Annotated in this window: 54 protein-coding genes (1 of these 54 running past the window's edge); 28 read left to right on the top strand and 26 right to left on the bottom strand. The window is 45.7% G+C overall.

The features are described from left to right. The 3 genes in view from tldD to KIH43_RS03375 are tightly spaced (at most 18 nt apart) and all read right to left on the bottom strand, a layout consistent with a single transcriptional unit that may run on beyond the window. A protein-coding gene (tldD, locus tag KIH43_RS03385; protein ID WP_297717706.1) for a metalloprotease TldD crosses the window boundary here: on the bottom strand, nt 1–786 show its 5' portion. Its footprint begins 705 nt before the window's first position; the window shows 786 of its 1,491 coding nt (coding positions 1–786); its start codon is at nt 784–786; the stop codon falls past the left edge of the window. Between the two features lie 18 nt (nt 787–804). After that, the gene (locus tag KIH43_RS03380; protein WP_297717704.1) at nt 805–1,629 is read right to left on the bottom strand and encodes a carbon-nitrogen hydrolase family protein; all 825 of its coding nucleotides are present in this window, start codon (nt 1,627–1,629) and stop codon (nt 805–807) included. Between the two features lie 6 nt (nt 1,630–1,635). Next, nucleotides 1,636–5,757 (bottom strand): YhdP family protein, encoded by a 4,122-nt coding sequence (locus tag KIH43_RS03375; protein WP_297717701.1) that lies wholly within the window; start codon nt 5,755–5,757, stop codon nt 1,636–1,638. A 78-nt stretch (nt 5,758–5,835) separates the two neighbouring features. Between KIH43_RS03375 and glnE the strand changes: the two genes are divergently transcribed. Then, nucleotides 5,836–8,646: a bifunctional [glutamate--ammonia ligase]-adenylyl-L-tyrosine phosphorylase/[glutamate--ammonia-ligase] adenylyltransferase gene (glnE, locus tag KIH43_RS03370; protein WP_297717698.1), complete on the top strand. Its 2,811-nt coding sequence runs from the start codon at nt 5,836–5,838 to the stop codon at nt 8,644–8,646. 20 nt (nt 8,647–8,666) lie between these two features. Here the strand turns inward: glnE and recN are convergent, their stop codons facing one another. Continuing rightward, on the bottom strand, nt 8,667–10,334 hold the full coding sequence (gene recN, locus KIH43_RS03365) for a DNA repair protein RecN (protein ID WP_297717695.1): 1,668 nt from the start codon (nt 10,332–10,334) through the stop codon (nt 8,667–8,669). A gap of 26 nt (nt 10,335–10,360) precedes the next feature. Beyond that, nucleotides 10,361–11,266, bottom strand: a complete 906-nt coding sequence (locus KIH43_RS03360; protein WP_297717692.1) for an NAD kinase — start codon at nt 11,264–11,266, stop codon at nt 10,361–10,363. A gap of 37 nt (nt 11,267–11,303) precedes the next feature. Here KIH43_RS03360 and hrcA point away from each other — a divergent pair, with 37 nt between their 5' ends. From hrcA to dnaJ, 5 genes are all read left to right on the top strand, one after another. Next, nucleotides 11,304–12,314, top strand: a complete 1,011-nt coding sequence (gene hrcA, locus KIH43_RS03355) for a heat-inducible transcriptional repressor HrcA (protein WP_296968436.1) — start codon at nt 11,304–11,306, stop codon at nt 12,312–12,314. 20 nt (nt 12,315–12,334) lie between these two features. Further along, the gene (gene hemH, locus KIH43_RS03350; protein WP_297717688.1) at nt 12,335–13,426 is read left to right on the top strand and encodes a ferrochelatase; all 1,092 of its coding nucleotides are present in this window, start codon (nt 12,335–12,337) and stop codon (nt 13,424–13,426) included. Between the two features lie 83 nt (nt 13,427–13,509). Next, on the top strand, nt 13,510–14,067 hold the full coding sequence (grpE, locus tag KIH43_RS03345; protein ID WP_297717685.1) for a nucleotide exchange factor GrpE: 558 nt from the start codon (nt 13,510–13,512) through the stop codon (nt 14,065–14,067). Between the two features lie 198 nt (nt 14,068–14,265). Next, a complete protein-coding gene (dnaK, locus tag KIH43_RS03340) occupies nt 14,266–16,197 on the top strand; it encodes a molecular chaperone DnaK (RefSeq protein WP_297717681.1) in 1,932 nt (643 codons plus the stop codon). 100 nt (nt 16,198–16,297) lie between these two features. Further along, nucleotides 16,298–17,431: a molecular chaperone DnaJ gene (gene dnaJ, locus KIH43_RS03335; protein ID WP_297717678.1), complete on the top strand. Its 1,134-nt coding sequence runs from the start codon at nt 16,298–16,300 to the stop codon at nt 17,429–17,431. Between the two features lie 11 nt (nt 17,432–17,442). Here dnaJ and panB read toward each other — a convergent pair whose 3' ends face one another. Genes panB through KIH43_RS03305 form a run of 6 tightly spaced genes read right to left on the bottom strand, consistent with a single transcriptional unit; the run spans nt 17,443 to nt 22,732 of the window. Then, nucleotides 17,443–18,258 (bottom strand): 3-methyl-2-oxobutanoate hydroxymethyltransferase, encoded by an 816-nt coding sequence (gene panB / locus KIH43_RS03330; RefSeq protein WP_297717675.1) that lies wholly within the window; start codon nt 18,256–18,258, stop codon nt 17,443–17,445. A gap of 17 nt (nt 18,259–18,275) precedes the next feature. Continuing rightward, nucleotides 18,276–18,803, bottom strand: coding sequence for a 2-amino-4-hydroxy-6-hydroxymethyldihydropteridine diphosphokinase (gene folK / locus KIH43_RS03325; protein WP_297717674.1), 528 nt, complete (start codon nt 18,801–18,803; stop codon nt 18,276–18,278). Nucleotides 18,804–18,855: 52 nt separating this feature from the next. Beyond that, nucleotides 18,856–20,271, bottom strand: coding sequence for a polynucleotide adenylyltransferase PcnB (pcnB, locus tag KIH43_RS03320; RefSeq protein WP_297717671.1), 1,416 nt, complete (start codon nt 20,269–20,271; stop codon nt 18,856–18,858). Continuing rightward, entirely contained in the window at nt 20,268–20,948 is a 681-nt protein-coding gene (locus KIH43_RS03315; protein WP_297717666.1) for an HAD family hydrolase, read from the bottom strand. The genes pcnB and KIH43_RS03315 overlap by 4 nt, the downstream gene beginning before the upstream one ends. Before the next feature lie 14 nt (nt 20,949–20,962). Then, on the bottom strand, nt 20,963–21,724 hold the full coding sequence (hda, locus tag KIH43_RS03310) for a DnaA regulatory inactivator Hda (RefSeq protein WP_296968419.1): 762 nt from the start codon (nt 21,722–21,724) through the stop codon (nt 20,963–20,965). Nucleotides 21,725–21,742: 18 nt separating this feature from the next. Further along, the gene (locus KIH43_RS03305) at nt 21,743–22,732 is read right to left on the bottom strand and encodes an AI-2E family transporter (RefSeq protein ID WP_296968417.1); all 990 of its coding nucleotides are present in this window, start codon (nt 22,730–22,732) and stop codon (nt 21,743–21,745) included. 72 nt (nt 22,733–22,804) lie between these two features. Here KIH43_RS03305 and purM point away from each other — a divergent pair, with 72 nt between their 5' ends. After that, the gene (gene purM / locus KIH43_RS03300; RefSeq protein WP_296968415.1) at nt 22,805–23,857 is read left to right on the top strand and encodes a phosphoribosylformylglycinamidine cyclo-ligase; all 1,053 of its coding nucleotides are present in this window, start codon (nt 22,805–22,807) and stop codon (nt 23,855–23,857) included. Nucleotides 23,858–23,878: 21 nt separating this feature from the next. On the opposite strand, the gene miaA is transcribed toward purM, so the two are convergent. Further along, nucleotides 23,879–24,850 carry a tRNA (adenosine(37)-N6)-dimethylallyltransferase MiaA gene (gene miaA, locus KIH43_RS03295; protein ID WP_366069217.1) on the bottom strand — a complete coding sequence of 324 codons (972 nt, stop codon included), beginning with the start codon at nt 24,848–24,850 and terminating at the stop codon, nt 23,879–23,881. Between the two features lie 85 nt (nt 24,851–24,935). Between miaA and KIH43_RS03290 the strand changes: the two genes are divergently transcribed. Next, nucleotides 24,936–25,580: a VTT domain-containing protein gene (locus tag KIH43_RS03290; protein ID WP_296968522.1), complete on the top strand. Its 645-nt coding sequence runs from the start codon at nt 24,936–24,938 to the stop codon at nt 25,578–25,580. Nucleotides 25,581–25,590: 10 nt separating this feature from the next. Here the strand turns inward: KIH43_RS03290 and KIH43_RS03285 are convergent, their stop codons facing one another. Beyond that, entirely contained in the window at nt 25,591–26,433 is an 843-nt protein-coding gene (locus tag KIH43_RS03285; protein WP_296968412.1) for a tetratricopeptide repeat protein, read from the bottom strand. A gap of 5 nt (nt 26,434–26,438) precedes the next feature. Next, nucleotides 26,439–27,992: a murein biosynthesis integral membrane protein MurJ gene (murJ, locus tag KIH43_RS03280; RefSeq protein WP_297717660.1), complete on the bottom strand. Its 1,554-nt coding sequence runs from the start codon at nt 27,990–27,992 to the stop codon at nt 26,439–26,441. A gap of 153 nt (nt 27,993–28,145) precedes the next feature. On the opposite strand from murJ, the gene rpsT reads away from it, so the two are divergent. Beyond that, nucleotides 28,146–28,412 (top strand): 30S ribosomal protein S20, encoded by a 267-nt coding sequence (gene rpsT / locus KIH43_RS03275; RefSeq protein ID WP_296970112.1) that lies wholly within the window; start codon nt 28,146–28,148, stop codon nt 28,410–28,412. 74 nt (nt 28,413–28,486) lie between these two features. Here the strand turns inward: rpsT and KIH43_RS03270 are convergent, their stop codons facing one another. Then, entirely contained in the window at nt 28,487–28,801 is a 315-nt protein-coding gene (locus KIH43_RS03270) for a DUF3579 domain-containing protein (RefSeq protein ID WP_296970115.1), read from the bottom strand. Between the two features lie 148 nt (nt 28,802–28,949). On the opposite strand from KIH43_RS03270, the gene argF reads away from it, so the two are divergent. From argF to KIH43_RS03255, 3 genes are all read left to right on the top strand, one after another. Continuing rightward, nucleotides 28,950–29,897 carry an ornithine carbamoyltransferase gene (argF, locus tag KIH43_RS03265; RefSeq protein ID WP_297717743.1) on the top strand — a complete coding sequence of 316 codons (948 nt, stop codon included), beginning with the start codon at nt 28,950–28,952 and terminating at the stop codon, nt 29,895–29,897. A 67-nt stretch (nt 29,898–29,964) separates the two neighbouring features. Further along, nucleotides 29,965–31,197, top strand: coding sequence for an argininosuccinate synthase (locus KIH43_RS03260; protein WP_296970117.1), 1,233 nt, complete (start codon nt 29,965–29,967; stop codon nt 31,195–31,197). A 29-nt stretch (nt 31,198–31,226) separates the two neighbouring features. After that, on the top strand, nt 31,227–31,532 hold the full coding sequence (locus tag KIH43_RS03255; RefSeq protein ID WP_296970119.1) for a pyrimidine/purine nucleoside phosphorylase: 306 nt from the start codon (nt 31,227–31,229) through the stop codon (nt 31,530–31,532). A 66-nt stretch (nt 31,533–31,598) separates the two neighbouring features. Here the strand turns inward: KIH43_RS03255 and KIH43_RS03250 are convergent, their stop codons facing one another. Together KIH43_RS03250 and KIH43_RS03245 are read right to left on the bottom strand one after the other, a co-directional pair. Then, the gene (locus tag KIH43_RS03250) at nt 31,599–32,051 is read right to left on the bottom strand and encodes a DUF192 domain-containing protein (RefSeq protein ID WP_297717655.1); all 453 of its coding nucleotides are present in this window, start codon (nt 32,049–32,051) and stop codon (nt 31,599–31,601) included. A gap of 84 nt (nt 32,052–32,135) precedes the next feature. After that, complete coding sequence (locus KIH43_RS03245) at nt 32,136–32,339, bottom strand: cold-shock protein (RefSeq protein ID WP_114663009.1); 204 nt, start codon at nt 32,337–32,339, stop codon at nt 32,136–32,138. Nucleotides 32,340–32,616: 277 nt separating this feature from the next. On the opposite strand from KIH43_RS03245, the gene clpS reads away from it, so the two are divergent. The 6 genes from clpS to KIH43_RS03215 all read left to right on the top strand — a co-directional run bounded on the left by clpS (nt 32,617) and on the right by KIH43_RS03215 (nt 39,713). Continuing rightward, entirely contained in the window at nt 32,617–32,973 is a 357-nt protein-coding gene (clpS, locus tag KIH43_RS03240; protein WP_296970173.1) for an ATP-dependent Clp protease adapter ClpS, read from the top strand. Further along, nucleotides 32,970–35,276, top strand: coding sequence for an ATP-dependent Clp protease ATP-binding subunit ClpA (gene clpA / locus KIH43_RS03235; protein WP_297717652.1), 2,307 nt, complete (start codon nt 32,970–32,972; stop codon nt 35,274–35,276). Before clpS ends, clpA begins: the two co-directional genes overlap by 4 nt. Nucleotides 35,277–35,314: 38 nt before the next feature. Then, entirely contained in the window at nt 35,315–35,548 is a 234-nt protein-coding gene (locus KIH43_RS03230; RefSeq protein ID WP_296970128.1) for a hypothetical protein, read from the top strand. 109 nt (nt 35,549–35,657) lie between these two features. Beyond that, nucleotides 35,658–37,013 (top strand): TAXI family TRAP transporter solute-binding subunit, encoded by a 1,356-nt coding sequence (locus tag KIH43_RS03225; protein ID WP_296970130.1) that lies wholly within the window; start codon nt 35,658–35,660, stop codon nt 37,011–37,013. A gap of 27 nt (nt 37,014–37,040) precedes the next feature. Further along, nucleotides 37,041–38,450, top strand: coding sequence for an aspartate ammonia-lyase (aspA, locus tag KIH43_RS03220; RefSeq protein WP_296970132.1), 1,410 nt, complete (start codon nt 37,041–37,043; stop codon nt 38,448–38,450). Nucleotides 38,451–38,465: 15 nt separating this feature from the next. Beyond that, nucleotides 38,466–39,713: a dicarboxylate/amino acid:cation symporter gene (locus KIH43_RS03215; protein WP_296970134.1), complete on the top strand. Its 1,248-nt coding sequence runs from the start codon at nt 38,466–38,468 to the stop codon at nt 39,711–39,713. 65 nt (nt 39,714–39,778) lie between these two features. Here the strand turns inward: KIH43_RS03215 and dut are convergent, their stop codons facing one another. From dut to KIH43_RS03190, 5 genes are read right to left on the bottom strand one after another with little or no spacing between them, the layout of a single operon-like run. Next, nucleotides 39,779–40,228, bottom strand: a complete 450-nt coding sequence (gene dut / locus KIH43_RS03210) for a dUTP diphosphatase (RefSeq protein ID WP_296970136.1) — start codon at nt 40,226–40,228, stop codon at nt 39,779–39,781. A 37-nt stretch (nt 40,229–40,265) separates the two neighbouring features. Then, nucleotides 40,266–41,477 (bottom strand): bifunctional phosphopantothenoylcysteine decarboxylase/phosphopantothenate--cysteine ligase CoaBC, encoded by a 1,212-nt coding sequence (gene coaBC, locus KIH43_RS03205; RefSeq protein WP_297717645.1) that lies wholly within the window; start codon nt 41,475–41,477, stop codon nt 40,266–40,268. A gap of 9 nt (nt 41,478–41,486) precedes the next feature. Continuing rightward, nucleotides 41,487–41,963, bottom strand: coding sequence for a signal peptidase II (gene lspA, locus KIH43_RS03200; protein ID WP_296970140.1), 477 nt, complete (start codon nt 41,961–41,963; stop codon nt 41,487–41,489). A gap of 23 nt (nt 41,964–41,986) precedes the next feature. Further along, the gene (gene ileS, locus KIH43_RS03195) at nt 41,987–44,848 is read right to left on the bottom strand and encodes an isoleucine--tRNA ligase (protein WP_297717642.1); all 2,862 of its coding nucleotides are present in this window, start codon (nt 44,846–44,848) and stop codon (nt 41,987–41,989) included. Further along, nucleotides 44,841–45,791: a bifunctional riboflavin kinase/FAD synthetase gene (locus tag KIH43_RS03190; RefSeq protein ID WP_297717639.1), complete on the bottom strand. Its 951-nt coding sequence runs from the start codon at nt 45,789–45,791 to the stop codon at nt 44,841–44,843. The genes ileS and KIH43_RS03190 overlap by 8 nt, the downstream gene beginning before the upstream one ends. Before the next feature lie 39 nt (nt 45,792–45,830). Here KIH43_RS03190 and purN point away from each other — a divergent pair, with 39 nt between their 5' ends. The 3 genes from purN to KIH43_RS03175 are packed head-to-tail and all read left to right on the top strand — an operon-like array spanning nt 45,831 to nt 49,243. After that, complete coding sequence (gene purN / locus KIH43_RS03185) at nt 45,831–46,460, top strand: phosphoribosylglycinamide formyltransferase (protein ID WP_297717636.1); 630 nt, start codon at nt 45,831–45,833, stop codon at nt 46,458–46,460. Beyond that, on the top strand, nt 46,457–48,001 hold the full coding sequence (locus KIH43_RS03180; RefSeq protein WP_297717633.1) for an RsmB/NOP family class I SAM-dependent RNA methyltransferase: 1,545 nt from the start codon (nt 46,457–46,459) through the stop codon (nt 47,999–48,001). The genes purN and KIH43_RS03180 overlap by 4 nt, the downstream gene beginning before the upstream one ends. 42 nt (nt 48,002–48,043) lie before the next feature. Next, nucleotides 48,044–49,243 (top strand): acyl-CoA desaturase, encoded by a 1,200-nt coding sequence (locus KIH43_RS03175; protein WP_297717630.1) that lies wholly within the window; start codon nt 48,044–48,046, stop codon nt 49,241–49,243. 68 nt (nt 49,244–49,311) lie between these two features. Here the strand turns inward: KIH43_RS03175 and rpmG are convergent, their stop codons facing one another. The 3 genes from rpmG to radC form a co-directional block, all read right to left on the bottom strand. Then, on the bottom strand, nt 49,312–49,479 hold the full coding sequence (gene rpmG, locus KIH43_RS03170) for a 50S ribosomal protein L33 (RefSeq protein WP_015421876.1): 168 nt from the start codon (nt 49,477–49,479) through the stop codon (nt 49,312–49,314). A gap of 11 nt (nt 49,480–49,490) precedes the next feature. Further along, nucleotides 49,491–49,724 (bottom strand): 50S ribosomal protein L28, encoded by a 234-nt coding sequence (gene rpmB / locus KIH43_RS03165; RefSeq protein ID WP_076023792.1) that lies wholly within the window; start codon nt 49,722–49,724, stop codon nt 49,491–49,493. 155 nt (nt 49,725–49,879) lie between these two features. Beyond that, on the bottom strand, nt 49,880–50,575 hold the full coding sequence (gene radC / locus KIH43_RS03160; RefSeq protein WP_297717627.1) for a DNA repair protein RadC: 696 nt from the start codon (nt 50,573–50,575) through the stop codon (nt 49,880–49,882). 30 nt (nt 50,576–50,605) lie between these two features. Here radC and KIH43_RS03155 point away from each other — a divergent pair, with 30 nt between their 5' ends. The 7 genes from KIH43_RS03155 to KIH43_RS03125 all read left to right on the top strand — a co-directional run bounded on the left by KIH43_RS03155 (nt 50,606) and on the right by KIH43_RS03125 (nt 56,780). Continuing rightward, on the top strand, nt 50,606–51,052 hold the full coding sequence (locus KIH43_RS03155) for an FKBP-type peptidyl-prolyl cis-trans isomerase (protein WP_296970161.1): 447 nt from the start codon (nt 50,606–50,608) through the stop codon (nt 51,050–51,052). Between the two features lie 9 nt (nt 51,053–51,061). Further along, nucleotides 51,062–51,997, top strand: a complete 936-nt coding sequence (gene ispH, locus KIH43_RS03150) for a 4-hydroxy-3-methylbut-2-enyl diphosphate reductase (RefSeq protein WP_297717623.1) — start codon at nt 51,062–51,064, stop codon at nt 51,995–51,997. Nucleotides 51,998–52,029: 32 nt separating this feature from the next. Then, nucleotides 52,030–53,214, top strand: a complete 1,185-nt coding sequence (locus tag KIH43_RS03145) for a branched-chain amino acid ABC transporter substrate-binding protein (RefSeq protein ID WP_296970175.1) — start codon at nt 52,030–52,032, stop codon at nt 53,212–53,214. Between the two features lie 63 nt (nt 53,215–53,277). Then, on the top strand, nt 53,278–54,213 hold the full coding sequence (locus KIH43_RS03140; protein WP_297717620.1) for a branched-chain amino acid ABC transporter permease: 936 nt from the start codon (nt 53,278–53,280) through the stop codon (nt 54,211–54,213). Nucleotides 54,214–54,250: 37 nt separating this feature from the next. Next, a complete protein-coding gene (locus KIH43_RS03135; protein ID WP_296970649.1) occupies nt 54,251–55,297 on the top strand; it encodes an ABC transporter ATP-binding protein in 1,047 nt (348 codons plus the stop codon). After that, nucleotides 55,294–56,067 carry an ABC transporter ATP-binding protein gene (locus KIH43_RS03130; RefSeq protein ID WP_297717617.1) on the top strand — a complete coding sequence of 258 codons (774 nt, stop codon included), beginning with the start codon at nt 55,294–55,296 and terminating at the stop codon, nt 56,065–56,067. The genes KIH43_RS03135 and KIH43_RS03130 overlap by 4 nt, the downstream gene beginning before the upstream one ends. Further along, complete coding sequence (locus KIH43_RS03125; protein ID WP_297717614.1) at nt 56,067–56,780, top strand: ABC transporter ATP-binding protein; 714 nt, start codon at nt 56,067–56,069, stop codon at nt 56,778–56,780. The genes KIH43_RS03130 and KIH43_RS03125 overlap by 1 nt, the downstream gene beginning before the upstream one ends. Before the next feature lie 33 nt (nt 56,781–56,813). Here the strand turns inward: KIH43_RS03125 and KIH43_RS03120 are convergent. After that, nucleotides 56,814–57,671: aminotransferase class III-fold pyridoxal phosphate-dependent enzyme (locus KIH43_RS03120; protein ID WP_297717612.1), on the bottom strand; the 858-nt coding region annotated here is incomplete at its 5' end.

The raw sequence follows: 57,671 nt of genomic DNA, 5'->3' as shown, positions 1-57,671 counted from the left end.
TGGGCCCGCTGGTGCTGGGCGAGACTCTAAGTTGACTAGAGCGCCATCGACAGCTTCATCCACATAACGATGAATCAGATCGGTATCAAAAAATAGATAGTCATGCCTTGCGCCACCACCAGATGATCCTGACTCGCGACGTCCATTTTGTTCTGCGATGACATGTACGGAAACTCGTACAAGCGGACGGATATCTGCTGCCAGAAGGCCATCTGCTCTGGCAACTAAAACTACATCAAACTCACCAGCAAGACTGGCCATCACTTGGATCACGCGAGGATCGCGGGCTTTCGCACGGCGCTCAATACCCTCTAGCAATGCAATCTTCTCTTTGGGTTGCAAGGATTCAAGAGGGTTAAGGTCTGAATAGAGTTTGTTCGATAGGGGATGAAATAATTTACTTGCAACCGCTTGTTTGCCGCCTTGTGGGCCAATGACGCGAGTGGCTTTAGCTGCTTTGCTTAATGCCTCCAGATTGATTTCATCAGAATAGGCAAAAGCTGTTTTATCGCCATAAATTGCACGGACACCTACGCCTTGATCGATGTTGAAGCTGCCTGATTTAACAATGCCTTCCTCAAGACTCCAACTTTCGCTGCGTGTGTGCTGAAAATAGAGGTCAGCATCATCCAGGCGATGAGCAAACATGTTGCCGAAAGTATGGTGAAGATCCTTCTCAGATAAACCAGTGGGCTCAAGAAGAATAGACTTTGCTAATTTGATGAGGTCTGCCTGTTTTTTGGCTTTCGTCCAATTGGCTGGAAACAGTGCTTCAGGTGCATTCATAGAACGTAATTGATTTCTTTAAAGCTTTCGATGTGCGAGGGCTGGTAATTGAGAGCGTACCTCGTTTATCTTTTCTTTGCTGAGAGTGCCTGTAATAAAACCCTCACCTTCTGGTAGATCGTTCAGCACCGATCCCCAAGGGTCTATGAGCATGCTATGCCCCCATGTGCGTCGTTGGTTTGGATGGGTCCCTCCTTGTGCAGAGGCCAGTACATAGCATTGATTTTCTATTGCTCTGGCTCTTAGGAGAATCTCCCAATGGGCTTTTCCGGTAGTGTGAGTAAAGGCAGCGGGAATGATGTGGCAATCTATAGAGCCCATTGCCCGATAAAGTTCTGGAAAGCGTAAGTCATAACAAATACTGAGGCCAAAACTCCAGCTCTCTTGAAGATGATTGATTTTGAGAATCCCAGGCGCATCACCCGCCTCAATAGTTTCTGACTCTTGATAACGCTCCGTTTTTGTTTGAAAACCAAATAAGTGAATTTTGTCGTATCTTCCAATGACTTGACCGGAAGGACTATAGACAAGCAGTGTGTTCAGTACTTTATTGGGGTCAGTTGCTTTAAGTGGAATGGTGCCGGCGACTAAGTAAATTTGATTCTCTTTGGCAAATGCTGATAGTTGATCTTGAATTGGCCCAACCCCAAACTGCTCCCGTATCCTCACTTTGTCAGTATCTTTTAAGCCCATTAGGCAAAAATATTCTGGCAACACCACTAGTTGTGCTCCCGCCTGTGAGGCAGCATGAATGAGTCTGCCCGCTGTCATGAGATTGGTATTGACATCAGGCGTGGATACCATTTGAACCGAAGCAATATTCAACGTTGCGGGTGCATTCATTAGTATTTAATTAGTCGATTTAGATGGGATGTTTGGAGTGTTTTGAAGACTCGGTTTATCTTGTTCTTTAAGCAATTCTTTACTACGAATAGTATTTAGGGTTTTATCATCAAGAGGTTGGCCTTTTTGGTCCAAGGGAATCACTTCTGGATTATCCCAAGATCCCTGTACCAAATAGTCTGATTGCATACCGCGATTAATTTGACTAGTGACGAGATACTGTCCAATGAGTGCACTGAGACCCACAATCGGGTTAATTGCAAAAGCAGCAAGAGATCCAGCAGTGGCATCAATGGTTGGAAAAATCGTAATGCGTAAATCTTGGGTTTGTTTAAAGACATTGATTTGGCCGGTCATCGCAACTCGCGCTTGATCCAAATTCATGTTGAATTGTTTGGTCTGGGCAATGCCTTGATTGATATCAAAATTACTTGTAATCGTATTAAAAGGTGTGCCTTTAGTCACAATATTCCCAAGACTTCCTTGAAGGTCCAAGGTGGCAAACTTCAATAAACTTTGGAGGCTAAGGATGTCGAGAATTTTCGCCCCACTAGAGTTCACGTTAAGAAAACGTCCATTTTCAAGATTTAGGCTTGCTGTTCCGGAAAGCGTCTCTAATTTTGGATTAAAGGGCGGACCACTCCATTCCACATCAGCATTGATTTTTCCTGACCCGCCTTCAACTACATTTTGTGCGGTCCAATTGGTAATGATGAGACCCGCATCTTTAATATCCATAGCGATAGTAAGGCTGCTGCGATCCTCATTATTTTTGTCACCACCACGCCATTGACCCTTGAGGGTGGTGGCGCCCTGTGGATTGCTTGTCTGAATAGAGTCAATTTTTAGAACATTGTCCTCAGTACTGGTTTTGATTTTGACCTGTCCAAAATTTGCTTTGGACCATAAAAAATCATCAATAGTGATATCCAAACTCGGAATCATTTCGGGGTTGAGTGATTTTGCGGTGAGCGAATTATTTTTTGGGATCGCTGCTGTAGTGGTATCCGAAGTTACTTCTGGAAGCTTTAGCTTGGTTAGATGTCCGCTGATAAGACCATTGCTATAGCTCGCATGAGTAGCCTGATACTGCAATTGCCCGGCAATCATTGGGGAAGAAAGACGCAGATCCATAATATTTTTTTTGTAATTGGCGAGGGCATTCACATCTGGCCAGGCACGATCAAAAGCAATCAGTTTTTTGATTTGCGCTGTAAGTTGAATAGGGTTGGGATGAGATTCATCTACTGTGGTTTGGGCCGATCCCTTCACATTAAGAAAATCTTGCCATGCGTCTAAGTTAAGTTCATTGCTCGCCAAATTCAGATTAAAGCCCTGTTTTGGCATATTGGGGGGAGCACCAATACCAACGCTATGGCTGATGACATCATCGCGACCGATTACGCCTTGCAATGAGTAAAGATCTCCCATTTTTCCTGACCAGCTTGCACGATTAGGGTTGGATTTATCTTTTGCGTAAGTTTTAATATTGACTTCAGCCGTGAGTGGTGATCCAGCCAATTTAGATGCAGGAGCGGGCGCATTGAGCGACCAGTTTTTGAGATCGAAACGCAGATTCGTATTGCTGCCAAGTTTATTAAAGTTAACCGCACCCTCATAAGCAATCGAACCATTCATTGCATTGAGTAAGGGGCGAATCTCTGCGTGAGCGGACTTGGCAAAATACTCTTTAAGAAATTGAGTTTTGATATCGCCAGCGATACTAAAGTTTTGCTTATTTTTCCCTTGATCTGTGGAGGTAATCTTGATTGCACCCCCTAAGAAGTTGGCAGTGATATCTTCAAATTCGGGGTTATTTTCTGTAATGCGAATATTGCCTTTGAGATTTTCAAAAGGAGGTATACCAGACCATTCTGCTCGATTGCCTGGCAATGATAATTTCACATCGACATTGGTATCGCTTGAATCGGTTAAAGGAATCTTTAGGCCCAAGTTCATTTCCAGCGGCCCCGTAACGCGCAGATGTTGCTCAAGTTGATCTTGCGCTTTTCCTGCGGGAGAGGCATAGAAGTATTCTAGGAATTGACTCGCCTCTCCATTTGCGTGTCCATTAACGGTGAGTATGAGTTGCTTAGCGCTGACATTCGGTATTTCTGCGTGAAATGCATCCAAAGCAACTTGTTTATACGTCGCTTTGTCTATATCAACAGTGAAGTTTGCATGATTCATTGCAACTTTGCCGTTGACATTATTAAAGGTAGACCAAGTCCCTTGTGCTTTTGGTAGCCCTGGAACTGGACTAAACGCGGCGCCAGTAATCGGAAGATCTAAATTGAATTCCCCTTTTTGTGCATCGGCGAATGGCACTTCATTAGGGTCGCCTTTAATATGTAGACGCCCATTTTGAATAGTGCCGGCTTCAAATGCTTTGCTTAGATAGGTGCGAACTTCTTTGCTCATTCCTAAGGGTAAGTAACGATATGCAGTCTTCAGATTGGCTTTCTCAAACTCCATGTCCAAAGACATTGTGTCTGCTTCCTTGGGGTTGCCGACGATGTAATTAAGATTCAAATTGGTGGTGATCTCAGGATTGCTCAGCGCTACTTTTTTGGCATCAATTACCCAGCGCCCCTTTTGCTTTGCCCATTTGATCTGACCAGAAGCTTTATCTAATTGAATTTTGGGATCTTCTAGTAGGTCATACACCTCAAGACCCAAATTATTTGATTTCAGGGAGAAGCTACCTTCTTTATGGGTGCTAGAAATAAAGCCAGATAAATTAGAAACTGATGGAATTGATTTATTGATGCCTACAAAGCTCAAATTAATGAGTTTGGCGCTCACGCTAAAGTCTAATTTGTTGGATTTGAACCAGCCGCCTGGAATATTGAGTGCGGATAGAGGCGACTTGCTTTCGGACCAGTGAATATCAAGATCCTCTAGTTCACCTTCTGCTTTAGAAGTCTTAATCCACTGATGAACCTTTTTAGAAAGTGGTAAGTTCAGTGCAAATAAAGCAACATCCTCAACTAAAATTTTTGGCGAAGAAAAACCAAATTCTTTAATCTCACCATCGGGACCTGGTGGGCGCCAACGGAATGTCATGGGGCTTAATTTCTCGAGGGGCGCAGATTTCGGGCTATCCATGTCTCGCCAAGAGAAAGATTTGGTGGAGATGGTAATTAATCCATCTTCAGTTTCTTGCAACAAATTGGTTTCCAGTCTACCCAATGCGATTGCATCTTCGCTTTTGGATAGTTGTACGACTAGCCTATCAACAGCAACAAAAAATTCACCGCCATCAGGTTTGGCATTATCAATTTTTAAATTGCCATTAGAGCTCAGAATTCCTTCTAGGCTATAGAGTTTTAATTTGAATTCTCTAGCGATTTGGTTGAGGTCAAGCGCGGTCAAGTTCCAAGATAGGTTGCCAATCCAGTCGCGCCAGTTGCCCGGCTGTCCGCCAATGTGATGCACAAAATCTACATTGACCTCTAAAGGACCTTTGTTCCATGGAGTAACTGCAATGAGTGCGCCACGATGCTTGCGGATACCATTCTCAAGGGAAAGTTTTTGCACTTCAATATTGCTTGGTAATTTTTTACTTTGCTCATCATCCCAAACAATATTGACGTTCTTGATATCGATTAAATCTTGCGAAAAAAGCCAGTTCTCGGCAGTGTAATCATTGCTACCGCCGTCTAGGGTAATGCCGGCAATTGTGATGATTCCTTTTGCGCTTCTTTGCGCTTGAATCTGCGCATCCTCAATATATATTTCATGGAAATAGGGTGCTAGGTGATAAAAAGATTTCCAACTGATTTCACCGTAGATTTTTTTAATGCTGAGAACGTCTTGAGTGTTGTTGGGTGACAGGAAGCGTAAGCCATCAATTTCAAATGCAGGTCTAATGCCGGTCCAAGAAACTTTGAGATCGTTTATTGCTACATTGACGCCAGCCCGAGCGCCAATCAGTTTTTCAACAGATGCTTTAGATTTTTCAATCTGGGGCCAAAGAATAAAACGAACGCCAAAATGACCAGCGATGAAAAATACGCCAATAACTGCCATCAATATGAGGAGGCGTTTACGCCAATCGGCACCAAAACCAGGAGGACGTTTTTTGAACGCGCTCTTGTGGTTAACTGGGGTGGTGTTTTGCGGCATGGCCTCTATTATCCGTCAGGCTTTGGTCAATTACCAAACTTCCGGGGTCTGATATTTGGTCGGTATTAAGATGGGGGGATGGATACGTTTTCACGGCAAATTGAGTTTTTAGAGCAGCACTCCAACTATGCGCGACGTTGGTTGCACGCTCAGCCTCTATGGCGTCAATGGTTGTGTGAGCATGGCTCCAAAAAAATAGATTTGCGCCAAATTCAGGCATTACTAGATTCATATAAGAGTGATGACGCCAATACGGTATGGGATGAGGCGCAATTCATGTGCCATTTGCGTCTGGCTCGTCAACAACTCATGCTATGGATCGCATTTCGTGATCTCAATGGTTTAGCTCAACTTGATGAGGTTACCCACAGCCTTAGCGATTTTGCTCAGCTAGCAGTTGCTCAGAGCATCACATTTATACGCAATGACTTGCAGCCCCGTTTTGGTGTCCCATGGAGCGAAGTAGCCAATTCGGAAATGCCGCTGATGGTAGTGGGTATGGGTAAGTTGGGAGGTTTTGAGTTAAACCTCTCATCAGATATAGATTTAATTTTTCTTTACGAACATGAAGGCGATACCCGCGGTGGGCCCAAGAGTCTCTCAAACCATGAATGGTTTACCCGCATGGGAAAACGTCTCATTAAGCTGTTGTCGGAGCATGATGAGAATGGGTTTGTATTTCGTGTAGATATGCGTCTGCGTCCGAATGGGGATTCTGGCCCTCTGGTATGCAGTCTCGATATGCTGGAGGAGTATCTCTTGGTTCAGGGGCGCGAGTGGGAGCGCTATGCCTGGATTAAAGGGCGATTGATTGCCCCCTTGCCTGGCTCAGAGAATTATGAGCATTGTGAAAAAGCATTGGATCAACTGATTCGGCCCTTCGTATATCGACGGCACTTAGATTATGGTGTCATTGCATCAATTCGAGAATTACATGCCCAAATTCAGCGCGAGGCGGAAAAACGTTCTGCTCATCATCAGGGTCGTTCGCGTGATATTAAGCTTGGGCGTGGCGGTATTCGTGAAATTGAGTTTCTAGCGCAAATGTTTCAGTTAATGCGTGGTGGTACCGATCCTCGCTTTAGAGTAAGGCCAACATTGCAGGTATTGGATTTAATTTCCCAAAGAGGAATTTTGCCGAACGCAGAAGTGGAGGCATTGACTGCTGCCTATATATTTCTGCGTCGTCTCGAGCATCGGATTCAAGTGTGGGAGGATCAGCAAACTCATTATCTGCCTGACGATGAAGAGGCTCGCTCACGACTGGCCGCCAGTATGGGTTTTTCAAATACAGAGAGTTTTATGTTGGAATTGGAACGACATCAAGATCATGTGATGCGTTTATTTGAAAAGGCTTTTTTATTGGACGATGGGGCACGTTTGGATTTAGCGCCACTCGATGGACATTGGGAGCCAGACCCCACCGTATTTCCACAAGCATCTCTTCGCTGGCATGCTTGGATTGAAAGCTCTAAGGCAAAAGTGCTTCCTGAAAAAAGCCGTCTGATTTTTGATGGCTTAATGCGGACCGCTGCACAACTGTTGGAGACTGATGATCATGCCGCTCTCAATCCTGATCAAACCCTATTACGCTTTTTTGATTTGCTCGAGTCTGTTGCTAGGCGCAGTGCTTATCTTTCCATATTGTCTGAGTACCCCAAGGCACTGGTAAATGTATTGGCTTTGCTGAGGGCCTCTCAATGGGGTGCTCAATATCTCACAGCGCATCCTCATCTGCTGGACTATCTTCTTAACTCGCGTACTGAGCAAATGCTGATTGAGCAGCCTGAAGCTTATTGGGCCGAGGTTAAAGCAAATTTAAATATGCGTTTAGATGATGTCATGGCTGATGGTGATGGCTCTGAGCAAGCAATGGATATCTTGCGCATTACTCATCACACCGAGACCTTCATCACGCTTTTGGCAGATCTGGGCATTGGGGTCGAACGCGCTTTATCGGTTGAAAAAGTGAGTGATCATTTATCTGCTTTAGCCGATTTAATCTTGCAAGCCACGATTGAGCGAGTTTGGCCTGTGGTGGCAAATAAATTTGGTTTGACTACAGATGCTCCAGCTTTCGCGGTGATTGCCTATGGCAAGTTAGGTGGTAAGGAACTTGGATACGCCTCCGATTTGGATTTAGTGTTTTTGTATCAAGCCCAAGAAAATGATTTCACTGCGCAAGAGGTGTATGCGCTTTTAGCTAAGCGCATGATCAATTGGTTAACTGCTTATACCCCTGCAGGCAGCCTCTTTGAAATTGATACCCGTCTTAGACCAAATGGATCAGCAGGTTTTTTGGTAACCAATACAGAGGCTTTTAAAAAATATCAGATGCGTGAGGGCGATAACGCCGCTTGGGTGTGGGAGCACCAGGCCTTAACTCGGGCTCGTTTTGCAGCAGGCAATCCTATCGTTGGTCAGACATTTGATGCTGTTCGCTCTGAAGTGTTGAGGCAAAAGCGCGAAATCGAACACTTGCGCACGGAAATATTAGATATGCGACGCAAGGTCCATGAAGGACACCCCAATGCTAGTGATGCCTTTGATTTAAAGCATGACTCAGGAGGAATGGTTGATATTGAATTTATCGTCCAATTTCTTGTATTGGCTTATGCCCATGAATATTCTCAATTGATTGAGAACTTGGGCAATATTGCGCTTCTCAGAATTGCGGGAGAAGCGGGCTTAATCTCTCCAGAAGCTGCGCAGCAAGTTGGTAATGCCTATCGATTCATGCGCGCCCGTCAACATCGCTTGCGACTCGATGGCGCAGAAAAAACACGGATTAATTTAGCGGATGATGCTGAGCTTGTTACGGCAAGGGCCCATGTATTAGGGCTTTGGCAAACAATTTTTAAAGTCAGTCCTGATCATTCCGGCCAATAAAGGTTGCTGAAAGAATGCTGCTATTGCTCAAGTAGTTCGCGAGCATGTCGGCGCGTCGTATCTGTAATCGTTGCGCCACCTAGCATTCTGGCTATCTCTTCAACTCGCTCTATTCTGCCTAGAGTCTGAACTTGTGAAATCGTTTTCTCAGCAGACTGTGCTTTACTAACTTTGAAGTGATGATTTCCTTGTGCTGCAACTTGTGGCAAGTGAGTTACACAAAGAATTTGGTGTGACTGGCCGAGTTGATGCAATAACTTGCCAACAGTTTCAGCGACAGCTCCACCGATGCCAGCATCAACTTCGTCAAAAATTAAAGTAGGTGTAAACGAGGCCTTGCTAGTAATGACACTAATAGCCAAGCTAATACGCGCTAGCTCCCCGCCGGAGGCCACCTTAGCGAGAGATCGTGGAGTGCTGCCCGCATGGCCAGCCACCAGAAACTCAACCTGTTCAAGACCATGGGAGCTGCCTTCTTGGAGTGGGGTCAAGGCAATTTCAAGACGACCACCCGCCATCGATAAGTGTTGCATTGCCTCGGTGACTTGTTGACTAAGGTCGCTAGCAGCCTTGCTGCGTTTTTGCGAAAGTTGTTTGGCAATCTTAAGGTATGTAGCTTCTTCTTGTTTTACTTTTTCACGCAGCGCTTCTATATTTTGTGAAGCTGTTAATGCTTCTAGGCGCTCCGTTGTATCCGCAAGCAGCTTGGGTAGCTCATCTGCTTCAGTGCGATATTTTCTGGCTGCGCCATGCAAAGCCTGCATTCGCTCTTCTATTTGTGCAAGTCTTGCAGGATCGAGATCAATTTTTTGTAAATAGCGATTCAGACCATGAATGGCCTCATCTAGCTGGATCTGGGCGCTCTCTAGTGATTCGCTGATAGGGCTTAAAGCTGAGTCATGATCAGCCAAAGCGCCAATACTGCCGCACACTTTTGATAGGGAGGATTCGAGCGAATGGTCGGCATTACTTAAAACCTCAAGTGCTTCTTGGCAGCCGCTAATTAATTTTGCTCCATTAGCCAATTTTGCATGCTCACTTTGAACATGGGCCCACTCTCCTTCTAGCGGCGAGAGTGCGGTAAGTTCTTCCAGTTGCCATTCCAATCGTTCTCGTTCGCGCTCAATGTCTTGACCTGCATTTTCTGCTTGCGCAAGACGGCGACGTGAGTCGTTCAGCGTCCTAAAAGATTGCGCTACTTCTGTAGCCAAAGGCAGCAAGCCTGCATGACGATCTAATAGATCTCGCTGAGCACCGCTTTTTAAGAGCAGCTGGTGAGCATGTTGACCATGTATATCGACCAACTGATCACCTGCTTCGCGTAGTTGCGCTAAGGTAGCAATACTGCCGTTAATAAAGGCGCGACTACGACCGTTAGATTCAATAGTTCTTTTGAGTAACAAGCTTTGCCCACCATCTTCACTTGGAAAGCCTTGTTCATCCAACCAGATGCTAAAAGACGGCAGAAGTTCCGGATCAATTCGAAATTGTGCGGAGATCTCAGCGCGATTACTGCCCTCTCGAATTTGGCTGCTATCAGCGCGTTCTCCAAGTACAAGGCTTAGGGCATCGAGGAGGATGGATTTTCCCGCACCAGTCTCGCCGGTGAGCACGGTAAAGCCACTTGCAAAGTCGAGTTCAAGCTGATCAACAATGACAAAGTCACGAAGGCAGATGGTTTGAAGCATGTATTAGCGTAGCAAGAAAATCGACATCAGAAAGTCGATGGGTATTCATTCCAATGCAATTTTTCACGCAAAGTTTTGTAGTCGCTGTGATTGCTCGGGTGCAAAAGAGTGATAGTTTTATCGGATTGACGCACTTCAATTTTGTCACCACTTTGCAAGTTGGTTTGAGACTGCATATCAAAATTGACAATGACATCTAAACCATTCACCACTTCAATCACAATTTTGCTATCTTGTGGCAAAACGATAGGGCGATTCGATAAAGAATGTGGCGCAATAGGGGCCAATAAAATTCCTGCAACATGGGGATGCAGGATGGGTCCGCCGGCTGATAAGGCATAGGCGGTTGATCCTGTTGGTGTAGAAATAATCAAACCGTCAGATCTTTGGTTATACATAAAGGATTTGTTTACATGTACCGCCAATTCCACCATGCCAGAAATTCCTGAACGGTTTACCACCACATCATTCAAAGCCAAAGCACAATTAATCACTTTGTCATCACGTAGAACGGCGCCTTCAAGCAAAGTTCTCGTATCCGCTTCATATTCGCCAGCAATAATCTTGGGCAAAGTATCTTTGACTAATTGGAAAGGAATGTCTGTCATGTACCCCAGGCGTCCCATATTGATACCTACCAAGGGGACATTGCTGCCTGCTAGTTGACGTGCAATACCCAACATCGTTCCATCGCCACCCAAAACCACGACTAAATCAATCGCTTTTGCAAAATCTTGCGGTGTTTTCGTAGGAAATCCACTCAGGCCAAGGTGGGAAGCAGTTTCTGACTCGATAAAGACCTCGCAACCAAGACCCTCTACCAGTTTAGCCAGGTCTTTTAAGTGCTCTTCGATGCCATCGGCGTGGAATTTGCCCACGAGCGCTACCCGGCTAAATGCCTTCTTGGAAGAATTTGGGGATGGGCTTAACATATGACGATTAAACCATAGGCATAAAATCCCTTCCACCATGGATGAACGTTCCCGCGCTTTATTAAAAACACTCATCGAGCGATACATCGAGGAGGGGCAGCCTATTGGCTCGCGGACCTTATCCAGATTTTCGGGTTTAGACCTCTCTGCAGCCACGATTCGTAATGTCATGGCTGATCTTGAGGATATGGGACTGGTTACTAGCCCACATACCTCGGCTGGTCGTATTCCCACTCCAAGGGGTTATCGTTTATTTGTGGACACCATGGTGACGGTCCGTCCCTTGGAGGCGATTGCGGCAAGAGAAGTCGAAAAAGGCTTATTGCCAGATTCTCCACAGAGAGTGCTCAATTCAGCGGCGCAAATTTTGTCCAATCTCACCCATTTTGCAGGTGTTGTGATGACGCCAAAACGTGCTCAAGTTTTTAAGCATATCGAGTTTCTTCGTTTGGGCGAAGGCAAAATTTTGTTGATTATGGTGACACCTGAAGGTGATGTACAAAATCGCATTTTGCCAACGAACCAAGACTACACCCCAAGTCAGTTGATTGAAGCGGGTAACTATATCAATGCGCAATTTGCTGGAAAAAGTTTTGATCAGGTTCGCCTTCATCTCAAATCAGACCTCGATAGTTTGCGCGCAGATATTTCTGGGTTAATGGCGCTCGCCTTGCAAAGTGGTGTAGCTGATTACGATATGAGTCGTGGTGACATGTTGTTATCCGGAGAGCGTCGTCTTTTGAACGTGGGAGATTTAAGTTCCAATTTAGATAAGTTGCGCAAGATGTTTGATTTGCTTGAGCAAAAATCTGTCCTCATGCAATTGCTCGATGTTTCTAGTCATGCCGATGGAATTCAAATTTTTATTGGTGGTGAGAGTGATCTCTTGCCGTATGAGGATCTGGCGGTGATTAGCGCCCCATATAGCGTAGATGGGCAAGTCGTCGGCACTCTGGGGGTGATTGGCCCTACAAGGATGGCGTACGACAGAGTTATCCCCATTGTCGACATTACTTCGAAGTTGTTATCGGGTGCGTTAAGTTCATAATTTTATAAATATTAGAGGCAATGACATTGAATCAAAATCCGCATCTACGTGCTTCTAAAACAGCAGTACTTTTATTAAATTTAGGCACACCATCGGCACCAACACCAAAAGCGGTGAAGTCTTATTTAAAAGAGTTTTTATCTGATCCTCGGGTAGTTGAAATTCCACGCTTCATATGGTGGTTCATTCTCAATGGCATCATCCTGCCTATTCGTAGTGGTGCATCAGCCAAAAAATATGCATCTATTTGGTTGCCCCAATTAGGCTCACCTTTGATGCATTACTCACGCTTGCAAGCAAAAGAGCTGAATGACATTTTTGCTAATGAGGGTCACACAGTGTTGGTAGATTTAGCAATGCGATATGGCCAGCCATCTACCCAAGAAGTCTTGGAGGGGCTCAAGGCCGAAGGCATGGAGCGCTTATTGCTATTACCTCTCTATCCCCAATACTCTGCTACGACCACTGCCTCCAGTTTTGATGAGGTATTTCGTGTGTTGAGTACTTGGCGTGACCAACCAGAGTTACGTTTGGTGAAACACTATCATGACAATCCAGCCTATATCGCAGCATTACGAGATCAGGTCTTGAGTAGTTGGGACAAAGATGGTCGTCCTGATTTTTCTAGGGGCGACAAATTGATGTTTTCTTTTCATGGTTTGCCCAAGCGCAATTTAATGAAAGGCGACCCTTACCACTGTGAATGCTTAAAGACTGGACGGTTGCTTGGAGAGTCTCTTGGTTTGGAGCCGGGTCAATACATCGTGACGTTCCAATCGCGCTTTGGTAAAGCGGAATGGTTAAAGCCTTACACTGCCGCAACGATTGAAAAGCTAGCAAAAGAAGGTTGTCAGCGTCTGGATATTTTTTGTCCCGGATTTCCGGCGGACTGTCTAGAGACATTAGAGGAAATTGCAATGGAGGCGCGTGAAACCTTTCTAGAACATGGTGGGAAGGACTATCGCTATATTCCTTGTTTGAATAGCAACCCCCATTGGATTAAGGCTTTAAGTGATATTGCCTATCAGCATTTATTGGGCTGGTCATTGGGCACCGAGTCCTCTGAGGAGCTTGCCAAGCGCAATCAAAGAGCAGAACTTGCTCAGCGTTAATTTCTTAACGACCTTGAAATTCGCTAAACTGACCTCATATAGCAAAGCAAACGATCTAATTACAGAAAAGTGAATCAGCATTTATGAATCAAGAAAATCAAAACCCAGCGCCAGAACAAGAAAATACTGTAGCAGCTGCAACAGAGAATCCGGCTGAAGGTGGGAGCCAAGCTCCCGCCGAAAAATCTGCTGACGAACAAATCGCTGAGCTCAATCAAAAAATTACTGATTTGCAGGACAATTTCTTGCGTGCCAAAGCAGAAGGCGAAAATATTCGCCGTCGTGCGGTAGAGGATGTTGCCAAAGCCCATAAATTTGCGATCGAGAGTTTTGCTGAGCACTTAGTGCCTGTGACAGACAGTTTGTATGCAGCCTTAAACGCTGATGCAGCAGATGCAAAGGCAGTCAAAGAGGGTCTGGAGATTACGCTGAAGCAGTTGTTGTCTGCTTTTGAAAAAGGGCGTATGACGGAAATTAATCCTGCAGTGGGGGAAAAATTTGATCCCCACCACCATCAGGCAATTGCCTCAGTGCCCTCAGACCAAGAGCCTAATACTGTGGTTTCGGTGCTCCAGCGCGGTTATACCGTGGCCGATCGCGTGCTAAGACCAGCATTGGTGACGGTTAGCGCCCCAAAATAAGCTAAAAAAAGGGGATTAACCCCCAAAACGGCATAAAAAAGGCAGATTTCTGCCTTTTTTGCTATTTACCCTCTTGAATTTGCTCCTTTAGACCCCATTTAGTGAGTATTGGAAATTTCATGGCAGTTCATCTGAATTGCCTCTGACAACCTACAAAACCTAGAAGTACAACAAATAACTTAATTTTTTGGAGCCATTATGGGAAAGATTATCGGTATCGACTTAGGAACCACTAACTCTTGTGTTTCCGTCGTAGAAAACAATGCGCCTAAAGTCATCGAGAATGCTGAAGGTGCTCGCACAACTCCATCCATCATCGCTTACGTTGAGGATGGCGAGGTATTGGTTGGCGCGCCTGCTAAACGTCAGTCAGTCACCAATCCTAAAAATACCATCTACGCAGTGAAGCGTTTGATGGGTCGTAAATTTGAAGATCCAGAAGTACAAAAAGACATCACTTTGATGCCTTATGCCATTATCAAAGCAGATAACGGTGATGCATGGGTAGAGGCGCGCGATAAAAAAATGGCACCTCCACAAGTGTCCGCTGAAATTCTGCGTAAGATGAAAAAGACTGCCGAAGACTATCTCGGTGAAGAGGTGACTGAAGCAGTGATTACTGTGCCCGCTTACTTCAACGACAGTCAACGTCAAGCCACTAAAGATGCTGGCCGCATCGCTGGTTTGGATGTCAAGCGCATCATCAATGAACCAACTGCAGCTGCTTTGGCTTTTGGTTTAGACAAGCAAGACAAAGCTGATCGTAAGATCGCTGTTTATGACTTAGGTGGCGGTACATTTGACGTGTCCATTATTGAAATCGCCAACGTGGATGGTGAGAAGCAATTTGAAGTACTCTCAACCAATGGCGATACATTCTTGGGTGGTGAAGACTTTGACCAGCGCATTATTGATTGGATCATTGCTGAGTTCAAGAAAGAGCAAGGCGTTGATTTAAGTAAAGATGTTTTGGCATTGCAACGCTTAAAAGATGCTGCTGAGAAGGCTAAGATTGAATTGTCCTCGGCTCAACAAACTGAAATCAATTTGCCTTATGTGACAGCTGATGCAAGTGGTCCTAAGCATTTGAACTTAAAGTTGACTCGCGCCAAATTGGAATCTTTGGTTGAGGAATTGATTAACCGTACTGCTGGTCCTTGCCTTACTGCAATTAAAGACGCAGGTGTGAATGTTGCAGATATTGATGACGTGATTTTGGTCGGTGGCCAAACTCGTATGCCTGCAGTTCAGGAAAAGGTTAAAGAGATCTTTGGCAAAGAGCCACGTAAGGACGTCAATCCAGACGAAGCGGTTGCTGTAGGTGCGGCAATTCAGGGATCTGTATTGTCGGGTGATCGTAAGGATGTATTGCTCTTGGACGTTACCCCATTGTCATTGGGTATCGAGACTCTTGGTGGCGTTATGACCAAGATGATTCCAAAGAACACCACCATTCCAACCAAGCATTCACAAGTGTATTCGACAGCTGAAGACAATCAGCCTGCAGTAACTATCAAGTGCTATCAGGGTGAGCGTGAGATGGCTGCTGCTAATAAATTGCTTGGTGAATTTAATCTCGAAGGGATTGCACCTGCGCCACGTGGATTGCCACAAATTGAAGTGACTTTTGATATCGATGCCAATGGTATTTTGCACGTCACAGCAAAAGACAAGAACACTGGCAAAGAAAACAAGATCACCATCAAGGCGAATTCTGGTTTGACCGAAGAAGAGATCCAACGCATGGTGAAAGATGCTGAAGCAAATGCGGCTGAGGATAAAAAAGCATTAGAGCTCGTGACTGCACGTAATACGGCAGATGCATTGGCTCACTCAACCAAGAAAGCCTTGGAAGAGCATGGTGCTAGCTTAGAAGCCTCCGAGAAAGAAGCCATTGAAGCTGCTCTCAAGGAGTTAGACGAAGCAATCAAGGGCAGTGATAAAGCTGCGATTGAAGCCAAGACCGAAGCATTGGGTAAGGCTAGCCAGAAGTTGGGTGAAAAAGTCATGGCAGCTGAACAGGCAAAAGCGGCTGGTACTGCAGGCGCCGCCCCTGGCGGTGAGCAAAAAGCCGCCCCGGATGCTGACGTAGTTGATGCTGACTTTAAAGAGGTAGATGACAAGAAGTAATCGAGTCAATCTAGTGTGATGAATGTAGTTTTGTAGTACTGCAATAACAAGTCGGCTTCGTGCCGACTTGTGCCATTGTGGATGTTGAGAGGAATAGGCCGTGCCTAAAAGTAAACGCGATTTTTATGAAGTGTTGGGTGTTGCAAAAGGTGCCAGCGACGATGAGCTAAAAAAAGCCTATCGCAAGTTGGCGATGAAGTATCACCCTGATCGCAATCCAGATAGTAAGACGGCTGAAGCTCAATTTAAGGAGGCTAAGGAAGCCTACGAAACACTTTCGGATCCCAATAAACGTGCTGCTTATGATCAATATGGTCATGCTGGTGTTGATCCATCGATGGGTGGGGGATTTGGAGGTGGCTTTGGTGGCGGTGGTTTTGCCGATGCTTTTGGCGATATCTTTGGAGATATCTTCGGGCAAGGCGGTGGACGTCATTCTGGCCCCCAAGTCTACAAAGGCGCCGATTTACGCTACAACATGGGTATCACTTTGGAGCAGGCGGCTGAGGGTTACACCACGCAAATTCGGGTGCCAAGTTGGAGCGATTGCAAGCCCTGTCATGGAACAGGAGCTGAGCCAGTCACAAAAGCAGAAAAATGTTCTACCTGCGATGGTCATGGTCAAGTACGAGTGCAGCAGGGCTTTTTTTCAATGCAGCAAACTTGTCCGAAATGTCGTGGCACAGGCGAGTACATACCCAAGCCTTGTAAGACATGTCATGGCACTGGCAAACATAAAGAGCAAAAAACACTCGAGATCAAAATTCCAGCGGGCATTGATGATGGCATGCGTGTGCGTTCAGTCGGCAATGGCGAACCCGGTATTAATGGCGGGCCATCAGGTGATTTGTATGTAGAGGTGCGCGTTAAACCGCATAAGGTATTTGAGCGTGATGGCAGTGATCTGCATGTGCATTTACCAATTTCTTTTGCAACCGCAGCTATTGGTGGAGAAATTGAAGTACCTACCTTGTCTGGTCGAGTTGAGTTTGAAATTCCGGAGGGAACTCAAACTGGTAAAACATTCCGTTTGCGCCATAAAGGCATCAAAGGCTTGCGCTCTACTTTAGTAGGCGATTTGTTCGTGCATATTTTGGTGGAGACACCGGTAAAACTTACCGATGATCAGAAAAAATTACTTCGCCAGTTTGATGAAAGTTTGAAGTCTGGTGGTGACAAACACAGCCCGCAACAAAAAGGCTGGTTTGAAGGCGTTAAGAATTTCTTTAGCTAGGATCTGAGGGTCTAGCCAGCAAAGCCGTGTTCTGGCGCGGGAAATTTTCCAGACTTCACTTCGCGCACGTATGCTTTCACGGCAGACTCTATCGATTGATGGCCTTCCATAAAGTTCTTTACGAACTTGGGAGGTCTGCCGGGGCTAATGCCCAACATGTCCGGCAGTACTAAAACTTGTCCAGAGCAGTCTGGTCCTGCACCAATACCAATTGTTGGAATATTGAGTTCAGTAGTAATTTTTTCACCTAGGGATGAGGGGATCGCCTCCAGAACAACCATTTGTGCGCCTGCTTCCTGACAAGCGAGTGCCTGCTCAAGCATCAGTGTTGCAGCGTCTTTAGATTTACCTTGCACTTTATAGCCGCCCAATACATGAACAGATTGGGGCAAGAGGCCAAGATGGGCGCAGACAGGAACGCTACGTTTAACAAGATAGCGAATAATTTCGATTTGCCAATCACCGCCCTCTAGTTTCACCATGTCAGCACCAGCACGCATCAGCGTTGCGGCAGAGTCTAATGCTTGGACTGGATCGCCGTAGCTGGCAAATGGTAGATCGGCAATTACAAATGCATGTGTGTTAGCACGCGCTACGCATTCTGTGTGATACGCCACTTGTTCAACAGTGACCGGAGTGGTGCTGCTATGACCTTGAATGACATTGCCTAAGGAATCACCAATCAGAATCACTTCAATTCCGCAGCGATTTAATAGCGCTGACATAGTGGAATCGTATGCAGTGAGCATCGTAATTTTTTCACCCTCAGCGTGCATTGCGAGGAGCTTAGTGATCGTAATTGGCTTATCGCCCTGTAAGTAACCCATGGCGAGAGTTTAATGAATTAATGCGCCGTTTGGCTATAAACGTCTTTTTCCCCGCAATTACAGTTGCGGCAAGGGAGTTTTTCAATTCTTTGATGGGCTACTTTGGGTAGATAAGCCTTCAATTGCCCAAAATTGGGTAAGAAAAAGTCTGGCGCGATTTCTAGTAGAGGAAGTAATACAAAAGAGCGCTCAATGATTTTAGGGTGCGGAAGCATTAATTCAGTTTCATTTTGCGTCACACCTTCATAGAACAGGATATCGAGATCAAGTGTGCGAGGTGCGTTAGCGTAAGGTCTCTCCCTCCCAAATTCTTGCTCAATGGCTTGGCATACATGTAAAAGACCGTAAGGTGTCAGTTCAGTTTCAATCTCAATGACTGCATTGATGTAGTCGCCGCCAAGTGCTTCTACGGGTGCGCTTTGGTAAAAACAGCTCTTAGCAAGAATATGCAATTCGGAGCGTTGCGCTAAGCAGACGATAGCATCGGTGATCAGCTGACGTGTGTCGCCGATATTGCCACCAAACCCGATAAACGCTTTTGCCATACGCTTCCAAACTCTAGATGAAATGACTTTACCGAAATTTTGGAAAGTTTGCTTAACCTGCTGTAGGTTCTGGTGAGGCGGTCGTTGCCGAGGTGGCTTTGGGTTTTCTGCGTCGACGTCTTTTAGTGGCTGTTTTGACCGCTGCGCCCACTTCGTTTTTGACGCTCGCTAGCAAGGCTTCTTGGGCGCTTGGGTCGGCTGCAATGAAGTCCGTCCACCACTGACCCAACGCGGGATTTTGCTCACCTGTTGCACAGCGTAGCAACATAAAGTCATATCCTGCCCTAAAACGGGGCGACTCTATTAGTCGATAAGGGTAGCGTCCAACTCGCTTCTCAAAACGAGGTTGCATGGACCAAATTTCTCGCATGTCACTCTCAAAGCGACGCTGAATAGTCATACCGCTGCTTTGGGCGGCAATCGTCTCGTCCATGGCATCTTGGAGTGCGGGAATATTAGCCATACCCTTAGCAAGGTTTGCCTTCCAATTTTGGAGAAGATCTGGCCAAAGTAAAGTGGCAAATAAAAATCCTGCTGAAACGCTTTTGCCAGACTGAATACGTTGGTCTGTATTTGCAAGGGCGAGCTTTACAAACTGATGTCCTTCTGAAGACTCTTCACCATCATCAAGAATGCGATCCAAAAGGGGTAGCACACCATGATGCAAGCCAGCCTCTTGTAAACCTTGGATTGCAGACCATGAGTGACCTGACATTAACAGTTTAAGAATTTCATCAAAAAGTCTTGCGGGAGGAACATCCTCTAGGAGTGTGCTCAGTTTGGATATAGGCGCCCTGGTATCGGCATCTAAAGTAAATCCGGTTTTAGCAGCGAAACGGATGGCTCGCAGCATACGTACTGGGTCTTCACGGTAGCGCTTTGCAGGGTCACCAATCATGCGCAAAGTTTTCTTTTGCATGTCTGCCATACCGCCGTGATAGTCCAACACGGTTTCGGTAGATGGATCGTAATACATGGCATTGACAGTAAAATCGCGCCTTGCAGCATCTTCGCCTTGTGATCCCCAAACATTGTCTCGTAAGATGCGACCACTTTCAGCGACATGATCACCAGCGTTTTCTAGCAATGCGCGAAAAGTAGAAACCTCAATAATTTCCGGATGACCTTTACCAAAGAACGTCACATGCACAATTTGAAAGCGGCGACCTATGAGGCGTGCCTTTCTGAATAATCTTTGTACTTGATCTGGCGTAGCATTGGTCGCTACATCAAAATCTTTGGGAGCAATGCCTAAAGCTAAATCACGTACTGCACCACCCACAATAAATGCCTCATAGCCTGCATGCTGTAGGGTCTGGGTTACTTTGACAGCGTTTTTAGACAACAAGTGGGGGTCAATCCGATGCGCCTTCTTAGGTATGCGCTTAGGCGAACCCCCATGAACCGCATGCGTATGCTTGACCATGGGGTCACGTCGCAAAATGCGTTTAATGAATTTGGTAATCATGCAAACAGCTCAAGTATTGGCCAATTACGCTTTTGTGCTTCTTGACGCAAACGATCATCTGGATTGGTTGCCACTGGATGACTGACCTGCTCAAGTAGTGGTAAATCATTCATCGAGTCAGAATAAAAATAACTGCGCGGTAACTGAGACAAGTCAAGATTTTGCTCGCCTAGCCATGTATGTACATTTTGTATTTTGCCTTCACGAAAGTTGGGGATACCCTTCACTTCGCCGGTGAAGATCACGTCAGACCCCACACCTTTTATTGCTGGTTCGGTGGCAATCAAGTGTTCGATGCCAAAGCTTTCGACGATGGGGCGGGTCACAAAACTATTGGTTGCGGTGACGACACAACAGAGATCACCTGCATCTTGATGCTTCTTGACTAGATCCACAGCCTTTTGACGGAGTTGTCCCGTGATGACCTCGGCCATAAATTGATCATGCCATTCCTTGAGTTGGGCGCGAGAATGTTCAGAGAGTGGCTTGAGAGCAAAACGTAAGAACTCATGAATATCGAGTTTTCCGTCTTTATAGTCTTGATAGAAACGTTCGTTTTGCTTTGCATAGTATTGACTATCGACTACGCCAATACGTGCTAAGAATTGTCCCCACTCATAATCACTATCACAGGGAAGTAAGGTATGGTCTAAATCGAAAAGAGCTAGTTGAGTCACAAATGAAAGACAAATTAAATAGATTTAGGAGTGAGCAGTTCACGCACCAGGGGTAAAGTAACTGCACGTTTTGTTTCTAGTGAGTAAGCATCTAAAGCGTCAATGAGAGCCATTAAATTTGGCATATCTCGATAAAAACGATTTAATAACCAAGGCAACACATCGGGGGACAGATTTAAGCCCCTAGCCTTGGCCGCTTGCTCTAATGCCTGTATTTTCTCATCATCGTTTAAAAGGGGTGTTTGGAAGATTAAACCCCAGCCAAGACGGGTGCGCAGGTCCTCTCGTAGACTTAAGTTTGCAGGGGCGGCATTGCCGGCCATGAAAATATGCATATTCTTGCTGGCCTGGATTTCATTCAGAATGCGAAAAAGAGACCCCACTAAGCGCTCATCCAAACGATTGACATCATCTACGGCAATGATGGAAGGCGCATTGGATTGAGTTAATGCTGGCAATTTTTCTTCCAGTCGTACCCAATTGGTCGGCTCATCTGGACTTAGTAAAAAGCATTCTAGCTTTGCATCTTCGGCAGCGTGAATCATGGCATTAAGTAAGTGAGACCGCCCAGAACCTTCTGGACCCCACCAATACATCCAGCGATGATTCAACGCATTATCGCCAATCTTTGCAATATTCTTTTTCCAAGAATCGCTCAAAGACTGAAGGGTTGTTATTAATGCTAGGTCTTTACCTGGCAGATAGTTTTCAAGACTTGCTCTTGGTGTATGACCAATGTCTAAAGCAAATTGTCTTGGAAGCGAAGAAGTACTCATTAATGCACTAAGACCAATTTATTTCTGATACCAAGAACTTTGGGTATACACAGACCAGAAATATTTCACTAAAACTAAGCTCACAGCGCTAATGGGGAGTGCCAATAAAACACCAAAGAACCCAAACAATTTGCCGAAGAAAAGCAATGCAAATAGCACTGCTACAGGATGTAAGCCGATGCGCTCGCCAACCAGGCGGGGCGTGAGGAAGAAGCCCTCAAGGAATTGACCAATTCCGTAGACCACTAACACGCCGATTACGGCAGTGCTAGGGCCAAATTGAAGTAATGCGGAGAGGACTGCTAAGCTTAATCCGAGGGTGATGCCAATGTAGGGAATAACAATCATTAGGGCAGTGAAAACGCCCAATGCAACAGCACCTTTAACATCTATAAAAGCCAAAGCAGCACTGTAATAAATTGCCATGATTGAAATGACGATCAGCATGCCTCTTAAGTATTGAGACAGCAAGCCATCGGTATGCATGACTAAATGATGCACAGTCGCTTGTGCGCGACGAGGAACTGCTTCTTGTAGCAGTTTGAAAAAGTGATCCCAATCAACTAACAAATAGAACATTACAAAAATGATGAGCACCGCATTTACAAACCCAGCAATCACTGAACTACCAGAAACTAGTACCGTATCAATAGTGGAATTCATTAAAGAATCGGCGTGATCGCTAATGTGTTCTGTAATTTTTTTTGTAGCATCCGCTTTTAAGCTATTCCAATCCAGATTCATGTGTAAGCTATCGAGCTTGGGGCCAAGCCATGCCTGAGTATTTGCTATCCAGTCGGGTAATTGAGAGCGGATTAGGGGGATTTCGTATTTCAGCAGGCTAATGAGCAGGCTCAAAATAAAGAAAATCAGCCCCAATCCAAACAGCATGGAGATGAGGGCCGCTAAAGGGCGAGGCGCTTTGTGCCTTTCCAGCCACAAGCACACTGGGCGCAAAGAGTACGCCAGTATGAATGCGGTCAAAAAAGGGGTAAAAATCTCAGCCATGTTCTTTAATCCTCTAGAATTCAATGATTCTACTGATCAAGTAGCATTTTTCACTAATATTGCAATCTAGCCATGACTTCATCTACCAATTCTTCTTCAAAAGGCCTTTCCTACCGCGATGCTGGCGTCGATATCGACGCTGGTGATGATTTGGTGGATCGCATTAAGCCGCTAGCAAAAAAGACCATGCGGGATGGTGTTTTGGCTGGAATTGGCGGTTTTGGGGCCTTATTTGAGGTACCGAAGCGTTATCAGGAACCTGTTTTGGTCTCTGGTACAGATGGTGTTGGTACCAAGCTACGTTTGGCGTTTGAATGGAATCGTCATGACACGATCGGCCAGGACTTGGTTGCCATGAGTGTGAATGATATTTTGGTCCAGGGTGCTGAGCCACTTTTCTTCTTGGATTATTTTGCCTGTGGCAAGTTGACTGTTGATACAGCAGCCACAGTGGTTGCTGGAATCGCTAAAGGGTGTGAATTGTCTGGTTGTGCGTTGATTGGTGGTGAGACGGCAGAAATGCCAGGAATGTATCCTCCTGGCGAGTATGACCTTGCAGGTTTTGCGGTGGGCGCAGTTGAAAAATCCAAAATTATTACCGGCAACAGTATTGTTCCTGGCGATGTCGTTTTGGCAATTGGTTCCAGTGGCGCGCATTCCAATGGATATTCATTGGTACGCAAGATCATTGAACGCGCAGGCGCAAAACCTACGGATGACCTTGGTGGTCGTCCATTGGGCGATGTAGTGATGGCACCCACAGAAATTTATGTCAAACCTCTGCTGAAATTGATTTCAGAGATCAATGTTAAGGGGATGGCACACATTACTGGCGGTGGTTTAGTGGATAACGTGCCACGCGTTCTGCCAGAAAATACTCAAGCTGTTTTACATCGCGATAGTTGGCAAATGCCCGAACTCTTTCGTTGGTTGCAAATGAAGGGTGGCGTTGCTGATGCTGAAATGGTCAGGGTATTTAATTGCGGAATTGGCATGGTCGTTATTGTTGATCCAAGCCAAGTAGATACTGCAATCCAATCGTTGACCGCTCAAGGTTTAAAAGCTTGGACAGTGGGTGAGGTCATTGAACGTCCAAAAGGTGCTCCCCAGACGATAGTGATTTAACGCTATTGTTACGACTGATTGCTACAAACAATCCTTGCAATAATCAATCGCCGCTTGGAGTTCCTTGGGATTAAAGGGGTCAAAAGTTTTGCGACCACTGATCGCTCTGAGCCAAGTTAACTGACGTTTCCCAAGTTGTCTTGTGGCAGCCAATGCCTTGTAACGCATCTGTTCGGCATCAATCTCGCCATTCAGATATTCCCAAGCCTGCCGATAACCTACAGATCGAATGGCTGGTAAATCTTGATGTAATGCAGTGTTCGCTTTTAGAGAACGTACTTCATCTAAAAACCCAGCTAACAACATTTCATCAAAACGTTTTTCTAACTGCTGATGTAGTCGCTTACGATCACTAGGCTCTAGCGATACTAGATTGATCCATGCAGGAATTGTGGATCCTTCCCTACCATCATCGCTGGGAGAGTCTGCTAGTAATGCAGACATTGGCTTGCCGCTGATGGCAAATACTTCTAAGGCGCGTTGAATCCTTTGTGAATCATTTGGCTTGAGTCGCAGAGCAGTTTCTGGATCCACTTGATCTAACTTGGCATGCATTGCTGGCCATCCGATCTGCTTTGCCTCTTCTTCTAAACGTAATCGAATTTCAGAATTCGCCGTGGGTAGCGCAGAAAGACCATATGCCCAAGCTCTCCAATAGAGCATGGTGCCACCAACGACGACTGGAATATTGCCTCTATTTCGAATGTCTGCGCATAATTGTTTGGCATCTTTGGCAAATCGGGCAGCTGAATACACTTCTGTGGGGTCAAGAATATCAATCAAATGATGAATGACCGTTGCTTGTTCTGATTTGCTGGGTTTGGCACTGCCGATATCAAGGCCTCGATAGACCAAGGCAGAATCCATGCTAATGAGTTCAAGCGTGCGGCCAATAGATTTGGCATATGCTGCCAATGACATGGCTAGATGAGTTTTGCCAGCACCAGTGGGTCCTACTATGCATAGGATGGGTTTCTCGTCTGGTGTTTGCATGGGCTGAATGTAGGGTTCAGTTTGCATACTTCATTATAAGAGCCTGTTAATATCTGCATCGAACCTATTTTTGGAGCCCAAGTTGATTGATACCCTTTTGCAATTAAGTGATTTATTACTTCACGTTGATCGTCATTTAGATGTCGTGATTTCGCAATATGGTCCTTGGGCATATGGATTGCTGTTTGCGATTGTTTTTGCGGAAACCGGTTTGGTTGTTGCCCCGTTCTTGCCGGGTGATTCACTCCTCTTTATTGCTGGGGCCTACTGTGCAACTGAACACTTCAATATCTGGACCTTGTGTATTGGCTTATTAATTGCTGCTATTTCTGGTAATACAGTGAATTACTTTATTGGTCGATGGATTGGTAAAAGGGTGTTTAGTAGTCAGTCACGTTGGATTGACCAAGGCGCCCTTTTGAAAACCCATGCATTTTATGAAAAGCATGGTGGTAAGACGATTATCGTGGCACGCTTTCTGCCGATTATCAGAACCTTTGCACCTTTTGTTGCTGGTGTATCAGAAATGAACTTTTCGCGTTTTCAGTTATTTAATATCACTGGTGCGGTGTTATGGGTTGTTGGTTTGGTGGTTGCTGGATATTTCTTTGGCAACATTCCTGTGATTCGTCAAAATCTCAACGTGATTGTGTTGATTGGCGTGGGTGCCGCAGCAGTGCCGGTAATTCTTGCCGCCCTTTACAAAATATTTCAGCGCAAGAAAAGTTAAACCACACTACTTAATGTAGTTTGGTTTGACTTTCTAAAGTGGCAATATGCTCCCGAATATCGCTTGCATCTTCAGCTTCGGGGGCTTCATTTAAGTAGCGATGCATGTCTGCTAGTGCTGGACGCAAATATTCCAGTTGTGCAAAGATAAGTCCACGATCTCTAATTTCTTCAATAGAATCGGGCAACAAAATCACTAAGCGCTCTTGAATTCCCAGTAGACGCTCCCAACGCTCGTGCTCGGAGTAGATCATTTTGAGATTACGTAAAAAGCGTGACAGAATTTCTCTTGGGCTTGATGCCCGCAAGAACACATTGAGTGGCAGGCTAAGCTCCCCACGGTAGCCTTTTGCATCAAGATAAGGATCAAGCATTTCTTGTAGTTCAAGCTTAGATAATGATTCTCCGGTCAGTGGATCCATGATCACTTCGCCTTGTTGCAATGAGATGCGCATCATGAAGTGGTTGGGGAAGGAGACGCCACGAATTTTTAGACCAATTTGCTGACCTAACTCCATCATTAAGATGGCGAGCGAAATAGGAATTCCGCGACGATTTTCTAGTACGTGATGTAAATAAGAATTTTCTGGGGCATAGAAATCATTGGCATTAGGTCCAAAGCCCAGTTCAGCATAAAAAAAGTGCTTCAAAATTTGTAAGCGCTGAATAGCGGACGTATCTGGTGTAATCCGCGCTTTTAATTTATTGCCTAATTCATCAAGATGATCTAGAACGCCTTGCACATCCAAATCTGGATAGGCGTGTTGCGCTACTGCAATTGCAGCTTCCGTTAAAGGGAAGTGCTCATCCTCTGTTACAAGAGAAGTGAAATAGTCTAGTTGTTGTGTTGGCATACATCCTATTTTGCATGACGCAGGAATTTTTGCCAGCGAATTCCTACTAAAGCTAGGGCGCCAAAGTAAATCAAGGCTGCAACAATTAGCCACATCGCTAGCAAGGCAATCCGTATCCATGGCTCTGCTTGCAGGGCAATCCAATCATGCGCACTAGCTGCATATAGCAGCGCCGCTGAAAATGGAATGAGAGCTAAAAAGAGTTGGCCTAAATACTTCAACCAGGCTGCATTTGGAAGTGCCCCGCGCTTGTGAAGACCTCTCCAGAGCAGGGCAGCATTAAGGCAGGCACCAGCGCCGACCGAAAGGGCTAAGCCCGCATGCCCAAACCAGGGGACAAAGACTATGTTAGCAAGCTGGGTTGCAACGAGAACGATCAGGCCAATTTTGACTGGGGTGCGAATATCTTGGCGCGAATAAAAGCCAGGCGCCAAAATTTTGACCAAAATTAAACCAATGAGACCAACACCATATGCCGCTAATGCACGTTGTGTCATGAGTACATCTAGTGCGTTAAATTTTCCGTAGTGATACAAGACGGCCGCTAGAGGTTCACCAAAAATAAACAGTGCAATTGCAGAAGGTGCTGCAAGCAAGAAAGTGAGCTGCAAACCCCAAACCAATAACTCGCCTGCATGCACCAAATCATTTTTTGCATTTGCTTTACTGAGGCTAGGGAGCAATACCGTTCCTAATGCTACGCCTAGTAAGGCGGTTGGAAATTCCATTAAGCGATCTGCGTAAGACAGCCAAGAGACGCTACCTGCTTGCAGTCTGGAGGCAATATTGGTGTTGATGATCAATGAAATTTGTGCGACGGATACAGCAAAAACGGCGGGCCCCATCAGTTTTAATACGCGTCTGGCATCTGGGTTACTCATGGCAGCTTTGATTGCTTTCGGTAGCAATCCAATGCGCGGCAATAAACCTAGTCGAGCGAGTGAAGGTATTTGAATCGCAAGTTGTAAAACCCCGCCGACAAGAACACCAATACTGAGTGCATAAATTGGTTGGTCTAAATGTGGCGCCAAAAAGATGGCGCTGCCTATGAGAGCAAGATTGAGGAGGACTGGCGTGAAGGCTGGAATTGCAAAGCGGTGATAGGTGTTTAGAATTCCGGCCGATAAAGACACCAAGGAAATGAGTCCAATGTAGGGAAACATGATTCTCGTCATAACTACGCTAGCGTCATAAGCAGGGCCTCCGCTAAAGCCTGTGGCAATCACCAAAATGAGCAGTGGGGCGCCTATGACGCCGAGTAGGACTGTAACCAGCAAAGCCCAAAATAAGAGCGTGGCAACCGCATTTATCAGGGTTCTTGCCTGATTTTGGTCCTCGTGGGTCGAGATTTCGCCCAAAATGGGGACAAAAGCTTGCGAAAAGGCTCCTTCGGCAAAGAGGCGACGCAGTAGATTGGGTAGCCTAAAAGCCACATTAAAGGCATCCGTCCACTCGGAAGCCCCAAAACTACGGGCTATTAAGGTCTCCCTTAGCAGCCCCGTAATGCGGGAAAGCATGGTCAGGGAGCTAACCTTCGCGGCGGCAGATAGCAGGTTCATGAGCCGATTTTCACCGATTTATGGTTGGACTGGGCTTTTTTGCCCCTTTAAGGTAAAATCTAGGGTTTTGGCGAGCTTGCTTCTGGTTTTCAAGTGGGTCCGCAAGATTTTTAACTAATCGCATTTTGCAATTTATAGAGGCAAGGTTTAAAGATGGCAAATACAGCACAAGCGCGTAAGCGCGCACGCCAGGCAGTAAAACAGAATGAGCATAACTCCAGCTTACGTTCAAAGCTACGTACTTCCATCAAGGCAGTTCGTAAGGCGATCGAATCTGGTGATAAAGCAGCTGCAGCAAAAGTGTTTGCAGCGACTCAATCAACAATCGACAAAATTGCTGACAAAAAAATCGCTCACAAAAACACTGCAGCACGTCAAAAGTCTCGCTTGTCTGCTGCTATTAAGGCGATGGCTGCTTAATTAGATTTTTGTTTTAGGCTGGTCGAATCTGATTTCGACCTAAGCCCGCTCCTTATCAGAGCGGGTTTTTGTTTTTAGGGCTGGGTTTGGGGTTTGGGTTCAAACTCGCAGGCCTCTTCTATCGGTAGGCTGTTGTCTTTGGCAAAGTTCATGACAAAGTCGAGCGCTCTTGGATCGAGGTCGCCTAGTCTGGTATCAATAACAACGCATTTCACTTTTGCAATAAGCACTGGTCTGACGTAGGGTGAATAAGTGAAGCGAGGGTCTCCAGCATCTCCTGGAGGGCGAAAAGTAGCCATCACCCCGCAAAGACGCTCCGCCCAATCACTAGGCCGAAATGGTTTGCCAGAAGTGGTAATGCCTTGAATGAAAAGCTTTTTGTGGTTCAAATTGACGTGAAGTTTGTGAAATCAGTATGACTAAGCCCTCTAGCTTAACAGCCTGAGGTGGCCGTAAGATGACTGTATGTTCTATTTTCGTGCAGTCGAAGGTTTTAAGAAAAAAATGCAAGCCAAAACTTTAGTAGAAAGCTCAACTATGACATCTCTGGCAAAGCCCCAAGTGCCCGGTCAGGTAAAGCACTATCTCGAGTTTGCCGATCTCACTCGAGACGAATATGACTACTTACTGAAAAGATCAGCATGGTTAAAAGCGAAGTTTAAGAGTTACGAGACTTGGCATCCATTGCATGATCGCACTTTGGCCATGATTTTTGAAAAGCACTCTACCCGTACTCGTCTCTCGTTTGAGGCGGGGATACATCAGTTAGGTGGCCATGCTGTCTATCTGAACACACGTGATACTCAGCTAGGCAGGGGCGAGCCTGTAGAGGACGCTGCTCAGGTCATTTCACGAATGACCGACATCATCATGATTCGTACTTTTGGCCAAGAGATTGTCGAGCGTTTTGCTGCCAACTCGCGTGTCCCCGTGATAAACGGTTTGACTAATGAATACCACCCATGCCAAGTGTTGGCAGATATCTTTACCTTTGTTGAGGCGCGTGGTCCCATTCAAGGAAAAACTGTCGCTTGGGTGGGCGATGCCAATAACATGGCGTATACCTGGATTCAGGCGGCACAATGTTTGGATTTTAAGTTACGGTTTTCAGCACCTCCCGGATATCAATTAGACCCAGCTCGTTTGGGAAAGAATGCAAGCCAATATTTAACGATTTGTGTAGACCCCAAAGATGCTTGCAAAGATGCCGATCTGGTGACGACCGATGTCTGGACCAGCATGGGTTACGAAGATGAAAATACTTCGCGCATGAATGCTTTTAAAGAGTGGATGGTGGATGAGGAGCTAATGGCAGTAGCCAAGCCCAATGCGCTATTTATGCATTGTTTACCAGCGCATCGCGGCGAAGAGGTGTCTGCCGGTGTAATAGATGGCCCCCAAAGTATTGTTTGGGAAGAGGCTGAGAATCGTTTGCATGTTCAAAAGGCGCTCATGGAGTATTTGCTTTGCGGCCGATTGGATTAAGAGAAAAACGAAAGCAATAAAATACTAAATAATTCGTTGCAATTTATTTTTGATTGAATAAGAAAACATGTCTGATATTAAAAAAGCAGTCTTAGCGTATTCCGGTGGTTTAGATACCAGCGTCATTTTGAAATGGCTTCAAGATACCTATGGTTGTGAGATTGTGACTTTTACTGCCGACCTAGGTCAGGGTGAAGAGCTGGAGCCTGCCCGTGCCAAGGCCTTGCAGTTTGGAATTAAGCCGGAAAATATCTTTATCGATGACTTGCGTGAAGAGTTTGTGCGCGACTTTGTGTTCCCCATGTTTCGTGCCAACACGATCTATGAAGGCGAGTATCTTTTAGGAACCTCTATTGCTCGCCCCTTAATTGCAAAACGCCAGATTGAAATCGCCCGTTTAACTGGCGCAGATTCTGTTTCTCATGGCGCTACTGGCAAAGGGAATGATCAAGTGCGTTTTGAGCTTGGCTACTACGCTCTTGAGCCAGGTATTAAAGTCATTGCGCCATGGCGTGAATGGGATTTACTCTCCCGTGAAAAATTAATGGCCTATGCAGAAAAGCATGGCATTCCTGTGGAAATGAAGCATAAGCAAGGTGGCTCCCCTTACTCTATGGACGCCAACTTATTGCATATCAGTTATGAGGGTCGTCACCTTGAGGATCCTAATGCTGAAGCAGAAGAGTCAATGTGGCGTTGGACCGTTTCTCCTGAAAAAGCGCCAGATGCCCCTGAGATTATTGAGATTGAATTTAAATCTGGTGATCCCGTTGCCATTAATGGCAAAGCCTACAAACCACATGAATTATTGGCAGAGCTCAATCGCGTAGGCGGTAAACATGGTATCGGCCGTCTCGATCTCGTTGAGAACCGCTTTGTTGGCATGAAGAGCCGCGGTTGCTATGAAACCCCTGGCGGCACCATTTTGTTGAAGGCTCATCGTGGCATCGAGAGTATTACCCTTGATCGCGAAGTGGCACATTTAAAAGATGACTTAATGCCGCGTTATGCCAGCCTTATTTATAACGGCTTATGGTGGTCTCCAGAGCGAATTGCGCTGCAGACACTGATTGATCACACTCAACAAATGGTAAACGGTGTAGTGCGCTTGAAACTCTATAAGGGTTCAGTATCCGTCATCTCTCGTGACTCAGCGAATACTTTGTTTGATCAAAATATCGCGACCTTTGATGATGATGGCGGCGCTTACAACCAAGCCGATGCCGGTGGTTTTATTAAGCTCAATGCGCTGCGGATGCGTATCGCAGAAACAGCTAAGCGTAAACGTGCCAAGAAATAACCAACATCAACAGAATAGAAGGAAATCAGATGCAATTTGATCAAGTTTCAGTGGGTAAAAAGGCCAATGTATTTTTTGATGGCAAGTGCGTCTCACATACCGTAACCCTCCCTAATGGAGTGCGTAAATCGGTTGGCGTGGTTCTACCAAGCACATTGCGCTTTGATCTAGGCACTAAAGAAATCATGGAAGTGGTTGATGGAACGGCTTATGTCAGCATCAATGGCGCCCCAGAAAAAGAATTTAAGTCTGGTCAGAGCTGGGAGGTCGAGAAAGGCGGGTATTTTGTAATCCGCGCCGAGCAGCCAGTGCACTATGTTTGCCACTTCGAATAAACCTGTTGGCACTAATTAAAAAACGCAGACTGAGGTCTGCGTTTTTTATTGTCTTCATTTACTGATTTAGTTTTTAGGAAGCCCGGTAATAATGGTGCCGGGCACAATTGCCCTATCTAAAAACCACTGCTTGTTCATCTCTAAGGCGTAACGGATGGCCGCTTTAGGACAGTGATTGTTAAGAGTCTCTGCTTGCATTTCTTCGATGTTCACAATCTTGCCATCATCAGCGATAAATGCGATGGAGAGGGGTATCTTAGTGTTGTTCATCCAAAAGCAATGCCCCGCTTTTTGCTCAAAAACAAATAACATTCCAGAGTTGGTTGGCATGCTGGTACGGTTCATGAGGCCAACTTCTCGAGCCTTGGGTGTATCAGCAAGCTCTGCTTGGATGCGGTAAATCCCTGCTTTTAGTTCTACGGTAGGTAAGCCGGTATTGACTTGTGCTAACGCAAAGGGAGCGCTTAAAAAGAGAGCAATCGCTAGGATAGGGTGAGTAAGGTATTGAATAAGTTGCATGAAAGAGATTTTAAGTGAGAGAAACTACAGACGAAAAAAAACCCAGGAATGAATCCTGGGTTTTTCATAATGATCTAAGGACTATTAAGCCGCTTGGATATTGGTAGCTTGTTTGCCTTTAGGGCCTTGGGTAACGTCAAATGTTACCTTTTGGTTTTCCTTGAGTGTTTTAAACCCAGGCATTGTGATTGCGCTGAAATGCGCAAACAACTCTTCTTCACCATCATCAGGTTTGATAAAACCAAAACCTTTTGCATCATTGAACCACTTAACAATTCCGGTCGCCATGCGAACTCCATTACATAAACTTAAAACAACCGTGATGAGGGTAAATACTTTTTTAATCAGTCTCAATCCACAACACGCCTAAATAGAACCTTTTTTGAGGTCTACCCCCCGATTGTTTGCCCTTTTTGTAGGGGTGTCAAGGAGTTATGGGGGCATACCCCTCAGTAATTACCCCTTTTTTTGTAGAAAAATGCCCCAATATGGGTGAAAGAGGGGATTTTGAGGGTTTTTCGCAACAAGAGCCCCCACAAATCAAGTTTAGATATCTGTGTTTAGAATGTTTCTCATGAGTCGCGCACCCAAAAATCCCACTACCGGAATTCCGGCTAATCCCTACGTTGAGGACACCCTTCTTCTCGAAAAACAGGTCGAGCAAGTTAAGGCTCCATCAATGTATAAAGTTTTGTTATTGAACGATGACTACACACCAATGGAGTTTGTGGTGATGGTTATTCAGGAGTACTTTAATAAGGATCACGAAACAGCAACGCGCATTATGTTGCAAGTACATTTGGTTGGTAAGGGCGTGTGTGGAATATTCACACGTGATGTTGCTGCCACAAAGGTGCATCAAGTGATTGAACTATCCCGAGAAGCGGGTCACCCATTACAGTGCACTATGGAGGAAGCATGATTGCCCAAGAACTAGAAGTCAGTTTGCACATGGCGTTCGTGGACGCGCGGGCATCAAGACATGAATTTATTACTGTCGAGCATTTGCTAGCCGCCCTTTTAGATAATGCCACTGCGGTCGAGGTCTTAAAGGCTTGCGCCGTGAATATTTCTGAGTTGCGCGCTCAACTGAAGAACTTTATTAATGACAACACTCCAGTGGTGCCAGGAGCTGATGAGGTTGATACCCAACCTACTCTTGGGTTTCAGCGAGTGATACAACGCGCCATCATGCATGTTCAGTCAACTTCAAATGGAAAAAAAGAAGTGACTGGCGCAAACGTATTGGTTGCCATCTTTGGTGAAAAAGATTCACATGCAGTCTACTTCTTGCAACAGCAAGGTGTGACGCGTTTGGACGTTGTGAACTTTATTAGTCACGGTGTGCGCAAAGATCAAGCAGAGCATGTTAAGCCTGCAGACAACACTCAAGAGTCTGAAGAAGCAGCGTCTTCTGGAAAAGAAAGCCCGCTAGACCAATACACTCAAAATCTCAATGCGATGGCTCGTCAAGGCAAGATTGATCCTTTGATTGGCCGCGAGGGTGAGGTTGAGAGGGTAATCCAGGTGCTTTGCCGTCGTCGCAAAAATAATCCGTTGCTTGTTGGCGAGGCTGGTGTGGGTAAAACTGCCATTGCCGAGGGACTGGCTTGGAGAATTGTGAAAGGTGATGTGCCAGAAATTTTGGCAAATGCCACGGTCTATTCTTTAGACATGGGCGCGCTCTTGGCAGGCACTAAATACCGCGGTGATTTTGAGCAGCGCTTAAAGAGTGTTCTGAAGTCATTAAAAGATCATGCACATGGCATTTTGTTCATCGATGAGATTCATACTTTGATTGGTGCCGGTGCTGCATCTGGTGGAACTCTGGACGCTAGCAATTTACTGAAGCCAGCGCTTTCTAATGGACAACTTAAATGTATTGGCGCTACCACCTTTACTGAATACCGTGGCATTTTTGAAAAGGATGCTGCTCTATCACGCCGTTTCCAAAAAGTGGATGTCGTAGAGCCGACTGTAGATCAAACCGTGCAAATTTTGCGCGGGCTCAAATCTCGCTTTGAGGAGCACCATAGTGTGAAGTACGCAGCTGGTGCGTTGGTGGCAGCAGCAGAGTTATCTGCGCGTTATATCAATGACCGCCATTTGCCGGACAAGGCAATTGATGTGATAGATGAGGCGGGCGCTGCACAGCGTATTTTGCCTAAGTCAAAACAAAAGAAAACGATTGGTCGCCCAGAGATTGAGGAGATCGTTGCGAAGATTGCGCGCATACCACCTCAATCAGTAACAGTGGACGATCGCAGTAAATTGCAAACCTTAGATCGTGACATCAAGAGCGTTGTCTTTGGTCAGGATCCTGCGATCGAAGCATTGGCGAGCGCCATTAAGATGACGCGCGCAGGTCTTGGAAAGGTAGATCGCCCAATTGGTTCATTTTTATTCTCTGGCCCCACTGGTGTAGGCAAAACAGAGGTTGCAAAACAACTCGCATACATCATGGGTATTGAGTTATTACGCTTTGATATGTCTGAATACATGGAGCGTCATGCAGTCAGTCGATTAATTGGTGCGCCACCAGGATATGTTGGCTTTGACCAAGGCGGTCTTCTGACCGAGGCGGTTAATAAAAAGCCGCATTGCGTGCTCTTACTCGATGAGATTGAAAAAGCTCATCCAGATATTTTCAATATTCTTTTGCAGGTGATGGATCATGGCACATTGACTGACAACAATGGCCGTAAGACTGACTTTAGAAATGTCATCATCATTATGACTACTAATGCGGGCGCCGAAGCGATGCAAAAATCCACTATCGGCTTTACCAATGCACGCGAGTCCGGTGATGAGATGGCTGATATTAAGAAGTTTTTCACGCCAGAGTTCCGCAATCGCCTAGATGCCATCGTGTCATTTAAGGCGCTTGATGAAACCATCATCATGCGTGTGGTTGATAAGTTCCTCATGCAGCTAGAAGAGCAACTCCATGAGAAGAAAGTGGATGCTACTTTTAGTCCTGCATTGCGTGCCCATTTGGCAAAACATGGTTTTGATCCGCTAATGGGCGCTCGTCCAATGCAGCGCATTATTCAAGATACTGTTCGTAAGGCCTTGGCTGATGAATTACTCTTTGGTAGATTAGCGCAAGGCGGTCATGTGGATGTCGATATTGATACCGAAGGTAAGGTGCTGTTGAACTTTGAAGCCCCTAAATTGCCAGGTAAAGCTAGCAAGATTGATATTGCTCCTGCAGAGGAAATTTAAGCGTTATTTGCCAACACAATTCATAAAAAAGGAAGAATATGTCGCACCACGATAAATTATTAGAAGCTTTTGAAACTTATAAGGCCGAGAATGAAAAGTTTTTGGGTAAAGGCATCAAGGCTTCGGCCGCGCGCGCTCGTAAAGCCTTACAGGAAATCGCAGGTTCATGCAAAGAGCGCCGCAAGGAAATTAGTGCAGAGAAAGAATCTCGTGAAGGTAAGGGTGCTGGCATGTCGCAAGATGCCGCTCGTCACGCGCATATTCGTAAATAAGGCATTCGAGGCAAAGATAGAAGCCACCTGCGGGTGGCTTTTTTCATGGCATTTTCAGTGGCACAGTAGATTCTCAGTCTAGAATGAAGAAAAATCATTAGCGAGCCCTATGAATACTCTTGGATATCTAAAAATTGTCATTCGTGACGAAATACGGGCAATTAAAGAAGAGATTAAAGAGTCAAAGCTACTTGCAGCAACATTCTTGGTAGCAGCTATCGGGTTGCTGATTTATTTAAAGCCATTTCCCAATCGCGATATCTATTTTTTATCGGGCTATCCCAATTCTGATTGGAATGTCCTTGCTAAAGCAACTGCGGACATTCTGCATAAAAATGGATTAAATATTACCGTTCTCAATACAGAGGGCGCGGTTGAAAATGTGACTCGCTTAAATAATGATAGCGATGCTGCAAATGCAGGTTTTACATATGGCCTGGCCTTGCAAGAGGGCGAACTACAAGGGATTTATTCTCTCGGTAGTGTGGGCTATGAGCCTGTATGGGTTTTGTATAACAAAAACAAAATCGGCGAAATACAGTCTCTTGAAGCTTTGGCTAAGCACAAAGTGGGGCTCGGCCCCACTCAAAGTGGCTCGTATCGCATAGCCAAAAAGATATTTGAAATGATGGGAATTGATGTAGAAGGCAATCCCCATTTTGTATCCAATACGATGTTGGCCAATCAAGAAAAGCTCAAAAGTGGAGAAATTGATGTTTTGGTTTTAGTTTCAACACATTGGGATCCCATTACCAAAGATTTATTAACAACACCCAATATTGCGATCTTCGATTTTAAAAATGCACTTGCTTTTGCAAGGCAGAATAATTCCTTTGTCACCCTGGCCTTACCTGCTGATTCTCTGGATGTGCTTAAACATCTTCCGCACAAAGACCTGACTTTATTGGCCACCACTACGAGTTTGGTCGTTAAGCGTTCAATGCACCCCGATTTGCAACTGGCGATCTTGATGGCAGCAAAGGATGCGAATCGCATCTCTCCCAATTTATTTTTTGCCAAGCGCAATGAATTTCCAACTTATCGCGATCCCTCTATTCCGATTAGCCCGGTTGCTGAGCATTTCTATGACTACGGACCCCCACATGCAATGCGGTATTTGCCCTACTGGCTAGCAGGGTTTGTGGATCGCTTTTGGGTGTTGCTGTTAACCATCCTTGCGCTTTTCTACCCATTCATTAAATTAAATATTCACTTCAGAAGATTTCGCTTTAGTTTGAGAGAGATTCCTCATTACAAGGAGCTTTTGGAAATGGAGCAGCGTCTGCAGCGCGAGCCAATCACCGTTGCTGAAAGAGAAGCTATGCTCAAGCGTTTGGACGAGATTAATACACAAGCCATCCATGGTGGGGTGCCGGTATCTGAAGAAGCGGCTTACTTTAGCTTTCTGAATGCGGTGAACTTATTGCGAATCAAGATTCAGAGTGCAGCAATTCAAAACAATTGAATATTTTTATCTTAAGCGGAGACAGACATGACAAAGATGACCAGGCCAGAACATGATCTATTGGGGGATGCGCAGGTTCCCGCCGATGCCTATTGGGGCATTCATACATTAAGAGCGATTGAAAACTACCCCATTACTGGCAAAGTGATTGGGAGTTATGCTGATCTCATTAAATCATTAGCGTACGTTAAAGAAGCGGCTGCCAAAGCCAATTTAGAGTTAGGGCATTTGGATCCCAAAAAGGCAGAAGCCATCATTGCTGCATGCCATGAAATTGAGTCTGGCAAGCTTCATGACCAGTTTGTGGTGGATGTTATTCAGGGTGGCGCAGGTACATCAACCAATATGAATGCAAACGAAGTGATTGCCAACCGCGCCCTAGAAATTTTGGGGTACCAAAAAGGGGATTACGCAAAACTGCATCCTATTAATGATGTCAACATGTCGCAAAGCACGAACGATGTTTATCCCACCTCGCTGCGTTTGGCTACCTGCTTAGCCATACCGACTTTGCTTACTGCGATGCATTCTTTGAGTGATGCATTTGCAAAAAAGGCAGAGGAGTTTAAGGATATTCTCAAAATTGGCCGTACCCAACTGCAAGATGCTGTTCCCATGACCTTGGGGCAGGAATTTTCTACATATGCAGTCATGATTCGTGAGGATGAAGAGCGCCTAAAAGAGGCCATCTCTTTGATTGCGGAAATTAATTTGGGGGCCACAGCAATCGGTACGGGAATTAATACGGATGTGAATTATGCAAAGTTGGCAATTGCGCATTTGAGGAAAATTTCAGGAGTGAATGTTGTTATTTCTCCAAATTTAATTGAGGCGACGCAGGATTGTGGCGCATTTGTGCAGCTATCTGGTGTGCTTAAACGTATTGCGGTGAAGCTTTCGAAGATTTGCAACGACTTACGTTTGTTATCCAGCGGCCCTCAAGCAGGTTTAAATGAAATTCGACTGCCACCGCGGGCTGCTGGTTCGTCAATCATGCCTGGCAAGGTAAACCCAGTGATTCCTGAGGTGGTGAATCAAGTTGCGTTTGAAGTGATTGGTAATGATGTGACCATTACGATGGCAGCAGAAGGAGGTCAATTGCAGCTCAATGCCTTTGAGCCCATCATTGCACATAGCTTATTTAAGAGCATTGAGCATCTCACAGCGGCATGTAATACCTTGAAAACACATTGCGTGATTGGGATTACAGCTAATCGCGAGGTATTGGCTGAGCGTGTCAGAACTTCTGCGGGTTTAGCGACCGCCTTAAATCCCTACTTGGGTTATGAAAATGCCACCATGATTGCCAAGAGGGCGCTACAAGAAAATTGCTCCGTAGCAGATCTCGTATTGGAGCTTGGACTGATGGATAAAGCCACATTGGATAAAATTCTCAGTCCTGCAGTGTTAACTGCGCCAGGTATTCAAGGAAAGTAACTCACAAGGATAACAATGACATCTAAAAAATTAACCCACTTTATCCTTGGCGCAATGATTCTGGGAATCATTGTGGGATATCTTGTTTTTGCTCACGGTACGGCGTCAGGATTTGCGGTGCAGTACGTGGAGTATGTTTCGGTTCTCACAGACGTGTTTTTGCGCTTAATCAAAATGATTATTGCGCCGTTGGTATTTAGTACGTTAGTAGTGGGTATCTCCAGAATGGGAGATGCGGCAACGATAGGGCGCGTTGGTCTTAAGACGTTTGGATGGTTTATTTCCATGTCTTTTGTTTCCTTACTGCTCGGTTTGCTGATGGTTAATCTTTTGGAGCCAGGTATTGGCGTGAATTTACCTATACCGGAAATCAGCGCTAGTTCGGGGATAGATAAGAGCGGCTTTAATTTGCGTCATTTTGTGCAGCATATTTTCCCAAGCAGTATTTTTGATGCGATGGGCAAAAACGAAATTTTGCAAATCGTAGTCTTTGCTGTGTTTTTTGGTGTTGCGGCAGGCAGTTTTGGTAATCGAGCTGAAGAATTTATTCGTAACCTCGATATGCTTTCTCACATCATGCTCAAGATTACGACTGCTGTCATGAAATTTGCGCCAGTGGCTGTATTTGCTGCTGTATCAACAGTCATTGCGGCAAATGGCCTCGATATTTTGGTAACTTATGGCAGATTTATGGGTAGTTTTTATCTGTCAATTTTGATGTTATGGCTCGCAATTATTTTTATTAGCGCATTAGTGCTAAAGGCGCGTACATTCCACTTGGTATCCATGTTGCGTCAACCCATTTTGCTTGCTTTTACTACTGCAAGCTCTGAGGCTGCTTATCCAATGACCCTGGAGCAAGTAGAGCGCTTTGGTTGCAAAAATAAGATTGCTTCATTTGTATTACCTATTGGCTACTCTTTTAATCTTGATGGTTCAATGATGTATTGCTCTTTTGCTGCCGTTTTTATTGCGCAGGTCTACTCCATTGATATGCCCTTATCTCAGCAATTGTTAATGCTTTTGGTATTGATGATTACTTCCAAGGGTATTGCCGGTGTGCCGCGAGCTTCGCTAGTAGTGATTGCGGCAACGCTCTCGCAATTTAATTTGCCTGAGGCCGGTGTTTTATTAATTCTAGGGATTGATCATTTCCTAGATATGGCGCGCTCTGCTACCAATGTATTAGGAAATGGTCTGGCAACTGCTGTGATCTCCAAATGGGAGGGTGAATTAGATCCCCATCACTCACATTCTGGATAAATAGGTTCGTTATCTTTTTTATATTCTTCAATCGGCGCCCTAGGCGCCGATTGATTTATGGGGAATTAGCTTCTACCGGTGCTGCCAAATCCGCCTGCGCCGCGACTGCTCTCAGTGAACTCCTCAACTACTTTGAGCTCTACTTGCTGAACGGGCATCACCACCAGTTGAGCCAGACGTTCCATGGGCTCTAGTTTAAAGGGGGTTGAGCCACGGTTCCAGGTGCTCACCATCAATTGGCCTTGGTAATCTGAGTCAATTAAGCCAACCAAATTGCCTAGGACGATGCCATGTTTATGGCCAAGGCCTGAGCGAGGCAGTATGAATGCAGCGTAGCGTGGATCTTCTACATAGATCGCTAGGCCCGTAGGAACCAAGACGGTTTGACCAGGGGCAATCTCAATTGTCTCATCTATGCAAGCGCGCAAATCCAGTCCAGCACTGCCGGGTGTGCCATATGTTGGCAATTGAGTGCGCATACGTTCGTCGAGAATTTTGACCTGTAGTGATTGCATAGATTTTCCTAAAACTGGGAATAATAAAAAACGAGACTTAAATTTTCTTAGCGACTAGTGCGATGAGTTGGCGTGCTAACTGTAATTTTTCAGCCTTGGCCAATTTTTTGCTGCCACTATCATCTATCACGAGCAGTTGATTGAGATCGCTACCAAATGTATCTGGCCCAATATTGCCAACAATCATTGGAATACCCTTGCGTTTGCGTTTCTCGTCAGCATGTTTTTCGAGGTCGCTAGATTCTGCGGCAAAACCAACGCAGTAAGGTAAAGGTTTACCCCCTTTGTTTTTGGCCGTCTTGGCAACATCTTGCAATATGTCGGGGTTCGCAACAAATTCAATAGTGGGGGCTTCTTTGCCCTGCCGCTTGATTTTCTCTTTGGCTGGCTTAGCAATGCCCCAATCTGCTACTGCGGCAACAGCAAAAAATACATCACAATCCATTTCGCTCAAAGCCGCCGCATGCATTTCTTTAGCGCTCACAACGTTAGTGCGAGTGATTTTTCCAGTAGCTTCTAGTGGTGTGGGTAATTCACAAGGGCCAGCAATGAGATGGACCTGTGCACCAGCTTCTAGGGCCGCTTTAGCAATTGCAAAACCCATTTTTCCTGAGCTATGGTTTGTAATTCCACGTACGGGATCGATTGCCTCAAATGTGGGTCCTGCAGTAATGACGATTTTTTTCCCAAGTAACACTTTCTTTTGAAAAAAAGCGATGACTTGTTCTGTAATTTCTGCCGGTTCGAGCATACGACCCATGCCCACTTCTCCGCAAGCTTGAAAACCACTGGCTGGGCCAAGTAAACCGACGCCATCTTGTTCGAGACGCTCAACACTTCTCTGGGTGGCAGAGTGCTCCCACATTTGTTTATTCATTGCAGGGGCAATTAGCAAAGGACAATCCCTTGCTAAACATAAAGTGCTGAGCAAATCATCTGCCAGGCCAAGGGAGAGTTTTGCCATCAGATCAGCACTCGTTGGCGCAATTAAAATCACGTCCGCAGAGCGAGATAGCTCAATATGCGCCATATTGTTTGCAATGGAGTTATCCCATTGACTCGTAAATACGGGATTGCCTGTGACTGCCTGCATTGTGACTGGGGTCACAAATTGATGAGCAGCTTCTGTCATAACCACTTGCACTGAGGCGCCTTCCTGCATCAATAGGCGTGCAAGCTCAGGAGTCTTATAGGCGGCAATGCCACCCGATATGCCCAGAACGATTTTTTTGTTTAAAAGTGATTGCATGGCGCCAGCTTAATGGGATTGGGCGGATTTGCCAAATGACTTACGCAATTCACTATAAATGATGAGCGCTGCACCAACGCAAATAGCACTATCAGCCACATTAAAGGCTGGCCAGTGCCAATTTGCATAATATAAGTCGATAAAGTCAACAACGGCACCATACATGATGCGATCGATAACATTGCCAAGTGCGCCACCTAAAATCAGGCTTAAGGCAACGCAGAGCAATTTATCTTCAAGGCTTTTACGTAGCAAATAAATGATATAGACGCTCGCCAGAATTCCGAGAATGGTAAAGAACCAACGTTGCCATCCAGAGCCTTGCGCCAGAAAAGAAAATGCAGCGCCAGGATTAAATAGCAATAGCCAATTGAGAAATGGCAGAACAGGCTCAGGAACGCCCAATTGCAGATTGCTTAATGCCGACCATTTGCTAAGCTGATCTAGTAGCAAAGTCAGGGTAGCAATTGCAAGGTAACGAAGCATTGGTCGGTATCGGGAATTGGGTTTTACGCAAACAGTCGATGATCGCCATCGCCAAAGAGGTTGCTGATGCAGCGGCCACAAAGATCAGAGTATTTTGCATTGCTACCTACATCTTTGGTGTGGTGCCAGCAGCGTCCACATTTTTGGAATTGGCTAGCTTTCACTAATACTTCTAAGCCGTCATTGCTAAGTTCGATATTCGCACTCGAGGTAATCGTGACAAAGCGTAGATCATTTTCTAGTGAATGTAAGATTGCAAAGTCTACATCTCCCACTTTAATGGTGAGTTCTGCTTGCAGTGATGAGCCTACATTTCCAGCTTCACGTTCAATTTCAATAGCCTTGGTCACTTCTGAGCGAATCTCGCGTATCCGGTTCCATTTAGCCAATAATTCATCGGCATGAGCGATGCTGGGCAGGGGGTCAAACTCTTCCATGAAAATCGATTCTGATGGCTTAGTGCCTGAGCCGTGTGGGAATGATTGCCATGCTTCCTCGGCAGTAAAAGAGAGGAAAGGTGATAGCCATTTCAATAGGTTGCGAGTGATATGGAACAGAGCATTTTGAGCAGCCCTACGATCAGGAGAATTGGGTGCGCTAGTGTAGAGGCGATCCTTGAGGATATCGAGATAGAAACCACCTAGATCTTCTGAACAGAAGGTCAGCATTCTCGCTACCGCTGGGTGGAATTCATAAGCTTTGTAGTGTGCTTCGATGTCGCTTTGTAACTGACTTGCAAGCGCAACTGCGTAGCGATCAATCTCCAGCCATTGATCAGTCGGTAAGGCATCCTTGGTGGGATCAAAATCAGATAAATTGGCCAGTAAGAAGCGAAGGGTATTGCGAATGCGACGATAGCTTTCGGTGACCCGTTTGAGAATTTCATCCGAGATAGTCATTTCACCTGAATAGTCAGTGGAGGCAACCCAAAGTCGAATAATTTCAGCCCCGAGCTTGTCAGCTACCTGTTGAGGTGCAATCACGTTACCTACTGATTTGCTCATTTTGCGACCTTGACCATCAACGGTAAAGCCGTGAGTGAGGAGCGCTTTGTATGGGGGCTTGCCGTCCAACATAGCGCCAGTGAGCAGGGAGGAATGGAACCAACCACGATGTTGATCTGAACCCTCAAGGTAAAGATCTGCTAATCGACCAGCGGGTGTTTGTGCGTCTGCGGTCAGTAGCTCATCGCGATGTGAGCCGCGGATTACATGCCAATGGGTAGTACCAGAGTCAAACCAAACATCTAGGGTGTCACGATTTTTTTCGTATTGGGCAGCCTCATCACCGAGTAATTCAGCAACTTCTAGTTGTTGCCATGCTTCAATACCGCCAATTTCAACTCGCTTAGCAACCTCCTCCAGTAATTCAGTGGTGCGAGGATGTGGATCACCCGTTTCTTTATGCACAAAGAAGGCCATTGGTACGCCCCACTGGCGCTGACGTGACAAAGTCCAATCGGGGCGATTGGCAATCATGCTATGTAAGCGTTGCTTGCCCCATGCTGGGAAGAAATCAGTGCTATCAATGCCTGCTAATGCAGTCTCACGCAAACTGGCTTTACCATCAGATGGCTTTTTATCCATGCTGGCAAACCACTGCGAAGTAGCGCGATAAATAATGGGCGACTTGTGGCGCCAGCAATGCATATAGGAGTGAGTGTAAGTTTTATCACGAAATAAGCTACCGGCTTCTCGCATTGCCTCAACAATTTTGGGATTCGCCTTCCAAATATATTCATTGGCAAAAAGAGGCAGCCAAGATGCATAGACACCATTGCCCATTACCGGGTTGAGAATATCTTTATCAGCCAGTTTGTTTGCTTTGCAGGATTTAAAATCTTCTTCGCCATAGGCTGGAGCCGAGTGAACAATGCCGGTACCCGTATCAAGTGTTACGTACTCAGCCGGATAAATCGGTGATAAACGTTTGTAGCCATCATGCAATGGGGCTAGAGGATGCCAAAAAGAAATGTTTGCTAACTGGGCGCCAGAGCAAGTTGCAATGACTTCACCCTCAAGGTCGTAATCCTCAAGACACGTTTGTGCACGATCTTTTGCAAGAATCAGTAACTTGTCTCCAGCATCTACTAGAGCATAGATAACTTCTGGATGAACATTGAGTGCCTGATTCGCGGGAATAGTCCAGGGCGTTGTTGTCCAAATCACTATTTGTCCTGGCTTATTAGGGAGCTCGGAAAGTCCAAATGCTTTGGCCAGTTGTGGGCGTTGTGCATCATCAAACGCAAAACCAACATCCACCGTAGGATCCGTTTTGTCTTGATATTCCACTTCGGCTTCTGCAAGTGCAGAGCCGCAATCAAAACACCAATTTACGGGTTTTAAACCACGGAAAACGTAGCCTTTTTCCCAAATCTTGCCTAGCGCACGAATTTCATCGGCCTCATTACGATAATTCATGGTGAGGTACGGGTTATTCCAGTCCCCCAACACACCAAGGCGCTCAAAGTCTTTCTTTTGTTTGTCGACCTGGACTTGGGCGTAGGCGCGGGCTTTGGCTTGCACCTCTGCAGTCGGAAGATTTTTACCAAATTGTTTTTCGATCTGAATCTCAATTGGCATGCCGTGGCAATCCCAGCCCGGAACATAAGCAGAGTCATATCCCAGTAGCCAACGAGATTTGACAATCATGTCTTTCAAAATCTTGTTAACGGCATGACCAATATGAATATCACCGTTTGCATAAGGGGGGCCATCATGCAAAATAAATTTTGGTTGGCCTGCATGTGCAGCGCGAATCTTTTCGTAAAGTTTATTTTTTTGCCATTGAGCAACCCATTGGGGCTCGCGTTTAGCAAGATCGCCTCGCATTGGAAATGCAGTATCTAAAAGATTGACGGGATAAGAATTTTCTTTTTCAGACATATGCTTTTTTCTGGAAATAATTTCTGGCATGCATCGCGTCAGCAGCGATGGCTTTTGTAAGTGTGTCGAGGTCATCGTACTTGGCCTCGTCACGAATTTTTTCTAAGAGTTCAACGGTGATAATTTTTCCGTAAACATCTTGCTCAAAATCAAAGATGTGTGTTTCTAAAAGCACGCGTCCTTCATCTTCAACGGTAGGCCGTACACCTAGGCTAGCCACGGCTGGTAGAGGTTCTGGGCCAAGGCCCAATACTCGAGCAGTGAAGATTCCAGTAGTGGCTGGCTTACGATGATGGAGGTGATTAGCAACGGCTAAGTTCAACGTTGGGAAACCTAATTGACGCCCCAGTTGTTGTCCGTGAATAACATGACCAGAAATTCCATATGGTCGCCCCAATAATTTTTCAGCTTGCTGCATATCGCCATTGGCAAGAGCAGTGCGCAATGCTGAACTTGAAATACGCTCGCCATCCTCTAAGACAGTGTGAATACTGGAAACCTCGAAGCCATATTTTTCACCAGCCGCCTTAAGGCTAGCAAAATTACCAGCCCGTTTTGCTCCGTAACAAAAGTCGTCGCCGATCAAAATCCATTTCGTATTAAGTCGCTTAACGATGATTTCAGATACAAATTCATCGGGAGAAAGCCTGGCGAATGCGCTATTGAAATGCTCAACTACAACTCGATCAATTCCGAGGTCGGCTAAGGCTACTAATTTATCTCGTAAGTTCAGAATGCGTGGAGGGGCCTGTTCTGGGGAGAAAAATTCTTTGGGGTGGGGCTCAAAAGTCATGACGCAGCTGACCAGACCCCGCTCTTTGGCGCCATCAACCAGTTGTTTGAGAAGGGCGCGATGACCCCTGTGCACGCCATCAAAATTACCAATGGTTAGGGCACAAGCAGGTCCTGCAGAAAACTGGGTCGGGCCACGGAATACGTTCACAAAATCGCTTTCAGGGTAGCCATCAATTATATTGTGGGCATGCTTTCTATCGTTACCTTAATCTCAGGCCGCGGATCCAATTTCGAGGCCATCGTCAAAACAGCTCAAAAAGAGCAGTGGCCCGTGAAATTTGCTGGGGTTATCGCAAATCATTCTGCGGCTAAAGGCCTTGAATTTGCTCGCTCGCAGGGCATTCCAGCATATGCTATTGAGCATAAGGAATATCCCAGCCGCGAGTCTTTTGATGCAGCTCTAATCCGGAAAATTGATGAGTTGGGTGCCGATTTGGTCGTCCTCGCCGGGTTTATGAGGATTCTGACCCCCACCTTTATTCGGCATTTTGAGGGGCGCCTCATCAATATTCACCCCGCGCTTTTGCCCGCGTTCCCAGGTCTGCATACCCATGAGCGGGCTCTAGAGGCTGGCGTCAAAGAACATGGTGCCACCGTGCATTTTGTGAACGAGGGCGTGGATGAAGGGCCTATTATTTGCCAAGCATCAGTGCCTGTTTTGGCAGGGGATGATGCTGATACCTTAGCCGCACGAGTTTTGACTGCTGAGCATCAGATTTATCCTCGGGCCGTAAAATGGTTTCTTGATGGACGATTGCGCATTGAAGGTAATCAAGTGAAATTAGAACCCCCGGAGTCGCAATTTTTTAAATTATGAGCATAGAACGTCCAAGCAAAAAACCCAATAAACGATTGGGTCCTCAAAAGAGCTATGCCACTAAGTCTAAAGATCCATTGCGTCGCCCAGAAAGGCGTAACGCTAGCGGTAATTTGATTGCGCCTGAAGGACAGAAAAATTTTTCTCATGCTAAAGCGTTGCCTCAGCATGCCATTCATCTCGAGAGATTGCTCCCAGAATTATTGCGTTTTGATCAGCCCGCTGATCGTGTAGTGAGTCGCTATTTTCGTTCGGAGCCACAGCTAGGCAATCGCGATCGCGCGTTAATCGCAGAGGGTGCCTTTGCGATTTTGCGTCGTAAAAATGAGTTTTCTCAATTTGCAGCTAGCGGAGAGGGCTCCCAGGCTAGACGCTTAGCCCTATTGGGTTTGCTGTCCGCTCTCTCTGAAGGTGGCTTGGGTTCAGGTAACCGCGCTGAGAGTGCAATTGCTGATTTAGCTCACGTCTTGAAGGCTGGTGAATATGAATGGCTACAGCGATTTTCAACGGTCGACCCCGCTGCATTAAATCCTTTGGTGCGTAACAATTTGCCAGAATGGTTATGGGAAGCATTTGGTAGGTATCCCGGTGAGGAAACACGAGAAGCACTTGCAAAATCATTAATGCATCCTGCACTTTTAGATTTGCGTGCGAACACAATGAAAACAAACCGCGAAGAATTATTGGCGCAGATGAATGCGCTAGGCGGACGTTATCAAGCAGTACCCACTCCTTATGCACCTGATGGTGTGCGCATCATGGGTAAGCCTGCCTTACAAAATACAGCGGGATTTAAGGCTGGCATGTTCGAAGTGCAAGATGAAGGCAGTCAACTTTTAGCGTACTTGCTAGCCCCTAAACGTGGAGAGATGGTGGTCGATTTTTGTGCTGGAGCCGGCGGCAAGACGCTCGCTATTGGCGCACTGATGCGATCTACTGGGCGCCTCTATGCCTTTGACACATCAGAGCGTCGCTTGGCCAATTTAAAGCCAAGACAAGCCCGCAGTGGACTTTCTAATGTTCACCCAGTTTGGATTGATAGTGAAAACGATGCCAAGATCAAGCGGTTGGCTGGCAAGATTGATCGAGTTCTTGTGGATGCCCCTTGTAGCGGAATGGGTACATTGCGTCGAAACCCTGATTTAAAGTGGCGCCAAACTCCAGAAGGGGTTGGTGAGCTCAATCAGAAGCAAATGAGCATTTTGACTTCTGCTGCCCGTCTTTTAAAACCCGGCGGACGCTTGGTTTACGCAACTTGCAGTCTTTTGCCCCAAGAAAACCAAGTCATCGCTGAGGAATTTTTGTTAAAACACCCAGAATTTGAGGCAATTCCGGCCGCAGATGTTCTTAAGTCATTGTTTCCAAAGGATAAATTACCATTGGGATGTTCTACAGAGAATCCATGGTGGCAGTTGTGGCCTCATATTCATGGAACGGATGGGTTTTTTGGAGCCATTTTTCAGAAAAAGGGTGGCAAACCCGATAATCCTGAAAAGACTAAAACCCCAGAGATAACGAAAGATAAGCCCAAAAAAGGCTAAAAAACACTAAAATAGAAGCTAATACTTAATTAGGATGCTCTTTTGAATACAGTTTTAAGCTCAGGTTTTGATGGTTTTCTCAACTGGTTGGCGCATGGATATCTAGATTGGTCTTGGTGGCAAATTACGTTGTTCACCTTGGTGCTCACCCACATCACTATTGCATCAGTCACCATTTTTTTACATCGCTGCCAGGCGCATCGCGCTTTGGATCTGCATCCAATCGCCTCTCATTTTTTCCGTTTATGGCTGTGGCTAACTACCGGTATGGTGACAAAGGAATGGGCCTCCATTCATCGCAAGCACCACGCCAAATGTGAAACGGTAGATGATCCTCATAGCCCACAAATCTTGGGTATTGGAACTGTTTTATCGCGCGGTGCCGAGCTTTACAAAAAGGAAGCAAAAAATCAGGAAACACTAGAAAAGTATGGTCATGGTACGCCTGATGATTGGCTAGAGCGCAATGTGTATTCCAAGTTTTCTTGGCAAGGCGTTGCCATCATGCTCATCATCGATGTGTTCTTGTTTGGCGCGATTGGTCTCACAGTATGGGCGGTACAAATGTTATGGATTCCAATTACAGCAGCCGGAATCATTAATGGCATTGGCCACTATTGGGGTTACCGTAATTTCGATTGCGAAGATTCTTCCACCAATATTTTTCCGTGGGGTATTTTGATTGGTGGCGAAGAGTTGCATAACAATCACCACACTTATGCCACTAGCGCTAAGCTCTCTAATAAATGGTATGAGTTTGATATTGGCTGGCTCTACATTCAAATGATGAGTAAGGTTGGTTTGGCTTCCGTGAAGAAGACGCCGCCAAAACCAGTGCTAAGTGATTTGCGACCTGCTGATCAAAATACTTTAGAAGCCATCATTGCCAATCGTTATGAAATCATGGCGCGTTACAGTAAGACATTGCGCGCTTTCTTTAATAATGAAGTGCAGCATATGCAAGTGCTCGCAGCGCATTTGAGTGACGCACGCGTTTGGTTATCAAAGGATGAAACGCGTTTAAGCGAAGAAGAAAAGCAAAAGCTAGAAGAGTTAATGGCTACTAATGCGCAGTTAAGAAAGATGATTGAGATGCGCCGTGAACTGCAGGCCATCTGGGGTCGCTCTAGCGCAACACGTGAGCAATTGTTGTCTCAATTACATGCTTGGTGTCAGCGCGCCGAAGACAGTGGCTTAAAAAGCTTGCGCGACTTCTCATTAAGATTACGTCGCTACGCTTAATGCACTTTCAAAATTTGAGTTAATAAAAAACCCGCCAAAGAGCGGGTTTTTTATTTGCTTGAAGTGGTTTACTTCAATTTTGTTTCTTTATAAGCGACATGCTTGCGAATGGTTGGATCAAATTTCATGATCTCCATTTTCTCAGGCTTAGTACGCTTGTTTTTTGAAGTGGTGTAAAAGTGACCAGTACCAGCTGATGACTCTAACTTGATTTTTTCTCTGCCGCCTTTAGCCATTTGTGCGCTCCTTAAATTTCGCCGCGTGCACGAAGATCAGACAAAACAGCATCGATGCCATTTTTATCGATAACGCGCAAACCAGCATTGGTTAAGCGCAAGCTAACCCAACGGTTTTCAGATTCAACCCAAAAACGACGGTTTTGCAAATTTGGCAAAAAGCGACGCTTGGTTTTGTTGTTTGCATGGGAGACGTTGTTGCCAACCATCGGCTTCTTCCCAGTGACTTGGCAAACTTTTGCCATGACATAACTCCATTAATTGCGAAAAAAGAAGATTGTATCAGTCAAAGCCTATTTTGGGCTAGTCTTAATTGGCTCCAAGACTAGACTTTGGGAATAAAACTCACTCGGAAAGTGTTGCAGGGGGAAGCTTGCCGATTAAAAGTTAGTAATTACTATCAATTTTGATCATATTTTATAAAGCCTGATTGAGAAAAAGAGAAAAATCCTCGCTTACTGACAATGCAGTGATCTAGGAGTGGAATTTCGACAAGAGCTAGGGCTTGGATGAGGGTCTGGGTAAGCTCTTGATCCGCAGCGCTGGGGAGTGGGTTGCCGCTGGGGTGATTATGGGCAACGATGATGGCGCTGGCATTCCTGGCAAGCGCTTCTTTGAGGATTTCCCTTGGGTACACCGCTGTTTTGGTGATGGAGCCCCTAAAAATCTCCTGACACTCTATCAAGTGGAGACATGAGTCTAAATAGAGGCATAAAAAGACTTCATGAGGCAGACTTCCAATTTTGGCTTGTAAAAACTCCTTTACATGTCCTGGATCAGAAAAGATGGAGCCTTGAAGCAGCGTATCCTCAAGGCTGCGTTTGACCAGTTCATATGCTGCCTGGATTTGCGCCCATTTAGATATTCCCATGCCTTGAATACGGACAAATTCATCAGGAGAGCTTGCCAATAGGCGAGGAAGGCCGCCAAAGTGGTGAAGTAAATCTTTAGCCAAGGCTACTGCGCTTTTACCTTTGATCCCTACCCGCAAAAAAATGGCAAGCAACTCCTCATCGGTCAGGCATCTTGCGCCATGCAAGCGAAGTTTTTCTCGTGGTTGTTCATTTTTGGGCCACTGCGGGATAGGGGAGTCCACCACTGACGCAGGGCTAGATACAATTAGCTTATGACTAAGCTTACTGTTTTGCCTAATTCCTATTTGACTCTCAATTACAGGCTCACTCTGCCTAATGGGGAGGATTACATCAATACTTTTATTGATCGGCCTGCGACGGTTTTGATGGGCTCTGGACAATTTGCTCCTTGTTTTGAAAAAGTGTTGTTAGGTTTGGGTGTGGGCGATAAAAAAAGTGCTCTGCTATCACCAGAGGAGAGTTTTGGTGAGCGCAAAGAAGACTTAGTGCAGTGGGTTTCTCTGAAAGCGCTCAAAGAAGGGCGTGAGGATGATGTGGAATTTCATCCGGGGGATGTCATTGAATTTAATGCACCAGGCGGCGCGCAATACGCGGGAGTATTGCAGTCGATCAATGAAGAAGGCGCATGGTTTGATTTCAATCATCCGCTTGCAGGTCGAGCAGTTACCTTTGAAGCGCAAATTGTCGCCATTCTCTAAAAGATGAGCATGCAAGATACTCCAGAGATTTTGATGGCACAGCCACGCGGATTTTGCGCGGGCGTTGATCGTGCGATTAACATCGTCAATGAAGCACTCAATCGCTTTGGGGCACCCATTTACGTTCGTCACGAAATTGTTCACAACGTTTATGTTGTGAATGAGTTGCGTGATAAAGGCGCTGTATTTGTAAATGAATTGCATGAGGTTCCCAAAGGGGGCATTGTGATTTTTAGCGCGCACGGAGTCTCTCAAGAGGTGCGCAAAGACGCAGAGGAGCGTGGACTCCAGGTGTATGACGCTACTTGTCCCTTGGTGACTAAGGTTCATCTTGAAGTCATAAAAATGTGTAAAGAAGGCTTTACGGTACTCATGATTGGACATGCAGGACACCCCGAGGTTGAAGGCACGATGGGCCAAGTTAAAGAGGGTGTCTTTTTGATTGAGAAGGTCACTGATGTAGGGAAGTTACCTTTTGCTGCCGATGAAAAAATTGCGTTTGTAACGCAAACCACCTTATCGGTTGATGAAACAAAGGAAATTGTTGAAGCGCTCACAAAAAAATTCCCTAATATTGTTCAGCCTCGCAAGCAAGATATTTGCTATGCAACACAGAATCGCCAAGATGCAGTGAAATTCATGGCGCCTCAAGTGGAGGTAGTCATTGTCGTTGGGAGTGCGACTAGCTCAAACTCCAATCGTTTGCGTGAATTATCTGAAAAGATGGGTGTACCCTCTTACATGGTGGATGCGCCAGAGCAATTAAAGCCCGAGTGGTTTGCCGGAAAAAAACGGGTTGGATTAACTGCGGGGGCTTCTGCTCCAGAGAGCTTGGCGCAAGCGATTGTTGCGCGAATTCAGGAGTTTGGGCCTCGTAGTGTCAGGGCAATGTCTGGCGTCGTAGAAGACGTCACTTTTTCCTTGCCAAAAAATTTAGTCGACTGAAGTTTTGCTTGATAACAAAGGAGCGGTAGATGATGAAATCAAATGCGTCAAAAATGACTTTTACAAAAAGTGCGCTGGCTTTATCTGCGGCAACATTGATTTTGGTTGGATGTGGCAAGGGTGACAATAAGTCTGCGGCAGTGCCTGCCGATGGCGTAGAAGTCAAAATTGGCCACGTAGCCCCACTCACTGGACCAATTGCGCACTTGGGTAAAGATAATGAGAACGGCGCTCGTTTGGCTTTAGAGGAAATCAATAAGGCAGGCTTAACGATTGATGGCAAAAAAGTTGTTCTCACCTTGGTGCCAGAAGATGATGCTGAAGATCCAAAAACCGCTACCCAGGTCGCACAAAAATTGGTGGATGCAAAAGTTGTTGGCGTTGTTGGACACCTCAACTCAGGAACAAGTATTCCTGCTTCCAAAATTTATAGCGATGCTGGAATTACCCAAATATCACCATCTGCCACTAATCCTGACTACACCAAGCAAGGATTTAAAACGACTTATCGACTCGTGGCAACTGATGCACAACAGGGTCCTGCTTTAGGTAACTATGTTGCTAATACTCTGAAGGCGAAAACAGTGGCGATCATCGATGACTCCACTCAATATGGCAAAGGCTTGGCTGATGAATTTGAGAAAACTGTAAAAGCTGCAGGCCTCAAAGTGGTCACGCGCGAAGCAAGTAATAACAAAGCTACTGATTTCAAAGCGATTCTGACAAAAATCAAAGGCAGCAAACCTGATGTCATTATGTATGGCGGTATGGATGCTACTGGCGGTCCATTGACGAAACAGGCAACGGAGTTGGGTATTAAAGCCAAGATCGTTGGTGGCGATGGTATGTGTACAGAGAAATTAGCTGAGTTGGCTGGAGATGCAGTAGTGAATGTGACCTGCTCTGAGGCTGGTAAAGCGTTATCCAAAATGGCTCAGGGCGCTGATTTCCAGAAGCGTTACAAAGAGCGCTTTAACTCTGATGTCCAGATCTATGCACCATTTACCTACGATGCTGTATATGTTCTCGTTGACGCAATGAAGCGTGCTAACTCTACGGATCCTGCAAAGATTTTGGTAGTGATGCCAGAAACGAAGATGAATGGCCTAGTAGGCAATATTGCTTTTGACAACAAAGGCGATATGAAAGAAGGCGTGATCACTTTATACGACTTCAAAGATAAAAAGAAATCCGTTCTTGACGTTATCAATATGTAAAGCACAGCTAAAGAGCACCGCAAATGCGGTGCTCTTTTTTTGTAGCGCATCTACCATTTATTCATGGATATTTTTCTTCAGCAGATAGTCAATGGCTTGGTGCTTGGTAGCATCTATGCCTTGATTGCTTTAGGCTACACCATGGTTTACGGGGTGCTTGGCATTATTAACTTTGCGCATGGCGAAGTATTGATGATTGGTGCCATGGTCTCGCTTTCATTGTTACGTCTCATTATGGGTATGACAGCGGACTTACCAGGCTGGTTGACCTTACTCATTGTGTTGCCGCTGACGATGGCTTTTTGCGCAGGCCTCAGTTATTGGATTGAGCGTATCGCTTATCGACCATTGCGGAATGCGCCACGCTTAGCGCCCTTGATTTCTGCCATTGGTATGTCCATTTTGTTGCAAACGATTGCCATGTTGATTTGGTCCAGAAATCCAATGACCTATCCACAGTTATTGCCTTCTAACCCTATTGAATTGGGTTCTACTGGTGCCACGATTACAGGTAAAGAAATCGTGATTATTGTGACGGCTTTGATAGTGATGTGTGGTTTGCTATTTTTGGTTGAGAAAACCAAGCTTGGTAGAGCAATGCGTGCAACGGCTGAGCAAACACAAATTGCATCATTGATGGGTGTGAATCCCAATCGCGTTATTTCAATTACGTTTATGTTGGGTGGTGCTCTAGCGGGTTTGGCTGGCGTCATGATTGCAAGTAACTATGGGAATGTCCATTTCTATATGGGATTCATTCCTGGGTTAAAGGCGTTTACTGCAGCAGTGTTGGGCGGTATTGGTAATTTACAAGGCGCAATGCTAGGTGGCTTATTGCTAGGGCTGATTGAGTCTTTGGGTGCTGGCTACATAGGAGAGTTAACGGGCGGTGTTTTTGGGTCTAACTATCAAGATATTTTTGCTTTCTTGGTGCTGATCTTGGTTTTGGTATTACGTCCCACCGGCCTTTTGGGCGAAAAGGTTTCCGATCGTGCTTAAGAGTTTGGCGGTAAACCGTCTGAATCGATCTGCTTATATTTGGCTTGGTGCTGTGGCATTGATATTGCTACCTTGGATTGTGGGCGCAAGTGGCGGCAATTATTGGGTGCGAGTGCTGGACTTTGCATTGCTCTACATTGTTCTAGCATTAGGCTTAAATGTGGTGGTTGGTTTTGCTGGGTTGCTAGATTTAGGTTACATCGCCTTCTACGCGCTAGGTGCATATAGCTACGCGTTACTAGCATCACCGCACTTACCGCAGCACTTTGAAACGATTGCTGCAGCATTTCCACAAGGGATGCATTTTTCTCCTTGGATGGTCGTCATCTTCTCAATTATTTTGGCCGCGCTTTTTGGCATCATTCTTGGCTTGCCCACCTTGCAACTGCGAGGGGATTACTTAGCCATTGTCACGCTGGGCTTTGGAGAAATTATTCGGATTTTTATGAATAACCTCGATCGCCCATTGAATTTAACGAATGGGCCTAAAGGGATCACTGCGATAGATCCATTGACCATATTTGGCGTTACTTTCACAAAACCATTGGATATTGGGTTTGCGCAAATTCCGGGACTGTATTTAGTTTTTTATCTTTTTTTGGCTTTAGCTATTGCTGTGACGATCGTATGTATACATCTTCAGAATTCACGGATTGGTCGTGCTTGGATCGCCATTCGTGAAGATGAAATCGCTGCGAAAGCCATGGGCATTAATACACGCAATATGAAATTGCTTGCCTTTGCTATTGGCGCCTCTTTTGCGGGTGTGGCAGGCGTGTTGTTTTCTGCTTTTCAAGGATTTGTATCGCCAGAATCATTCACGCTTTGGGAGTCCATCGTCGTTTTAGCGATGGTGGTATTGGGTGGAATTGGACATATACCGGGCGTCATTCTCGGGGCAATTGTACTTGCCGTATTTCCTGAAATTTTGCGTGGAGTGGCTGAGCCAATTCAAAAAGCACTATTTGGTCAAGTGATTGTGGATGTGGAAGTGATTCGTCAGTTGATTTACGGTCTCGCATTGATATTGATCATGCTCTATCGCCCTGGTGGCATTTGGCAAAAAAGGGGCAGCCAATCATGACTACCCAACTGCTTTTAGATGTGAGTGATGTTTCAAAACGATTTGGCGGTGTTCAGGCTTTGGACTCAGTTGGCTTGCAAGTGCCTCAAGGCGCGATCGTTGGATTAATTGGTCCTAATGGCGCAGGTAAAACCACTTTCTTTAATGTCATTACAGGTTTGTATCCAGCAGACTCAGGCATATTTTTATTTGACGGCAAAGACTATTTCCCCCAATCCGTTGCAAAAGTCACTCAATCGGGGCTTGCAAGAACTTTTCAGAATATTCGTCTTTTTGGTGAGATGACTGTTTTAGAAAATGTGATGGTGGGTTGTCATTGCCGCTCTCATGCGGGTTTATTAGGCGCTATCTTTCGCTTTCCTTCGACATTGCGTGAAGAAAAAGCGATTCGTGAAAAGTCACTTTCATTGCTACAGTATGTCGGCCTCAGTGAATACGCAGATATGCAGGCACGTAACCTCTCTTATGGTCACCAACGTCGCCTGGAGATTGCGAGAGCGCTTGCTACCGAGCCAAAACTTTTAGCATTAGATGAGCCTGCTGCTGGTATGAATGCTACTGAGAAGTTGGAACTTCGTGAGCTACTGCTTCGCATTCGGGCTGATGGCAAGACCATCTTGTTGATTGAGCATGATGTGAGTTTGGTCATGGGAATTTGCGATAGCTTGACCGTATTAGATTATGGAAAAGTAATTGCTACAGGTAAGCCAGCGGATGTTCGCGCGCATCCAGAGGTCATTAAGGCCTATCTTGGACAGGGGGCTGTGTAATGAGCGCCATACTCCAAGTGCAAGACCTTCGGGTTTCCTATGGCGGCATTAATGCTGTGAAGGGCATCGACCTTCATGTCAATCAAGGTGAACTAGTTGCCTTAATTGGGGCAAACGGCGCCGGTAAGAGTTCAAGTCTAAAAGCGATTGCAGGATTATTGACCCCGGCCTCAGGCGTTATTGATTTTTTAGGTCAGAGCGTCAATCAATTGCCGGCCTATGATTTGGTGAAGCTGGGTCTTGGTCTTGTCCCTGAGGGTCGCGGAGTGTTTAAGCGTATGACGATTCTTGAGAATTTACAAATGGGCGCTTTTCTAAAAACAGATGCAAAAGTTGTGCATCAAAAGCTCGAGGAAGTCTTTACGTATTTCCCAAGATTGAAAGAGCGTTTATCTCAGTTAGCCGGGACGCTCTCTGGTGGCGAGCAACAAATGGTGGCAATGGGTCGTGCCATGATGGCGCAACCAAAGCTTTTATTGCTTGATGAACCGTCGATGGGACTCTCCCCAATCATGGTGGAGACGATTTTCGATGTTATTCGTAATCTGTCGTCAAAAGGAATGACCATCTTATTGGTCGAGCAAAATGCCCGTCTTGCACTACAAATGGCTGATCGGGCTTATGTGATGGAAAGCGGCTTGATTACCCTGTCTGGTTCTGGACAGGAGCTACTGCAAGATCCGCGTGTACGTACTGCCTACTTGGGTGAGTAAACCCACCAAATCAAAGGCGTAATCACTCGCGCTTTACGCCGCTTCTTTGAGTAACTCGCGTAGCATGCCGCACATCTGACGAATCTCGTCATCAGCAATATTGAGTGCAGGCATAAAGCGTAATAGGTTAGGTCTTGGTGAGTTAATTAATAGACCTTCGGGGTTGCGCTCTCTGGCTAATTCCACCAACTTTCCGCCAATGTCTTTGCCTAGCATGAGTGCGCGCAGCAACCCTTCGCCACGTTCGCCTTCAAGATGAAATTCAGCGCTGAGTTTGAGTAATTCGGATTTGAGTAGTTCGCCCTTGGCTCTTACATTTTCTAAAAATCCAGGAGCTAGTAACTGTTCAATCACGCTGATACCTACTGCTGTCATGAGAGGATTACCGTTATAGGTGCCGCCTTGGTCGCCCGGTACAAAACAGGCAACAGCATCAGTAGCGAGCAACGCTGCAAGAGGGACGCCACCACCAATACCTTTCCCCAAAGTCATGATGTCAGGCTCGATGCCATATTGTTGATAAGCAAATAGGGTGCCTGTCCGTCCGCAACCTGCTTGAACCTCATCAACGATGAGCAGAATATTATTTTCTTTAGTGAACTGGCGCAGTTCGCGCATAAATTCTTTGGTGGTAGGAATGACGCCACCTTCACCTTGAACGGGCTCTAGCATGACGGCAACGGTTTTATCCGACACCAATTTTTTTACTGAATCTAAATCGTTTAAATCAGCTTTCGGAAAGCCTGGGACCTGTGGGGCAAACATCGTGTCCCAGCCTGGTTTCCCAGAGGCACTCATGGTCGCGAGAGTGCGTCCATGAAAGCTATGATCAAACGTAATGATTTCAAAAGCACCTGATTTATTGAGCTGGCCCCATTTGCGAGCTAATTT

It is taken from the genome of Polynucleobacter sp. (assembly GCF_018500155.2).
GTDB lineage: Bacteria > Pseudomonadota > Gammaproteobacteria > Burkholderiales > Burkholderiaceae > Polynucleobacter.
Note: the sequence above shows the minus strand (reverse complement) of the source record. Positions and strands in the feature narration are given on the sequence as shown.

Bases quoted from the DNA above. Each gene is read 5' to 3' on its own strand.
- KIH43_RS03380 (WP_297717704.1), bottom strand. From the start codon at position 1,629: ATGAATGCACCCGCAACGTTGAATATTGCTTCGGTTCAAATGGTATCC.
- KIH43_RS03375 (WP_297717701.1), bottom strand. From the start codon at position 5,757: ATGCCGCAAAACACCACCCCAGTTAACCACAAGAGCGCGTTCAAAAAA.
- glnE (WP_297717698.1), top strand. From the start codon at position 5,836: ATGGATACGTTTTCACGGCAAATTGAGTTTTTAGAGCAGCACTCCAAC.
- recN (WP_297717695.1), bottom strand. From the start codon at position 10,334: ATGCTTCAAACCATCTGCCTTCGTGACTTTGTCATTGTTGATCAGCTT.
- KIH43_RS03360 (WP_297717692.1), bottom strand. From the start codon at position 11,266: ATGTTAAGCCCATCCCCAAATTCTTCCAAGAAGGCATTTAGCCGGGTA.
- hrcA (WP_296968436.1), top strand. From the start codon at position 11,304: ATGGATGAACGTTCCCGCGCTTTATTAAAAACACTCATCGAGCGATAC.
- hemH (WP_297717688.1), top strand. From the start codon at position 12,335: ATGACATTGAATCAAAATCCGCATCTACGTGCTTCTAAAACAGCAGTA.
- grpE (WP_297717685.1), top strand. From the start codon at position 13,510: ATGAATCAAGAAAATCAAAACCCAGCGCCAGAACAAGAAAATACTGTA.
- dnaK (WP_297717681.1), top strand. From the start codon at position 14,266: ATGGGAAAGATTATCGGTATCGACTTAGGAACCACTAACTCTTGTGTT.
- panB (WP_297717675.1), bottom strand. From the start codon at position 18,258: ATGGGTTACTTACAGGGCGATAAGCCAATTACGATCACTAAGCTCCTC.
- folK (WP_297717674.1), bottom strand. From the start codon at position 18,803: ATGGCAAAAGCGTTTATCGGGTTTGGTGGCAATATCGGCGACACACGT.
- pcnB (WP_297717671.1), bottom strand. From the start codon at position 20,271: ATGATTACCAAATTCATTAAACGCATTTTGCGACGTGACCCCATGGTC.
- hda (WP_296968419.1), bottom strand. From the start codon at position 21,724: ATGAGTACTTCTTCGCTTCCAAGACAATTTGCTTTAGACATTGGTCAT.
- KIH43_RS03305 (WP_296968417.1), bottom strand. From the start codon at position 22,732: ATGGCTGAGATTTTTACCCCTTTTTTGACCGCATTCATACTGGCGTAC.
- purM (WP_296968415.1), top strand. From the start codon at position 22,805: ATGACTTCATCTACCAATTCTTCTTCAAAAGGCCTTTCCTACCGCGAT.
- miaA (WP_366069217.1), bottom strand. From the start codon at position 24,850: ATGCAAACACCAGACGAGAAACCCATCCTATGCATAGTAGGACCCACT.
- KIH43_RS03285 (WP_296968412.1), bottom strand. From the start codon at position 26,433: ATGCCAACACAACAACTAGACTATTTCACTTCTCTTGTAACAGAGGAT.
- murJ (WP_297717660.1), bottom strand. From the start codon at position 27,992: ATGAACCTGCTATCTGCCGCCGCGAAGGTTAGCTCCCTGACCATGCTT.
- rpsT (WP_296970112.1), top strand. From the start codon at position 28,146: ATGGCAAATACAGCACAAGCGCGTAAGCGCGCACGCCAGGCAGTAAAA.
- argF (WP_297717743.1), top strand. From the start codon at position 28,950: ATGACATCTCTGGCAAAGCCCCAAGTGCCCGGTCAGGTAAAGCACTAT.
- KIH43_RS03260 (WP_296970117.1), top strand. From the start codon at position 29,965: ATGTCTGATATTAAAAAAGCAGTCTTAGCGTATTCCGGTGGTTTAGAT.
- KIH43_RS03255 (WP_296970119.1), top strand. From the start codon at position 31,227: ATGCAATTTGATCAAGTTTCAGTGGGTAAAAAGGCCAATGTATTTTTT.
- KIH43_RS03250 (WP_297717655.1), bottom strand. From the start codon at position 32,051: ATGCAACTTATTCAATACCTTACTCACCCTATCCTAGCGATTGCTCTC.
- KIH43_RS03245 (WP_114663009.1), bottom strand. From the start codon at position 32,339: ATGGCGACCGGAATTGTTAAGTGGTTCAATGATGCAAAAGGTTTTGGT.
- clpS (WP_296970173.1), top strand. From the start codon at position 32,617: ATGTTTCTCATGAGTCGCGCACCCAAAAATCCCACTACCGGAATTCCG.
- clpA (WP_297717652.1), top strand. From the start codon at position 32,970: ATGATTGCCCAAGAACTAGAAGTCAGTTTGCACATGGCGTTCGTGGAC.
- KIH43_RS03230 (WP_296970128.1), top strand. From the start codon at position 35,315: ATGTCGCACCACGATAAATTATTAGAAGCTTTTGAAACTTATAAGGCC.
- KIH43_RS03225 (WP_296970130.1), top strand. From the start codon at position 35,658: ATGAATACTCTTGGATATCTAAAAATTGTCATTCGTGACGAAATACGG.
- aspA (WP_296970132.1), top strand. From the start codon at position 37,041: ATGACAAAGATGACCAGGCCAGAACATGATCTATTGGGGGATGCGCAG.
- KIH43_RS03215 (WP_296970134.1), top strand. From the start codon at position 38,466: ATGACATCTAAAAAATTAACCCACTTTATCCTTGGCGCAATGATTCTG.
- dut (WP_296970136.1), bottom strand. From the start codon at position 40,228: ATGCAATCACTACAGGTCAAAATTCTCGACGAACGTATGCGCACTCAA.
- coaBC (WP_297717645.1), bottom strand. From the start codon at position 41,477: ATGCAATCACTTTTAAACAAAAAAATCGTTCTGGGCATATCGGGTGGC.
- lspA (WP_296970140.1), bottom strand. From the start codon at position 41,963: ATGCTTCGTTACCTTGCAATTGCTACCCTGACTTTGCTACTAGATCAG.
- ileS (WP_297717642.1), bottom strand. From the start codon at position 44,848: ATGTCTGAAAAAGAAAATTCTTATCCCGTCAATCTTTTAGATACTGCA.
- purN (WP_297717636.1), top strand. From the start codon at position 45,831: ATGCTTTCTATCGTTACCTTAATCTCAGGCCGCGGATCCAATTTCGAG.
- KIH43_RS03180 (WP_297717633.1), top strand. From the start codon at position 46,457: ATGAGCATAGAACGTCCAAGCAAAAAACCCAATAAACGATTGGGTCCT.
- rpmG (WP_015421876.1), bottom strand. From the start codon at position 49,479: ATGGCTAAAGGCGGCAGAGAAAAAATCAAGTTAGAGTCATCAGCTGGT.
- rpmB (WP_076023792.1), bottom strand. From the start codon at position 49,724: ATGGCAAAAGTTTGCCAAGTCACTGGGAAGAAGCCGATGGTTGGCAAC.
- KIH43_RS03155 (WP_296970161.1), top strand. From the start codon at position 50,606: ATGACTAAGCTTACTGTTTTGCCTAATTCCTATTTGACTCTCAATTAC.
- ispH (WP_297717623.1), top strand. From the start codon at position 51,062: ATGCAAGATACTCCAGAGATTTTGATGGCACAGCCACGCGGATTTTGC.
- KIH43_RS03145 (WP_296970175.1), top strand. From the start codon at position 52,030: ATGAAATCAAATGCGTCAAAAATGACTTTTACAAAAAGTGCGCTGGCT.
- KIH43_RS03140 (WP_297717620.1), top strand. From the start codon at position 53,278: ATGGATATTTTTCTTCAGCAGATAGTCAATGGCTTGGTGCTTGGTAGC.
- KIH43_RS03130 (WP_297717617.1), top strand. From the start codon at position 55,294: ATGACTACCCAACTGCTTTTAGATGTGAGTGATGTTTCAAAACGATTT.
- KIH43_RS03125 (WP_297717614.1), top strand. From the start codon at position 56,067: ATGAGCGCCATACTCCAAGTGCAAGACCTTCGGGTTTCCTATGGCGGC.